General features: G+C 43.1%; 60 protein-coding genes, 2 pseudogenes and 1 riboswitch (2 of these 63 cut by a window edge). Of the genes and pseudogenes, 11 read left to right on the plus strand and 51 right to left on the minus strand.

The window, feature by feature from the left end:
• From BM358_RS12010 to pdhA, 7 genes are all read right to left on the minus strand, one after another.
• Nucleotides 1-901, minus strand: the 5' portion of a protein-coding gene (locus BM358_RS12010; RefSeq protein ID WP_023988967.1) for a glutamate synthase subunit beta. Its footprint begins 587 nt before the window's first position; 901 of the gene's 1,488 nt are visible here — the first part of the coding sequence; the start codon lies at nucleotides 899-901; its stop codon lies off the left edge, out of view.
• A 238-nt stretch (nucleotides 902-1,139) separates the two neighbouring features.
• Nucleotides 1,140-1,628: a dihydrofolate reductase gene (locus BM358_RS12015; protein ID WP_028541706.1), complete on the minus strand. Its 489-nt coding sequence runs from the start codon at nucleotides 1,626-1,628 to the stop codon at nucleotides 1,140-1,142.
• 17 nt (nucleotides 1,629-1,645) lie between these two features.
• A complete protein-coding gene (gene thyA / locus BM358_RS12020; RefSeq protein ID WP_023988969.1) occupies nucleotides 1,646-2,440 on the minus strand; it encodes a thymidylate synthase in 795 nt (264 codons plus the stop codon).
• 254 nt (nucleotides 2,441-2,694) lie between these two features.
• Complete coding sequence (gene lpdA / locus BM358_RS12025) at nucleotides 2,695-4,116, minus strand: dihydrolipoyl dehydrogenase (protein ID WP_023988970.1); 1,422 nt, start codon at nucleotides 4,114-4,116, stop codon at nucleotides 2,695-2,697.
• 3 nt (nucleotides 4,117-4,119) lie between these two features.
• Nucleotides 4,120-5,733, minus strand: coding sequence for a 2-oxo acid dehydrogenase subunit E2 (locus BM358_RS12030; protein ID WP_028541707.1), 1,614 nt, complete (start codon nucleotides 5,731-5,733; stop codon nucleotides 4,120-4,122).
• A 34-nt stretch (nucleotides 5,734-5,767) separates the two neighbouring features.
• Nucleotides 5,768-6,748: an alpha-ketoacid dehydrogenase subunit beta gene (locus BM358_RS12035; RefSeq protein ID WP_013310510.1), complete on the minus strand. Its 981-nt coding sequence runs from the start codon at nucleotides 6,746-6,748 to the stop codon at nucleotides 5,768-5,770.
• Nucleotides 6,749-6,848: 100 nt separating this feature from the next.
• Nucleotides 6,849-7,916, minus strand: a complete 1,068-nt coding sequence (pdhA, locus tag BM358_RS12040; protein ID WP_013310511.1) for a pyruvate dehydrogenase (acetyl-transferring) E1 component subunit alpha — start codon at nucleotides 7,914-7,916, stop codon at nucleotides 6,849-6,851.
• A 255-nt stretch (nucleotides 7,917-8,171) separates the two neighbouring features.
• Between pdhA and BM358_RS12045 the strand changes: the two genes are divergently transcribed.
• Nucleotides 8,172-8,906, plus strand: a complete 735-nt coding sequence (locus BM358_RS12045) for an alpha/beta hydrolase (protein WP_025724149.1) — start codon at nucleotides 8,172-8,174, stop codon at nucleotides 8,904-8,906.
• Between the two features lie 144 nt (nucleotides 8,907-9,050).
• Here BM358_RS12045 and BM358_RS12050 read toward each other — a convergent pair whose 3' ends face one another.
• Entirely contained in the window at nucleotides 9,051-9,515 is a 465-nt protein-coding gene (locus tag BM358_RS12050; protein WP_028541708.1) for a low molecular weight protein-tyrosine-phosphatase, read from the minus strand.
• A 148-nt stretch (nucleotides 9,516-9,663) separates the two neighbouring features.
• Between BM358_RS12050 and BM358_RS12055 the strand changes: the two genes are divergently transcribed.
• Complete coding sequence (locus tag BM358_RS12055; RefSeq protein WP_028541709.1) at nucleotides 9,664-10,305, plus strand: thiamine diphosphokinase; 642 nt, start codon at nucleotides 9,664-9,666, stop codon at nucleotides 10,303-10,305.
• 280 nt (nucleotides 10,306-10,585) lie between these two features.
• The gene (locus tag BM358_RS12060; protein ID WP_028541710.1) at nucleotides 10,586-11,083 is read left to right on the plus strand and encodes a C40 family peptidase; all 498 of its coding nucleotides are present in this window, start codon (nucleotides 10,586-10,588) and stop codon (nucleotides 11,081-11,083) included.
• Nucleotides 11,084-11,148: 65 nt separating this feature from the next.
• Here the strand turns inward: BM358_RS12060 and BM358_RS12065 are convergent, their stop codons facing one another.
• From BM358_RS12065 to metH, 26 genes are all read right to left on the minus strand, one after another.
• Complete coding sequence (locus tag BM358_RS12065) at nucleotides 11,149-11,841, minus strand: response regulator transcription factor (RefSeq protein WP_028541711.1); 693 nt, start codon at nucleotides 11,839-11,841, stop codon at nucleotides 11,149-11,151.
• A 138-nt stretch (nucleotides 11,842-11,979) separates the two neighbouring features.
• Nucleotides 11,980-13,041 (minus strand): ThiF family adenylyltransferase, encoded by a 1,062-nt coding sequence (locus BM358_RS12070; protein WP_028541712.1) that lies wholly within the window; start codon nucleotides 13,039-13,041, stop codon nucleotides 11,980-11,982.
• Entirely contained in the window at nucleotides 13,038-13,805 is a 768-nt protein-coding gene (locus BM358_RS12075; RefSeq protein ID WP_023988978.1) for a thiazole synthase, read from the minus strand. Before BM358_RS12075 ends, BM358_RS12070 begins: the two co-directional genes overlap by 4 nt.
• Nucleotides 13,806-13,807: 2 nt before the next feature.
• Nucleotides 13,808-14,011, minus strand: a complete 204-nt coding sequence (gene thiS / locus BM358_RS12080) for a sulfur carrier protein ThiS (protein WP_013310519.1) — start codon at nucleotides 14,009-14,011, stop codon at nucleotides 13,808-13,810.
• On the minus strand, nucleotides 14,008-15,156 hold the full coding sequence (gene thiO, locus BM358_RS12085; protein ID WP_028541713.1) for a glycine oxidase ThiO: 1,149 nt from the start codon (nucleotides 15,154-15,156) through the stop codon (nucleotides 14,008-14,010). The genes thiS and thiO overlap by 4 nt, the downstream gene beginning before the upstream one ends.
• A 64-nt stretch (nucleotides 15,157-15,220) precedes the next feature.
• Entirely contained in the window at nucleotides 15,221-15,814 is a 594-nt protein-coding gene (locus BM358_RS12090) for a thiamine phosphate synthase (protein WP_028541714.1), read from the minus strand.
• 264 nt (nucleotides 15,815-16,078) lie between these two features.
• Nucleotides 16,079-16,187: riboswitch (TPP riboswitch) on the minus strand.
• Between the two features lie 93 nt (nucleotides 16,188-16,280).
• The gene (locus BM358_RS12095) at nucleotides 16,281-17,834 is read right to left on the minus strand and encodes an ABC-F family ATP-binding cassette domain-containing protein (RefSeq protein ID WP_023988981.1); all 1,554 of its coding nucleotides are present in this window, start codon (nucleotides 17,832-17,834) and stop codon (nucleotides 16,281-16,283) included.
• Between the two features lie 183 nt (nucleotides 17,835-18,017).
• Nucleotides 18,018-19,007 carry a hypothetical protein gene (locus BM358_RS12100; RefSeq protein WP_028541715.1) on the minus strand — a complete coding sequence of 330 codons (990 nt, stop codon included), beginning with the start codon at nucleotides 19,005-19,007 and terminating at the stop codon, nucleotides 18,018-18,020.
• Nucleotides 18,994-19,548, minus strand: coding sequence for a hypothetical protein (locus BM358_RS12105; protein ID WP_028541716.1), 555 nt, complete (start codon nucleotides 19,546-19,548; stop codon nucleotides 18,994-18,996). Before BM358_RS12105 ends, BM358_RS12100 begins: the two co-directional genes overlap by 14 nt.
• 1 nt (nucleotide 19,549) lies before the next feature.
• Nucleotides 19,550-19,945, minus strand: a complete 396-nt coding sequence (locus BM358_RS12110) for a hypothetical protein (protein ID WP_028541717.1) — start codon at nucleotides 19,943-19,945, stop codon at nucleotides 19,550-19,552.
• A gap of 40 nt (nucleotides 19,946-19,985) precedes the next feature.
• Complete coding sequence (locus BM358_RS12115; protein WP_023988985.1) at nucleotides 19,986-20,465, minus strand: hypothetical protein; 480 nt, start codon at nucleotides 20,463-20,465, stop codon at nucleotides 19,986-19,988.
• Nucleotides 20,466-20,516: 51 nt separating this feature from the next.
• A complete protein-coding gene (locus tag BM358_RS12120; RefSeq protein ID WP_028541718.1) occupies nucleotides 20,517-22,601 on the minus strand; it encodes a hypothetical protein in 2,085 nt (694 codons plus the stop codon).
• Entirely contained in the window at nucleotides 22,591-24,426 is a 1,836-nt protein-coding gene (locus BM358_RS12125) for an ATPase, T2SS/T4P/T4SS family (RefSeq protein WP_028541719.1), read from the minus strand. The genes BM358_RS12120 and BM358_RS12125 overlap by 11 nt, the downstream gene beginning before the upstream one ends.
• A complete protein-coding gene (locus tag BM358_RS12130; RefSeq protein ID WP_028541720.1) occupies nucleotides 24,427-25,284 on the minus strand; it encodes a hypothetical protein in 858 nt (285 codons plus the stop codon). It lies immediately after the preceding gene.
• Nucleotides 25,281-25,994, minus strand: a complete 714-nt coding sequence (locus tag BM358_RS12135; RefSeq protein ID WP_028541721.1) for a hypothetical protein — start codon at nucleotides 25,992-25,994, stop codon at nucleotides 25,281-25,283. Before BM358_RS12135 ends, BM358_RS12130 begins: the two co-directional genes overlap by 4 nt.
• Before the next feature lie 22 nt (nucleotides 25,995-26,016).
• The gene (locus BM358_RS12140) at nucleotides 26,017-27,003 is read right to left on the minus strand and encodes an SAF domain-containing protein (protein ID WP_028541722.1); all 987 of its coding nucleotides are present in this window, start codon (nucleotides 27,001-27,003) and stop codon (nucleotides 26,017-26,019) included.
• Between the two features lie 39 nt (nucleotides 27,004-27,042).
• Nucleotides 27,043-28,536: a serine/threonine-protein kinase gene (locus BM358_RS12145; RefSeq protein WP_028541723.1), complete on the minus strand. Its 1,494-nt coding sequence runs from the start codon at nucleotides 28,534-28,536 to the stop codon at nucleotides 27,043-27,045.
• Between the two features lie 181 nt (nucleotides 28,537-28,717).
• Complete coding sequence (locus tag BM358_RS12150; protein ID WP_028541724.1) at nucleotides 28,718-29,776, minus strand: 23S rRNA (cytidine(2498)-2'-O)-methyltransferase RlmM; 1,059 nt, start codon at nucleotides 29,774-29,776, stop codon at nucleotides 28,718-28,720.
• A 22-nt stretch (nucleotides 29,777-29,798) separates the two neighbouring features.
• On the minus strand, nucleotides 29,799-30,572 hold the full coding sequence (locus tag BM358_RS12155) for an ABC transporter ATP-binding protein (protein WP_023988993.1): 774 nt from the start codon (nucleotides 30,570-30,572) through the stop codon (nucleotides 29,799-29,801).
• On the minus strand, nucleotides 30,569-30,883 hold the full coding sequence (locus tag BM358_RS12160; protein ID WP_023988994.1) for a thioredoxin family protein: 315 nt from the start codon (nucleotides 30,881-30,883) through the stop codon (nucleotides 30,569-30,571). The genes BM358_RS12155 and BM358_RS12160 overlap by 4 nt, the downstream gene beginning before the upstream one ends.
• Nucleotides 30,880-31,218 (minus strand): cyclic-phosphate processing receiver domain-containing protein, encoded by a 339-nt coding sequence (locus BM358_RS12165; protein WP_028541725.1) that lies wholly within the window; start codon nucleotides 31,216-31,218, stop codon nucleotides 30,880-30,882. The genes BM358_RS12160 and BM358_RS12165 overlap by 4 nt, the downstream gene beginning before the upstream one ends.
• Before the next feature lie 72 nt (nucleotides 31,219-31,290).
• Nucleotides 31,291-32,139, minus strand: a complete 849-nt coding sequence (locus BM358_RS12170; RefSeq protein WP_028541726.1) for a deoxyribonuclease IV — start codon at nucleotides 32,137-32,139, stop codon at nucleotides 31,291-31,293.
• Nucleotides 32,129-32,947: an Fpg/Nei family DNA glycosylase gene (locus tag BM358_RS12175; protein ID WP_028541727.1), complete on the minus strand. Its 819-nt coding sequence runs from the start codon at nucleotides 32,945-32,947 to the stop codon at nucleotides 32,129-32,131. The genes BM358_RS12170 and BM358_RS12175 overlap by 11 nt, the downstream gene beginning before the upstream one ends.
• A gap of 70 nt (nucleotides 32,948-33,017) precedes the next feature.
• A complete protein-coding gene (locus tag BM358_RS12180) occupies nucleotides 33,018-33,866 on the minus strand; it encodes a TIGR01457 family HAD-type hydrolase (protein ID WP_081326439.1) in 849 nt (282 codons plus the stop codon).
• 464 nt (nucleotides 33,867-34,330) lie between these two features.
• On the minus strand, nucleotides 34,331-35,260 hold the full coding sequence (rnz, locus tag BM358_RS12185) for a ribonuclease Z (protein ID WP_028541729.1): 930 nt from the start codon (nucleotides 35,258-35,260) through the stop codon (nucleotides 34,331-34,333).
• Nucleotides 35,261-35,339: 79 nt separating this feature from the next.
• The gene (gene metH, locus BM358_RS12190; RefSeq protein WP_028541730.1) at nucleotides 35,340-38,780 is read right to left on the minus strand and encodes a methionine synthase; all 3,441 of its coding nucleotides are present in this window, start codon (nucleotides 38,778-38,780) and stop codon (nucleotides 35,340-35,342) included.
• Nucleotides 38,781-39,061: 281 nt separating this feature from the next.
• On the opposite strand from metH, the gene BM358_RS12195 reads away from it, so the two are divergent.
• Nucleotides 39,062-39,604 carry a 1,2-dihydroxy-3-keto-5-methylthiopentene dioxygenase gene (locus BM358_RS12195; RefSeq protein WP_023989001.1) on the plus strand — a complete coding sequence of 181 codons (543 nt, stop codon included), beginning with the start codon at nucleotides 39,062-39,064 and terminating at the stop codon, nucleotides 39,602-39,604.
• 99 nt (nucleotides 39,605-39,703) lie between these two features.
• On the opposite strand, the gene BM358_RS12200 is transcribed toward BM358_RS12195, so the two are convergent.
• The 4 genes from BM358_RS12200 to BM358_RS12215 all read right to left on the minus strand — a co-directional run bounded on the left by BM358_RS12200 (nucleotide 39,704) and on the right by BM358_RS12215 (nucleotide 41,967).
• Nucleotides 39,704-40,498, minus strand: coding sequence for an HAD family hydrolase (locus tag BM358_RS12200; RefSeq protein ID WP_197032081.1), 795 nt, complete (start codon nucleotides 40,496-40,498; stop codon nucleotides 39,704-39,706).
• A 155-nt stretch (nucleotides 40,499-40,653) separates the two neighbouring features.
• Nucleotides 40,654-41,163 (minus strand): hypothetical protein, encoded by a 510-nt coding sequence (locus BM358_RS12205; protein ID WP_023989003.1) that lies wholly within the window; start codon nucleotides 41,161-41,163, stop codon nucleotides 40,654-40,656.
• 120 nt (nucleotides 41,164-41,283) lie between these two features.
• Complete coding sequence (locus BM358_RS12210; RefSeq protein WP_013310543.1) at nucleotides 41,284-41,490, minus strand: DUF896 domain-containing protein; 207 nt, start codon at nucleotides 41,488-41,490, stop codon at nucleotides 41,284-41,286.
• Between the two features lie 108 nt (nucleotides 41,491-41,598).
• Nucleotides 41,599-41,967 carry a LysM peptidoglycan-binding domain-containing protein gene (locus BM358_RS12215; RefSeq protein ID WP_034095187.1) on the minus strand — a complete coding sequence of 123 codons (369 nt, stop codon included), beginning with the start codon at nucleotides 41,965-41,967 and terminating at the stop codon, nucleotides 41,599-41,601.
• 188 nt (nucleotides 41,968-42,155) lie between these two features.
• Here BM358_RS12215 and lexA point away from each other — a divergent pair, with 188 nt between their 5' ends.
• The 5 genes from lexA (at nucleotide 42,156) to BM358_RS12230 (ending at nucleotide 45,141) form a co-directional block, all read left to right on the plus strand.
• Nucleotides 42,156-42,782, plus strand: coding sequence for a transcriptional repressor LexA (gene lexA, locus BM358_RS12220; protein ID WP_013310545.1), 627 nt, complete (start codon nucleotides 42,156-42,158; stop codon nucleotides 42,780-42,782).
• Between the two features lie 283 nt (nucleotides 42,783-43,065).
• Nucleotides 43,066-43,368 (plus strand): hypothetical protein, encoded by a 303-nt coding sequence (locus BM358_RS12225; RefSeq protein ID WP_028541732.1) that lies wholly within the window; start codon nucleotides 43,066-43,068, stop codon nucleotides 43,366-43,368.
• Nucleotides 43,369-43,604: 236 nt separating this feature from the next.
• Nucleotides 43,605-43,769, plus strand: coding sequence for a hypothetical protein (locus BM358_RS26460; protein WP_177235818.1), 165 nt, complete (start codon nucleotides 43,605-43,607; stop codon nucleotides 43,767-43,769).
• 41 nt (nucleotides 43,770-43,810) lie between these two features.
• Nucleotides 43,811-43,951, plus strand: coding sequence for a hypothetical protein (locus BM358_RS26465; protein ID WP_177235819.1), 141 nt, complete (start codon nucleotides 43,811-43,813; stop codon nucleotides 43,949-43,951).
• 698 nt (nucleotides 43,952-44,649) lie between these two features.
• Complete coding sequence (locus BM358_RS12230; protein ID WP_013310548.1) at nucleotides 44,650-45,141, plus strand: PLAT/LH2 domain-containing protein; 492 nt, start codon at nucleotides 44,650-44,652, stop codon at nucleotides 45,139-45,141.
• A gap of 857 nt (nucleotides 45,142-45,998) precedes the next feature.
• Here BM358_RS12230 and BM358_RS12235 read toward each other — a convergent pair.
• The 5 genes and pseudogenes from BM358_RS12235 to BM358_RS12260 form a co-directional block, all read right to left on the minus strand.
• A complete protein-coding gene (locus BM358_RS12235) occupies nucleotides 45,999-46,106 on the minus strand; it encodes a hypothetical protein (protein WP_023989007.1) in 108 nt (35 codons plus the stop codon).
• An 884-nt stretch (nucleotides 46,107-46,990) separates the two neighbouring features.
• The gene (locus BM358_RS12240) at nucleotides 46,991-47,260 is read right to left on the minus strand and encodes a CPCC family cysteine-rich protein (protein ID WP_023989009.1); all 270 of its coding nucleotides are present in this window, start codon (nucleotides 47,258-47,260) and stop codon (nucleotides 46,991-46,993) included.
• 496 nt (nucleotides 47,261-47,756) lie between these two features.
• Nucleotides 47,757-48,143 carry a hypothetical protein gene (locus BM358_RS26470; RefSeq protein WP_028541735.1) on the minus strand — a complete coding sequence of 129 codons (387 nt, stop codon included), beginning with the start codon at nucleotides 48,141-48,143 and terminating at the stop codon, nucleotides 47,757-47,759.
• A 14-nt stretch (nucleotides 48,144-48,157) separates the two neighbouring features.
• The gene (locus BM358_RS12255; protein WP_028541736.1) at nucleotides 48,158-49,303 is read right to left on the minus strand and encodes a hypothetical protein; all 1,146 of its coding nucleotides are present in this window, start codon (nucleotides 49,301-49,303) and stop codon (nucleotides 48,158-48,160) included.
• Between the two features lie 152 nt (nucleotides 49,304-49,455).
• A pseudogene (locus BM358_RS12260) lies at nucleotides 49,456-49,702 on the minus strand (YolD-like family protein).
• Between the two features lie 884 nt (nucleotides 49,703-50,586).
• Here BM358_RS12260 and BM358_RS12265 point away from each other — a divergent pair.
• Entirely contained in the window at nucleotides 50,587-50,919 is a 333-nt protein-coding gene (locus BM358_RS12265; RefSeq protein WP_023989013.1) for a hypothetical protein, read from the plus strand.
• A gap of 57 nt (nucleotides 50,920-50,976) precedes the next feature.
• Here BM358_RS12265 and BM358_RS12270 read toward each other — a convergent pair whose 3' ends face one another.
• From BM358_RS12270 to BM358_RS26255, 7 genes and pseudogenes are all read right to left on the minus strand, one after another.
• Nucleotides 50,977-51,900: a Kelch repeat-containing protein gene (locus BM358_RS12270; protein ID WP_081819220.1), complete on the minus strand. Its 924-nt coding sequence runs from the start codon at nucleotides 51,898-51,900 to the stop codon at nucleotides 50,977-50,979.
• Nucleotides 51,806-52,273: a Kelch repeat-containing protein gene (locus tag BM358_RS12275; RefSeq protein ID WP_028541737.1), complete on the minus strand. Its 468-nt coding sequence runs from the start codon at nucleotides 52,271-52,273 to the stop codon at nucleotides 51,806-51,808. Before BM358_RS12275 ends, BM358_RS12270 begins: the two co-directional genes overlap by 95 nt.
• A gap of 275 nt (nucleotides 52,274-52,548) precedes the next feature.
• Entirely contained in the window at nucleotides 52,549-53,031 is a 483-nt protein-coding gene (locus BM358_RS12280) for a hypothetical protein (protein ID WP_028541738.1), read from the minus strand.
• Between the two features lie 168 nt (nucleotides 53,032-53,199).
• Nucleotides 53,200-53,322 carry a hypothetical protein gene (locus BM358_RS26880; RefSeq protein WP_256026491.1) on the minus strand — a complete coding sequence of 41 codons (123 nt, stop codon included), beginning with the start codon at nucleotides 53,320-53,322 and terminating at the stop codon, nucleotides 53,200-53,202.
• 112 nt (nucleotides 53,323-53,434) lie between these two features.
• Entirely contained in the window at nucleotides 53,435-54,883 is a 1,449-nt protein-coding gene (locus BM358_RS12285) for a 6-phospho-beta-glucosidase (RefSeq protein WP_080751635.1), read from the minus strand.
• A 22-nt stretch (nucleotides 54,884-54,905) separates the two neighbouring features.
• Complete coding sequence (locus BM358_RS12290; RefSeq protein ID WP_081819223.1) at nucleotides 54,906-55,331, minus strand: PTS sugar transporter subunit IIA; 426 nt, start codon at nucleotides 55,329-55,331, stop codon at nucleotides 54,906-54,908.
• A gap of 117 nt (nucleotides 55,332-55,448) precedes the next feature.
• Nucleotides 55,449-55,586 (minus strand): annotated as a pseudogene (locus BM358_RS26255) (PTS transporter subunit EIIB); the annotation flags it as partial.
• A 668-nt stretch (nucleotides 55,587-56,254) separates the two neighbouring features.
• Here BM358_RS26255 and BM358_RS12300 point away from each other — a divergent pair.
• Nucleotides 56,255-57,160, plus strand: a complete 906-nt coding sequence (locus BM358_RS12300; protein ID WP_028541740.1) for an EamA family transporter — start codon at nucleotides 56,255-56,257, stop codon at nucleotides 57,158-57,160.
• A 260-nt stretch (nucleotides 57,161-57,420) separates the two neighbouring features.
• Here the strand turns inward: BM358_RS12300 and BM358_RS12305 are convergent.
• The gene (locus BM358_RS12305) for an IS1182 family transposase (protein ID WP_091002014.1) occupies nucleotides 57,421-57,671 on the minus strand; it runs 1,110 nt beyond the window's last position. Within the gene, nucleotides 57,421-57,671 belong to an annotated coding region that runs on past the window's edge; the region does not span the whole gene.

Below are 57,671 nucleotides of genomic sequence, written 5' to 3' on the forward strand. Positions count from 1 at the left end.
CACCACCGATTACAATAACGTCTTTACCTTGGGAGGACAAATAGTTGCCATCTTCCAGGTTGGAATCCAAGTAACTTTTGATGGTACCATTCAGATAGTCCATCGCATAATGAACACCCTTCAAATCGCTACCTTCAATGTTGAATTCTCTTGGCTTCGTAGAACCACCGCATAGGACAACCGCATCATATTCAGCAATCAACTGATCGGTAGGGATATCTTTGCCGATTTCCGTATTTGTGATGAATTGAATACCTTCAGCCTCTAGCAAATCCACACGCCGCTGAACAACCTTCTTATCCAATTTCATAGACGGTATTCCATACATCAATAATCCACCCACACGGTCCGCACGCTCATACACAGTCACGCTGTGCCCTGCTTTGTTAAGCTGAGCAGCTGCAGCCAAACCTGCCGGACCCGAACCAACAACAGCCACACGTTTGCCTGTACGCTTTTCTGGCGGATTAGGAACGACCCAACCTTCCTCAAAGCCTTTTTCGATAATAGCTTCCTCAATGGTTTTAATTGTAACAGACTGTCCGATCAGGCCGACTGTACACGAACCTTCACATGGCGCAGGACAGACACGACCTGTGAATTCCGGGAAGTTATTCGTTTTGTGCAGCCGCTCTAGTGCTTCCTTCCACAAACCACGATATACGAGATTGTTCCATTCCGGAATGAGATTATGAACCGGGCAGCCTAAAGTTGCTCCCATGATATCCATCCCCGTATGACAATAAGGAGTTCCGCAGTCCATACAACGCGCCCCTTGGGTACGCAGCTCTTCTTCGGACATATGCTTATGGAATTCTTCCCAATCCTTTATACGCTCTGCCGGGTCCCGGTCTGTAGGAAGCTGCCGTGTGTATTCCATAAATCCAGTTGGTGTAGACATGTTACGTTCCCCCATCTCTTCGCTTATGAACCCCGATCATCCATTCAGAATTTAAGTCAAATTCGAATTTGTCTGTTTGTATTATGAAAGGGTCTGTTCTCGTTGAATTTGATTTATTGTATCACAATACAGCGTAAAAGTGATGAAAACTTATGCAACTTTCTGCATCAACAGCCAAAAGGATTTTTTATATGGTTTATTAATTTTTCAAATGAGTGGGGTCGGATACAGTCTATTCTTATTCCGTTCTCTCGTAAATAACAAAACGATACTCATAGGGATTTTTGTCATCCTTGATACCCGGGGTCTCACTGACTATATTCCAGCCGTTCCAACCCAGCTCAGGGAAGGTTGTATCGCCTTCAAAAGTCTCCTCAATCCGAGTCACAATCAGCCGATCAGCATGTGGCCAAAACAGTGAATAAATCTCCGCTCCTCCAATGACCATTAACTCCTCCTGCTTTGCTAATTGGAGCCCTTCTTCCAGTGAATGAATTACTTCCGCACCTTCTGCCTGATAGCACTGATCTCGAGTCAAGACGACGTTACGTCGGTTTGGCAGGCTTTTTCCTCCAAAGGATTCCCACGTCTTGCGTCCCATGAGTACCGTTTTATTAATCGTCTGTTCTTTGAAAAAGGCCATGTCTCTAGGGAGGCGCCAGGGAAGTTTGTTATCCCGGCCAATCACACCATTTTGTGCCATAGCCCATATCATTGAAATGCCCATTTTTCCACCTCCTCTAATCAGATGGCGACAGGCGCCTTAATCCCTGGATGATACTCGTAATTTTCAAAAGCAAAATCGTCGTAGGTATAATCAAAAATCGAATCCGGCTTGCGCAGAATTTTCAACTGAGGCAACGGATAAGGATCACGTTCCAACTGCGTATGCACTTGCTGCATATGATTTGAATAAATATGCACATCGCCGCCTGACCAAATAAATTCGCCGGGCTCCAAACCGCACTGCTGTGCAACCATATGCGTTAGCAATGCATAACTTGCGATATTGAACGGTAACCCTAAAAAGGTATCCACAGAACGCATCGTTAGCATACAGGAAAGTTTCCCTCCAGCTACATAGAACTGAAATACAAAATGACATGGCGGCAACTTCATCGATTCGATTTCAGCTACATTCCAAGCACTGACGATGTGTCGACGTGAATCCGGATTATTTTTAATAGCCTCAATGACATTCGAAATTTGGTCAATATGTTGTCCATCTGTTGTTTCCCACGAGCGCCATTGTGATCCATATACAGGCCCCAGATTGCCCTGCTCATCCGCCCATTCATCCCAAATGGTAACTCCGTTCTCCTTGAGATAAGAAATGTTGGTATCTCCCCGCAAAAACCATAACAGCTCATGAATAACGGATTTCAAATGTACTCTTTTGGTGGTCACCAAGGGGAAGCCCTTGGCCAGATCAAAACGAAGTTGTCTTCCGAAAACAGATAGTGTACCCGTTCCTGTACGATCCTCTTTTTTTACTCCATTCTCTAAAATATCCTCCAGCAGTTCCAAATAGTTACGCACGTTATTCCTCTCCTTTGAGCATGAATAAAAACCTGGCATCGCCAGATTCTAATCTTTAAAATTCTTTTTCTGCACCAATATCTATATTTAGTTTATCATGTACGGTGCTTCGTTGACCATGTACTGTGTGAATTTTCATGGTAGTCCTGAAAATCCTAAAGTTTGAAAAAAAAGAGACAAAGAGCGCAGATATAGCGCTCCTTGCCTCTCTTTGTCATGTATGAAAACCAAAAACGAGATAATGAAAAATGGTATTAGCGACGTGGTGCCAATGCGTGGATCGGATGACCCAGCACGACTTCTGCTGCTTCCATAACGATTTCGCCCAATGTAGGGTGAGCATGAATAGTCAAGGAGATATCTTCGAGTGTAGCACCCATTTCAATCGCCAGACCCAGCTCAGCAATAAGGTTGGAAGCTTCCAGACCTACGATTTGCGTACCCAGTACCAGACCTGTGTCAGCGTCAGCTACGATTTTCACAAAACCTTCAGCAGCGTTCAGGGAAACCGCACGACCGTTTGCTCCATAAGAGAACTTGCCAACTTTGACATTGTAGCCTTTTTCTTTGGCTTGTGTCTCTGTGTAGCCTACACTGGAGCATTCTGGATCTGTGAAAACGACAGCCGGCATACACTTGTAATCTACTACAGACGGCTCGCCTGCGATTGCTTCAGCAGCTACTTTACCTTCGTAAGAAGCTTTGTGCGCCAGAGCAAGACCAGCTACGATATCGCCGATTGCAAAGATGTGAGGAATGCTAGTACGTCCTTGGTGGTCAACTTTCACCATTCCGCGCTCATCCAGTTCGAGGCCAATCAGATCCAGACCCAGTTCACCGTCAGTGTTTGGACGACGTCCAACAGTTACAAGCAGATAATCAGCAGTTACTTCTTTGCTTTCGCCGTTAACGGAGAATTTCACTGTTACGTCTTTATCTGTTTGCTCTGCACTTTCCGCTTTAGCGCCAGTGAAGATTTCGATGCCAGTTTTCTTCATGCTTTTCGCAACGATTGAAGTCATATCTTTGTCGAAACCAGGAAGCACTGTATCCATACCTTCAATGATCGTTACTTTGGAACCGAATTTGGAGTACATTTGTCCAAGTTCTGCACCAATGTATCCACCACCGATTACGATCAGGCTTTTCGGAATTTCAGGCAGGTTCAATGCTTCTGTAGAAGACAGAATGCGTCCGCCAAATGGGAATGGTTTCAGTTCGATTGGACGGGAACCTGTTGCGATAATTGCATTTTTAAAACGATAACGTGGTGATTCATGTTCGTTGAATACACGCGCTTCGTTTTCGTTGATGAACATGCACTCACCATTGAAAACTTCAACTTTGTTGCCTTTGAGCAAGCCACTTACGCCGCCTGTCATTTTCTTAACAACACCGTTTTTGAATTCTTGTGTTTTAGCAAAGTCTACTTTTACGTTCTCAGCCGTAATACCGAAAGACTCGCCATGTTTAGCTGCTTCGTATTGATGAGCTGCAGAGATCAAAGCTTTGGATGGAATACATCCACGGTTCAGACAGACACCGCCCAGCTCAGATTTGTCAACGATCAATACGCTTTGTCCCAATTGTGCGGCACGGATGGCAGCTACATAGCCGCCAGGACCCGCACCGATAACCAATGTGTCAATATCCAGAGAAGCGTCTCCTACTACCATTGATTACACCTCCATAACAAGCAACTCAGGGTTAGCGAGCAGCTGTTTGATATAGTTCATGAAGTTTTGAGCAGTTGCACCGTCAATAATACGGTGGTCAAAGCTCAAGGAAAGAGCCATTACTGGAGCAGCTACAATTTCACCGTTTTTCACGACTGCTTTTTCACTGATGCGGCCAGTACCCAAAATCGCAACTTCAGGGAAGTTAATGATTGGAGTAAAGAACATACCGCCTGCGGAACCGATGTTAGTGATGGAGATTGTACTCCCTCTCATCTCATTCGCAGCCAATTTTCCATCACGACCGCGCACAGCTAGATCACGAATGGAATCAGCAATCATCCAGATACTCTTACGATCAGCATCTTTGATAACAGGAACGATCAAGCCGTTGTCTGTATCTGTAGCGATACCGATGTTGTAGTATTTTTTGTAGACAATTTCGTTTGCTTCTTCGTCGATCGTGGCATTCAGAGCCGGGAATTGACGGGAAGCAGCAACCAAAGCTTTTACGATGAATGGCAGGTAAGTTACTTTTGTGCCTTTCTTCTCAGCAATTGGTTTGATACGAGTACGGAAAGCAACCAGTTCAGTTACATCTACTTCATCCATAATCGTAACGTGCGGAGCCGTATAAGCCGATTTAACCATAGCATTGGAAATAGCTTTGCGGATACCTTTAAATGGTACGCGCTCTTCCTCAGCACGTGGATCTGCTGCTGGTGCGGATGGTGCTGCAGCTTTCGCTTCTTTCTTAGCAGGCTCTTGTGCTTTTGCAGCTTCTTTCGCTACTGGTGCAGCCGCTTGACCTCCACCATTTTTGAAAGCTTCTACATCTTCTTTGGTGATTTTACCATTTTTGCCGGAGCCACTCACTTGAGCGATGTTTACACCTTGCTCACGAGCAAATTTGCGGACGCTAGGTGTAGCCAATACGTCTTTGTTAGAAGCAGCAGGTGTTGCAGCTGGTTTTGTGTTAGCTCCGCCTTTTGCAGCATCCTCTTCTTGTTTCACAGCAGCTGGTGCATCTTCTTGTTCAGGAAGTTCGCCCTCTGCAGCGATTACAGCCACAACTTGACCTACATTAAAGATGTCGCCGTCTTTGGCAAATACTTCTTGAACCGTACCATTGACTGGACACGGAACTTCAACTACTGCCTTATCGTTCTGTACTTCCATGATGATATCTTCATCTGTTACTTTGTCGCCGGGCTTGATGTGAATCTTGATGATTTCGCCTTCGTGAAGACCTTCACCCAGCTCTGGGAATTTATATTCAAATCTAGCTGTACCTGCAGCTCCGCCTTGTGCAGCAGCACTTGGTTCAGGGCTAGCAGCTGGTGCTTCTGGTGCATCTTCTTGTTCAGGAAGTTCACCTTCTGCATCAATTACAGCTACGACTTGACCTACGTTAAAGATGTCGCCGTCTTTGGCAAATACTTCTTGTACTGTACCATTAACCGGACAAGGAACTTCAACTACAGCCTTATCGTTTTGTACTTCCATGATGATATCTTCATCTGTTACTTTGTCGCCGGGCTTGATGTGAATCTTGATGATTTCGCCTTCGTGAAGACCTTCACCTAGCTCCGGGAATTTATATTCAAATTTAGCCACGTTTAAAACCTCCCAAATTTACGGTGTGCTTTAATTAAAATTCCAATACTTTATTAACCGCATCAATGATACGTGTTGGCGTTGGCAACCAAGTATCTTCAATTTGAGCAAAAGGATAAACGGTATCTGGACCTGCTACACGCAGAACGGGTGCTTCCAGATGCAGGATTGCTTTTTCGTTAATTTGTGCAATAACTTCAGCAGCTACACCGGAGCTCTTTTGCGCTTCTTGAACAACGATGGCACGATTGGTTTTTTGAATAGAAGCAACAACGGTATCAATGTCAATCGGGCTAATGGTACGCAAATCAATGATTTCTACTTTGATACCTTTTGTTTTTTCCAGCTCATCAGCAGCTTTAATCGAAGTGTGTACCATCATACCGTAAGTAATGATCGTCACATCGGAACCTTCACGAACTACATTAGCTTTGCCCAGTTCAACTGTGTAATCATTCTCAGGAACTTCAGCGCGGAATGCATGATACAGGTTCAAATGCTCCATGAAAAATACTGGATCATTGTCGCGTATAGACGCGATCATAAGGCCTTTTGCATCGTAAGGGTTGGAAGGAACAACAACCTTGATACCAGGTGTTTGAGCCAGAAGACCTTCCAAGGAATCTGTATGCAGCTCGGCTGCCTTAACACCACCACCAAAAGGTGTACGGAATACGATTGGAGAATTGTAACGTCCACCGGAACGGTAACGCATACGGGATGCTTGAATTGCCATTTGATCGAGTGCTTCAAAGATAAAGCCTACGAACTGGATTTCAGCTACAGGGCGGAAGCCTTGAATACCCAGACCCACAGCAAGACCCCCGATTGCGGATTCCGCTAGCGGAGTATCGAATACACGTTCTTCGCCAAATTCTTTTTGCAGACCTTCCGTAGCGCGGAATACGCCACCTACATGACCTACGTCTTCACCGAAAAGCAGGACGTTAGGGTCGCGTTTCAACTCTACGCGCAGTGCGTCACGAATCGCTTCTTTCATGTTCATTTGTGCCATTTGCTTCATTTCCTCCTTAAACATTGACAGATCAATTTCAGTTCAGGTCAATCGAAAAGCAGACCGGATCGGGTTACCGCCCGGTCTCTTTTAAGTTCAATTATTTAAAATCAGCTTTTTGTTCTTCCAAGTGCTTAGGCGTTGTTTCGAACATGCTATCAATCAGGCCAGGAATTGTCATTTTCTCTGTTTTTTCGGCTTTTTTGATCTCTTCGTTCACTTTTGCCTTAGCTTCTTCTTTTACGCGAGCTGTATCTTCTTCAGTCCAAAGACCTTTTTTCTCAAGGTATTTCGCAAAGCGGGCAATCGGATCTTTCGCATTCCATTCGCCTTCTTCTTCTTTGGAACGATATTTTGTTGCATCATCAGAAAGGGAATGCGGACGGAAACGGTACGTTACAGCTTCAATCAATGTAGCACCTTCACCATTACGTCCACGTTCTGCAGCTTCTTGAACGGCTTTAATAACTGCAAGCACGTCCATGCCGTCAATTTTCACACCTTTAATACCAGCAGCTACTGCTTTATGAGCGATCGAAAGAGCAGCCGTTTGTTTTGAAAATGGAGTCGTGATCGCGTAACCATTGTTTTGCACAAAGAAAATAACTGGCAACTTGTATACACCAGCATAGTTCAGGCCTTCGTAGAAATCACCTTCGGAAGAACCGCCGTCACCTGTATATGTAATGGCGACTTGTTTTTGCTTTTTCAGTTTGTAACCCATAGCAATACCCATAGCATGCAAAATTTGCGCGCCAATGATGATTTGCGGCATCAGTACATTAACACCGTCCGGCACTTGGCCGCCGTGTTGATGACCACGGGAATACAAGAAAGCTTGGTATAATGGCAGGCCATGCCAAACGATTTGCGGAATATCGCGATAGCCTGGAGCAATAAAGTCTTCTTTTTGGAGCGCATATTCGCTACCAATCATGGTTGCTTCTTGTCCGGATACCGGAGCGTAGAAACCGAGACGTCCTTGACGGCCTAAGTTAACGGCACGGTCATCCCAAGTACGTGTAAATACCATTCGATACATAATTTCTTTCAATTGATCATCTGTAAGTTTAGGCAACATATCTTTATTGATAATTTCACCATCCGGAGAAAGTACGGACAGCGCCTCAACTTCCTCTGTGTAAACTTCATAAGGAACCTTGCTCATTTTCTTCACCTCAACAAAAAAATTTGAATATCAAGTTCCGCTGTTATAGGATTATTATACACCTGTTATATCGCTCGCGTCAAAGATTTAGTTATTTTTTTTGAGTTTGCCACATTTTTGTGTGTGTAACAGGGTATGTTTTTTACTATAACAGCTTAGTACATGATTGAAATTTTAAACATCTATTGCAATCAGGGTAATCTTAACTTATTGTGATCCCGAATGCAAAATAATACCCAAGAAAGGTGACGAAAAATGACGGATTCTCGGTATTTAAAACGAACCATCCTTAAAGACGAAGTAGACAGCCGCTTTCTTGGCGAGACCAGAACTCTCCGGATTTATTTGCCGCCCGGCTATAATGAAATATTGAGCTACCCGGTCGTATATTGTCAGGACGGAGAAGAATTTTTCAATTTTGGCCGCATTGCAACTCACGCCAACCGCCTCATTCTAGATGAGGGCGTCGAACCCTTCATTATTGTAGGAGTAGAAGTGAATACCAAAATCAGAACTCAGGAGTATGCTCCCTTTGGCAATCGTTTTGAGGCGTATACCGCCTGCTTTGCAGAAGAAATTATTCCCTATGTAGAGCAAAAGTATCCTATAAGAAAAGATGCAGCGTCCCGCATTTTGGCGGGGGATTCACTGGGAGGCAGTGTGTCTCTGCATTTGGCTTTGATGTATCCTCAGCTATTCAACCGCATTATCAGCCTCTCAGGTGCTTACTATGAAGCTTCGCAGGAAATCATCGCCCGTGAGAAGGATCTGTCTCATTTGCGGGTGTGGATGACAGTTGGCCTTCAGGAAGATGCATTTGAGAGTGATACTGGCATTTACAACTTTGTAGAGCTTAACCGTCAATGTGCAGATTTGCTGCGCGAACGGAACGCTGAAGTTTCTTACCGTGAAAAGGATGGCAAACATTTGTGGGGCTTTTGGCAAAACGAGTTGCCTGACGCGCTAATGTATTTTTTGGATCGCGCCTGAGTAAATATTCTTCCAGGTAACTAAGGGGAATGAGAGCATTGACCTAATAGGTCATAAAGCTCCTTCCTCTTTTTCATAATTTGGTTACGCTTTCAAAAATGTATGACGAAAAACGGCAATTATTGCCGTCATCTTTCGTTCACATTATAGCTTTTCTTCTATGATCTTGTCCAGCAAGGCGTCGCACCCTGCGTCCATTAATCGATAGGTCTCTTCAAAATTCCCTGTAAAATACGGGTCGGGTACTTCTCTTAATTTTTCTTGAGGGAGCAAATCCATAAATTTTAGAATATCAGCCTCCGCCCCACCTGCAATCTTACGAATGTTTTGTTCATTGGAGTCATCCATGCACACAATATAATCAAACGCGTCAAAATCGCGGCCCGTTATTTGCCTCGCCTGTATGCCTTGTTCGCTGATTCCATGCAGCTTAAGTTGCTTTAGTGTTCCCTCATGCGGGGGATTTCCGATGTGCCAGTCGCCTGTCCCGGCCGAGTCTACCCCGATTTCTGCACCCAATCCCCGTTCCTGCGCTTTATGTCTCAGTATCGCCTCCCCCATCGGAGAGCGGCAAATATTGCCCAAACATACAAACAAAACGTTAATCATTTCGTTCTCCTTCCTATTACACGTTACACTTCCTTTTTTCTGTTTCATTGTATCCGTGTCCTCCAAAATTGTGCAAGCCATATTTAACGCGGTATACTTAAAAACGATGGTATATATAGGATCGTATCAGAAAGAAAGGATGTTGATTATGACAAAAAAACGAGCGATTGTATTTTCAGGCGGTCGTCTTAATGAAGAAGATTTACATCAAATACAACCCGATGATTTTATTATAGGTGCAGATAAAGGTGCTCTTTTCCTGATCGAACACGGTATTACACCAAATGTCTCTGTAGGAGATTTTGATTCGATCACACCAGAGGAAAAAGAAAAGGTAGAATCAGCAAGCCAACGTATGATTGCGTGTGATCCAGTACTTAAAGACTTGACAGATACTGAGCTTGCTTTGGAAATCGCTATGGACGAGCACGTAGATCATGTATTGTTGCTTGGTGTGACTGGCACCCGGATGGATCACACATTAGCTAATGTTCAAATATTGGTACGCGCAATGCAGCATCATATTAGCTGCGCTATTATGGACGCACATAATTATATTGAGCTCACCGGATCAACGCTTGAGATCCAGCCTATGGGCTATACATATACATCGCTGCTTCCTATGACTGCCGAAGTAACAGGTATACAACTGGAAGGATTTATGTATCCGCTACATAATGCCACCCTCAAAATGGGACAATCGCGTGCTGTCAGTAATAAGCTAACGGCTTCAAAAGGTACGATTTCCATCAAAAGCGGTCTACTACTCGTTATTCAAAGCAAGGATTAATTATGACATTGTTGTAACCATTGTTCAGATTGTTCTTTCACTCAAAACCCTTGATTAACAAGGGTTTTTCCGTTTATAGAGATCTATGAATCGATATATTTTTTACAAATTGTAATTTTTAATCGTTTTTTAATAATCGCTGTGTAAGTCTTGTCCCTCAAGCATTTGAGAGTTCTTTTCCAACTATTAGGCGGCTTCAAAACTGTTATACTCAACGCTGTCAGTTAGTTAGCAACTCAGCAAAATATTGCACAAATCAATTTCTGGAGGTACTTACAACATGAATATGCAGAAAATCATAAAAAAGGTAATTATAGCAGGGGTCGCAGCCACTATCGGCTTTGGTACTTTTGCAATTGAGGGAACAAATACGGCACAAGCTGCCACTACTACTTCAGTAGGCCAAAAAGTAATTAACTACGGTGAAAAATATATGGGAACTCCTTATAAGTTTGGAGCTTCCACGAGCACTACACGTAATTTTGACTGTTCTTCTTTCATGAAGCACATATTCAAGAAATACGGAGTGGATTTGCCACGTACTTCTGTTCAACAGTCTAAAGTCGGACATGCCGTATCCAAGTCCAATTTGAAAAAAGGTGACTTAGTGTTCTTTTCAAGCGGTAGCCGTGCGACAGGACGCAACATTACCCACGTAGCAGTCTATATGGGCGGGGGTAAAATTTTACACACTTACGGCGGACCTGGCGTGACCATCTCCGATTTGAACTCCGGCAACTGGAAAAGAACATACATTAAAGCACGCCGCGTGCTGTAGTATGAAACTCATTTTGAAATATGCGAGCCGGGACGAAAAGTTCCGGCTTTTTTATATGCCTTATGCTATTCTGATACGGTTGGTGTTCTGAGTGAATAGCCAATACCTCGTTCCGTACGGATCATTTTAAACTTATACCCTTTATCTACTTTAACCCTCAAATGTCTGATATAGACGTCTACTACGTTCGTATCAACGATATAATCATGTTTCCAAACATCCTTCAGAATTTGCTGCCTGCTACAAACTTGGTTAAGATGTATCGCCAGATGAAGCAAAAGATCAAATTCTTTCGGAGTTAGTTCCAGCTTTTGTCCCCCTCTGCTCACCATTCTGCTTGCATTGTCTATATGTAAATCACCCGCTTCGATCGCCCTTTTCACATCACGTTCAATACCAAAAATCCGCAATAAATTAGCCACTCTTGCCTGAAAAACTCTAGGATAAAAGGGCAGAACGATCACATCATGTGCCCCTTGTTCAAAGCAGGAAACAATATGGTCCTCCTCATCTGATGAAGTCATTGCAAATAGCGGGACATGAGGATGGTTTTGCTGCAAAATGCGAATCAAGCCTTGTGTATCCGCCTGTTCATCTCCTATGTTCAGGAGTAGCAAATTCACCGGATTGTGGGCTGCATAAGAGCTTGCATCCGATGTATTGCTAACATGTACCACCTGATAACCTGCCTGCTCCAATGGAAGAACAATTACGGGAGACGCTTCATTTACATCCACAAGTAAAATTAACGGGCCCATCTTTTCACCCACCTGGTTTGGACATAGCATTACATTGGATACGAACAAGTTTGTTATAAGCCATTAAAGCATATTAATATTATTGTAACAAAAAAGCAGAAAATCATTCTCCAAAGAATGGCTTTCTGCTTTTATGGTTTAACCCAAATAGCGATGATACAGACTTCTTGCTTTTGCCACGTCCTTTGTCCCATGGATCAACGCTCTGCCATCTGCAAAAACAACTAAGCGATGCTCGCTTGTACTAAAGGAAACCAAAAACGGATTCTGCTCTACTTTTCCTTCTCCCAAAGAAGCAAATCTATCTGCTATTTCCGCAAGATTCAGATGTGTCGGGTTTGCTGGTCTAATTTGAACGGTATCCCTGCCGCACAAAACATCTGTTTTCTGGTGATGAGAGGCCGACAAGTAGGGATACGTCGGTTGGTTGCCGCAAGAAGGACAATTCTCCTTTTTAACACTATCTACTACTATCGCTACATACTCATTTTTCCACAAATCAAACGAAAGCAGCTTTCCTCTCAAATCTTCTGGATATCCACCCAGAAGTTTGAAAGCTTCCGTAGTTTGGTTAGCCGTGACCATCTGTACGGCCTGCGGAATAATCCCGGCGCTATCACAGGTTTCACCACCAAACGGCACAGTTCCCAGCAGACAGTGAAGACAAGGCGTTTGACCCGGTAAAATGGTGTAGGTTACACCATAGCTGCCCACACATCCCCCATAAATCCAAGGAATCCGATGCTTTAGTGCCATGTCATTCATAAGAAGTCGGGTATCGAAATTATCGGTTGCATCCATTATGAGATCTACCCCCTGGATCAACTCTTCCAGCTCTTCCACCCTAACATCCAGTACATGTGCATGTATAACCGTTTCCGAATTAATATCCTTTAATCTTCGCTGAGCAGCTACTGCTTTGGGACATCTTTGCGCAGCATCACTTTCCTGAAAAAGCTGTTGGCGCTGCAAATTGCTCCATTCCACATAGTCCCGGTCTACGAGGCTCACTATACCTACGCCCCCGCGAACAAGTGTTTCCGCAATACCTGTGCCTAGCGCTCCAACACCTATGATTAATACGTGAGAGGAAGCAAGCCGACGTTGTCCTGTCGGTCCAAAGGGTGTGAATCTTTCTTGTCTGGAATAACGGTCACTTGGATGTGTTCCTCCTGCACCGGATTTGTCAGATACCTTCATGCCTGAATCATTCCTTCTGTCGGACTGCTCGCTGAAGCGTAACGTTTTACAGGAATCATCCCCGCCTCAAAACCATATCTTCCAGCACGAACAGCCAGTTTCATGGCCTCAGCCATTTTTACTGGGTTCTTCGCTCCTGATACGGCTGTGTTCAACAAAACAGCATCTGCCCCCAACTGCATCGCCATTGCCGCGTCACCGGGTGAGCGAATACCCGCATCGACAATAACCGGAACCTCCGCCTGTTCAATAATTAGCTCTAATGAAAACGGATTGAGCAAACCATGTCCTGTACCAATCGGTGAAGCTCCAGGCATAACGGCGTGTACTCCAAGCTCTTGTAGCCTCTTGGCTAGAATCACATCGTCCGATATGTAGGGCAGCACGATAAAGCCTTCTTCTAACAGCTTTTCACTAGCCTTCAACGTTTCAAAAGGGTCAGGCAGCAGTGTCTTGCTATCCCCAATGACTTCCACCTTAATCATATCGCACAAGCCGGAGGCTTTTGCCAATTGGGCAATACGAATGGCCTCCTCTGCTGTTGTAGCCCCTGCTGTGTTGGGAAGAAGTGTATACCGGCTCAAATCCAGCATATCGAGAAAATGCTGCTTATCCCGTTCCTCCAAGTTCAATCTCCGTACAGCAAACGTCAATATTTCCGTCTCAGCAGCCTCTACGGCTTGGGATTGGATATCTAGATCAGAGAATTTTCCTGTTCCCAACAACAACCTTGAGGTAAAAGATGCTTTTCCAATGGTTAACATGATCAACCGCCTCCCACAAAATGTACAATCTCTAGGCAATCTCCATCCTTCAGTACCGCTTCATCATGATCTTCACGGGTCAATATACGCCGATTCAGCTCTACCACTACGGTTTTCACCTTTACATCAAGCTCATGTAGCAATTGATCCACATGAGTGATTCGATTAGAAAAGGTCAGGCTCTGGCCGTTAATCGTCAGCTTCATAAGCTTTCCTTCTTGAGGAGCTCAGAAGAAAATCTACTTATCCCAAGTTCAGCCGCACCAGCCCCATTAAGCATAGCTGCCAGCGCACGCCCGGTAGCATCACTCAGCAGGACACCGTTGCGATAATGCCCGACGGCAGCATATACGCCCTCGACCCCAGGGACAGTGCCTATAAAAGGATGACCTGATGCGGCCTGCGGACGTAAGCCCGCCCAAGTGCGTATAAAAGAAGCTTCACGGACGCGCGGCAGCCAAGCAGAGGCACGTGCCAGCAACCCCTCCAAGCCTCCTACGGTCACCTCTTCGTCATATTGATGCGGAAGGCTCGTTGCCCCAATCCAAAGCTCGTTATTCTGTTTAGGCACGAGGTAAATATCATCAGCATAAATGGTGTATTCTAACGGGTGATCCTTCAAGGAGACCGCTACCGCTTCGCCCTTGACCGGATAAAGTGGATATTCAAATCCAACCTGCGCTAGCAATTTCATGCTATCCAAGCCTCCAGCAATAATGACCTGATCGCAGGAAAAAAAGCCACTATCTGTTCGAACACCGCAAACTCGACCATTCTGTATGACCAGTTGCTCTGCCTGTGTACCAGACCATACCGTTGCCCCCAGCACCGCAGCAGCACCTGCATAAGCACGGCAAAGCTGGACAGGAGCCACTTGTGTCTCTTTTGAACGATATATTGCCCCGATCGCTTGTTCATCCAAACCTGGAATTCGTCGGGCCAATTCCTTCGCATCCCACCAGATAGGACAATCATCCTCTCGCGTTTTAGCAGCTTTCCAGCGTTTTTGGCCTTCAGTTTCCGTACGGAAAGGAGTCACAAATCCTTCTGTACGGAATTCCACCGAAATACCTGACAAACGCTCCAGATCACAGACAAGCTCAGGGAATGCGTCTCGACTTATGCGAGCAAACCGTGCCAGCTCAGAGTCGGTGAACTCTTCACTTTCCGCTGCCAGCATTCCAACCGCTGCTCCTGAGGCTCCCTCACCCGGGATCAATCGTTCCAGCATGATCGTACTTCTTCCCTCCTTGGCCACATGATAAGCAATGGAACTGCCGATGACACCTCCACCTATGACCAAGCATTCAGCGTGTCCTATCGCTCTTGCCTCTATGTGTATCTTTGGCATTTGTTCCGTGTCTCCTCTCCATAAACCATTCTGCTTTCAGCTTGCCTCTACTCTCGTTTTCTCGCTACAGGTCGTGAACTACAAGATCTGCCATTCGCCTATATTCCAGCGCAGCTGCAACGGGCGACTCAGCCTCCCATATACCAGACATCACCGCAATTCCGCTTGCTCCAGCCTTATAAAGCTCCGGGATATGGTGCGGTTGTATGCCGCCCAGCGCGATCACCGGAATGTTCGACAGCCTGCAAATATGTTCAAGCTGAGCTAAACCCCGTGGTACAATACCGGGCTTACAATGGGTCTCATATATGTGACCATAAAGTACATAGTCCGCTCCTACCCGCTCGGCAGTCTGCGCCTCCTTCAAGGAATGCACAGATACTCCACAGCGTGTACCCTTTGGAAGTAGGCTTTTCACATCCGCTACAGGTAATCCATTAGCTGGTAGCTGGACGGCTCCAACCAAAGTAAGTAAAGCTACATCCACACGATCATTTACTACAATTTGTTGCAAAGGAACTCCCTGCTCCACCATGCTGCGAGTCAAAGATAGCAATGCAGAGGCACCATTCTGTTTTAAACGTGCGTGTACATAATGAACATACGGACAAATCACAGCAGCCACTTGGGCTGCTTGTGCAAAAGTGCCCTTTTCCATCGAAATTGCGTGTAATTCGATTTTGTCTTCACCTCACATTGGACTAAAGGATCTAAGCTTAGTCAGCCACGTCTACCAGCAGAAATGAAAGGGGATTGTATGTGAATTGTCTACGGAAGCTCGAACAACTTAAAATGAACGAAACGCAAAAAAACCACTTCCCCAAGGAAGTGGTTTAACGAACGTCCAATAATCGAACGGACCATGATATCCGTATACGTGTATCGTCCCACGCACAAACAAAAATAAGATGGTGTTGCCTTGTTTGTACGGTGCTCACTTCCCTACGCTGGCATAACCCAGATCAGGTGCAAAGGGTCCGAAATCCATTTATTCCGTCTCAGCCGCATGGGCGGCTCCCCTAGTGTGACTATTTTATTGTATAAGCTAAAGATAGCTTAGCATATTTTCCTAATTCTGCAAACCCCACTTCGTGTGAAATATGCAGAATTGGATTTAGTTGATGTTAGTTAACTTTACTTGACCACTCTTCCACATTCCACGTTTTGGTTACCCAATCCTCGTAAAAGTCCGGTTCGTGAGATACAAGCAATACGGTCCCTTTGTATTCCTTCAAGGCACGTTTCAGCTCATCCTTAGCTTTAACATCCAAGTGGTTGGTAGGCTCATCGAACAGTACCCAGTTGCTTTCACGCATTAACAGTTTGCAAAGACGGACTTTAGCCTGTTCTCCACCACTGAGCGCAGATAGCGGACGCGTGATATGCTCATTCTTTAAACCGCAACGCGCCAAATGCGCTCGTACTTCATGCTGGTTCAAATGTGGGAATTCATTCCACACATCGTCAATCGGTGTAATTTTCTCCGCCTTTACTTCCTGCTCAAAATAAGCGGGCTGCAAAAAATCACCTTGATAGGTTTTTCCACTGATTGGCGGTATTTTTCCCAATATGGTTTTGAGCAATGTCGATTTACCGACACCGTTGTAGCCAACAATAGCAATCTTTTCGCCACGTTCAATCGTCATGGACATTTTAGGCAAAAGGGCATGCGTATAACCAATCTCAAAATCAATACCCTCAAATACCGTCTTTCCGCTTGCACGTGCTTCTTTGAATTGAAAGGTTGGCTTCGCAGCTTCTTCAGGCTTATCTATACGTTCGATCCGATCAAGTTGCTTTTCACGGCTCTTTGCTCGGCCTGATGTAGAGGCACGCGCTTTATTACGCTGAATAAAATCTTCCTGTTTCTTAATAAAGTCCTGTTGCTTCTCATAAGCATCAATATGCTGAGCTTTGTTCAGATCCGCCATTTCAAGAAACTTTTCATAGTTAGCTGAATAACGGGTCATCTTGGCAAATTCAAGATGGTAAATAACATTAACGACCTGGTTCATAAACTCAGTATCATGTGAAATAAGAATAAAAGCATAGGGATAATCCTTCAAATAGCGCGTAAGCCATTCAATATGCTCTACATCCAAATAGTTGGTGGGCTCATCCAGCAGCAGGACATTTGGCTTTTCCAACAGCAACTTAGCAAGAAGCACCTTTGTCCGTTGCCCACCGCTAAGTGCAGATACATCCCGATCCAGTCCTATGGCCGACAGACCTAGTCCATTCGCCATTTCTTCAACCTTCACATCAATGAGGTAAAAATCCCCCATATCCAGTTGCTCCTGAATTTCACCCATCTGTTCCAGCAGCACTTCCAACTCTTCAGGAGAAGCATCCCCCATCTTGTCAGTAATCTGCATCATTTCCTTTTCCAATTCCAACAAAGGAAGAAAAGCGTCTTTCAAAACATCACGTACCGTTTTGCCCGGTGTCAGCTTGGTATGCTGATCCAGATAGCCGTAACGTACACGTGGAGTCCATTCCACTTTACCCTCATCCTTAAGCAATTTTCCAGTCAGAATGTTCATGAGTGTCGATTTACCGACACCGTTAGCTCCTACCAAACCTACACGTTCCCCCGCAAGCAATCGAAAGGAAACATTTTTAAATAATGCGCGGTCCCCAAAGTTGTGAGATACATTTTCTACAGTCAATAAACTCATAAGCTGTTTTTGGCTCCTTATTGTCATCGGCGCTGCCGACTGTTCTTATTTCATATGCATTTCGTTTCTTTCAAAGCTTTATTGTAGCACATTCTGCAACCATATCGGAATATGGAAAACAGCGATTTTTAAGGTTTTTGATATGGATCTGCCTAAAAAAAGAAAAACCACCCATGAAGGTGATTATTTTAAGCCATTATAACATTTGTACTCAAAGTATCCCGCAGCTGCTGCAGATTTTTCATCCGCAAAACGTTCACTCGCTTTAAAGGGAGCTGGACATGAATCTCTATAAAAATATTTCATCCCAGTATCTGGTTCTATGCCGCCTATAATGTCTTGCTTTCTAACGACTCTCCCACCACCAAATCCATAGTTATTGTAATACCTGTCTCCGACCGGAATGCCTTGGATAAACGCGATCAGACCCACATCATCTACTGTGTTGTACCACTCCTCTTGCGGAATGAGCGGTAGCGTGAACGTATAAGTTATGCCGTTACGTGCAGCTTTTTCGTTATGGACATTAATAATTCGCGCCAGGTCCTCTTGGACGCTGCGAACGATGGTGGAACGACGTATTTGCTCAAAAGTTTCTGAATTATTCAGTAAAGATATAGGGGTCTGGTCCTGAAGTTCCTTTTGAAAGCCCTCCACCCACCTGTGATTCCGCGCATCATATGCGTGCACATAATTATCCAAGGTGAACCCCACACTGTTGTCTACTGAATCAACATAGGCATATGGCTTTTTTTCGCTCCATTTGGGACCTATGGCAGCTTGTCCATGCTCGTCGGTATAGGCTTCTGAAGTGAACGCATAATAACCGTCATAATCTAGAATTACAATGGCTGGTATGTAATCCAATAATGCACGTTGTGCTACTATATCCCCATCAATGCCTACATTAAGAAAAAGGGTGTGCAGGAACGTGTGCAGCGCTGCTTCTTTATCTACACGAAAAAACTTATCCGATCCGTATCCGGCCTCGCGTTCTTGACGTTCATTCTGTGAGAGCATAACCCCTGCATCCTGAACTGCGGTACGGAGAGCCGACGTATATTTCATTTCTAGCTGCTGCACTTCACGCTGATTCTGGACCCGTAAGTCACTAACTACACCAAAGGGCAAAAACAAAAGTATAAATATGACTGCAAAATCAGTAATCTTCATTCAGAACCATGCCCCCGTAAGAAGCTGTAACTGCCGGCTTTCCGCTATCTGCCCCACCGAGAAGCCATGATTTATACAAGTCCGCAGGAGTCCGATTCGTATTATGTAGCCGGACCGTAAAATAATCCCCGGCCATCAAGGTATACCGACGTGGCTGATCTGATTTTGGCTGCTGATTGTCAGGAAACAGTACAGGTAAGATTTGCGGATTATAGTACCCATCATATACAGTTTCATAATTGCCCAGAAAACTGTCTGGCTTCGCGGCATCTGCATAGTCCGGTACATACTTTTTGTGCATATGCTCCAAGTCAACTTTGTAGATATTGCCTGTCAATTCCAGATCACGCATAAAATCGTTATACATCGTCGGTGTAATGTAACCTTTGGTTCTTACCATATCAACAAAACGTACAGTTGAATGATATGTATTTAACCCGGATATATCTTCCTGCCGTTCAGCAGCTTGAGCTGCGGGTACGATGTACAAAAGCAATACAGCGATCAGCGCCCCCAACAGCTTGGATATTGTTTGAACCACTTCATTCCTCCCCCAATTTCTCAAAACGTACAGATGTTATGTCCCCATTCCCATTACGCTGTGGGTATATGGAATATAAAGAAGAAGCATCTAAGGTCGATACATCAGGCTCAAACGGTTCAGAATACGCATCGTACTCTGTCCCGTCGACATGAATCGAAATCCCCTCCTGTAAGTTCACGCGAATTGCCTGCATTACCTGAGTCCCTTTTATCCGTTCCGGCAACCCCACCACAGCAGTACGGGCTATTCGCCCTTCAGAATGCTCCTCCTGCTGTGATCTTAATTCCAGTGCACCATCCAGCTGGCTGGACAAGTCTGCTGCCGTTACACATGCGGTTATGAACAGAATAACTGACACACCAAGCCGCAGCATGCTTGAAGCGTGATCAGACATACTCTCATCCCCCTTATGATTATTATCTTTACTGTAGTGCTTAGGACTGGGTAAACAACAATCCACGGACAACGTTCGATTTGTCCTTGACGATTTCAGCCTTGAATTTGCCACTTGGATTTACGTATTCATTCTCTTTCTCATTAAGCGTATTCGTGATTTTCCCAGTCTTATCACTGCCGCCATTCACGGCGCCATACTGTTCACTGTCTGGGCTAATGTTCAGAGCATTACCGTACCACTGGCCTGCCATATTTTTGCCGGTTTTAATCTGAATGCCGAATTGGTCCTTCCCCTGAAACTTCCGCAGCGCATTGGTCACCTGGGAACCGCTAATCGTTGTGCCGTCATATACCGTAAAAGAGGCCTGAGACAATTCGGTCTGGATATCAGCAAAATTGTTTTGTGCCGTTTTAGTCGCCTCCTGGGCTGAAATAAACAGTATAACTACAATCGTAATTAGAGCGATGGTCAAAAATATCCCAGCGGCTACCTTTAAAGCTGTTGATGCGTTATTCATTGTTTTTCTCTCCTCAGCTTGTTATTTTGTATTAGTCATAATAGAACTTTTTTACTGAATTTTTTGTATTTGCTCATAATAGTTATCCATTTGAACAAAGCTCATACCGATCAACGGAATCACCAAATATAAAAAGATAAGACCATACATCGGGGCAAAACCAATCATCCTTCCCCAGATAGCCTTGCTGTCTATTATTTTTTCATACTCCTGTTTTCTTTGTTCGAAATAGTAGGACATATGGGATTCCAAATCATCGAAGGCCTCTCGAATCGTAATTTTACCCAAAGACAAATGGAGCTTGTCCACTAGACGTTGAAATTCCGGCAAAGGTGCCTCTTCTTTTAGCAAGTCGAGAGCTGCCTCTGGCCCGTGTTCATAATGAAGCAAACATTTTTGCAGAGGTCTTTTGAATATAACTGAAAATCTGTTCAGCCACTCCAATATTTCCTCGACAGACATTCGTTCCATAACCCGTAAAATGGAAATAACCGTTTGAAATTGATACACCTCATGCCTCATATCCAACCGACGCATTTTTCGTTGCAAATATAATAAAAGCATAGGCATTTGATAGGCTACATACCCAACAATCAAACTAATCAGTACTTCCCACCACTTGATGTATTCATCATTCCAATCTTTCAGCTTTTGGAGGATACGCCGAGTATTTGTGGATAGCTGTTCAGGAGTAGCAGTTCCATTAGCATTATGCTCTAAAACAATGTACGTTTGTTCGTATGTGCTGTTCGCCCTCATGTTCAGCGAATGCATGATTTTGCGATCAATCTCACTCTGCTTCGAAGCTTCTTTTTGCTCCACCGGACTTAAACGTCCAAACATTTGACCTGATTGTACTGGGGCGTGAAGGATATGCGTTTTCTCAGCTTCATGTAAAAAAAATATCGTACTGATGCTGAGCACCAATCCTACGATAAAAAGAGCCATTCTGCGTATGTAGAGCCACTCCAGCTTAACCTCCGCACCACTTTCCTTTAATAGACGGGTTATTTGGAAATAAGAAGACATATGCTGACGCGGAATTAAAGAATCCACCACATTACGAATGATGGGAAAACGGTATAGCTTCTGCTCCCAAACCCTCCGGCCTCTACCCGCACGATATCCTGTCTCATCGGTCTGTTGCAGTTTCTGTAACAGGAAATAAGATACGATTATCACAATATAAACGGACAATTTCGTTATATAACCCAATTTTCCCTGATAAAACTCATTCATGGATGGAAAGCTGGATCTCGCCCATGTCTCGATTGGGGTCGTAAAGAAAACAGGTGCCAGTGCGATCACGTTTAGACTTTTTAACAGATAGTCCAGTTTATTTCTTCGCAGCAACTCCAACTGGATTTCGCGTGCGAGACTGCCGAGCCCCTTCAAATAAATGGAGCCCCCCTCATCAACCCGGTCACCAAACTCCATTACCATATATGAGATACCGGCAAAAGCTTTTAAAAATCGATTAGGAGCCGACTCATAGTATCTTTCCAATGCTTCGTGCGGATCAACATCTGTTAGCGCCTCATGGATGAGTCGTGCGTGTCTCCCAGCCTCTGCCTCCGCCAAATCGGCCGCTTCGGATATGGCTTCCTCCACCATACCGTGCTGATGGTAATAATGACGTACATTGGCGAATAATTCGATCATCTGTGCAAGTAGCCTTTTCTCCATCCGGCTAATGGCCATATCCAAAATAAGACTGTTGATTACCACTCCGCATAAAACAGCCAATATAGCAAACTCTATTCCTGGCTTCATCATGAACAGCACAACGCTACTGCAAGCAAAAGCCCCCCAGATGAACAGTGTCATCTTCATGGTCTGTAGGCGAAGCTTGTACTCATCGTAGGCATGCTGACCAGCTAGTCGCTTACGTACACTTGTGATGTATCCAGATAAGAAAGGGACCTTCATACACAGCGTGCACAACTTATGCAGTAAAGCTTGCAGCTCACGTTGAAGTACCGCTTTTCCTTTGCGCCCTTCCTGAACAGAATGAATTCGTCCTCTGCGAACTGTATGACTACCGCGCTTACGCAACCCCCACAAAACTATATATAGAAGCGCAAAGCTCCCACCTGATATTAGTAAAATCCATAATAAAATTTCTTTAAGACTCATAGTCTTCCTCCCAATAGCGGGTCAAAAAACTGCGGAAATCTCTGGCATCCTTTACATTCATCTGCTCACACATTTCTTTTGCACTTTTGGCAGTTAGGGGCTCCATCGGTATATAGCTTCCGTTCCGATATTCCATAACGTGGCGATAACTATAGCTCGATGAAGCATTGGAACCTGCATCCGTATGATCCGGGTCACGCGGCACGCATTCTGTGATCCGTTCGATGTAGCGTCGCCCTTCCGCATCACGTTTGAGATGCACATCAAAGTTAATGACATGAACTACCTGTTCCTCAGCGATGCCTTCATGCTGAAATACTCCTGTTTTGAGCAATGAATTACGAAGTGAAAACACGAGATCACGAAATGTTTTGGCATGATGAGTAAAAATGGTGAACAGACTGGCAACCTGCGACATTTGAATCATCCAAGCAGCTACTTCATCACTTGCTACTTCGCCTAGTATATTGACGGTTCCATCTGTTTTTTTCTGCAAGTCAAGCCCTTGTTGTCCTGAAATATGGTCCGTTTCTCGAAAGGTAAGAATGTTACGGCGACTGTAAATGCTGCGTAGATGCAGTTCAAAGGCCATTTCTTGAACACGAAGCGTATACGAAGCATAAATATGCTTGACCATCGCCATTAACAACGTCGTCTTACCTGAACCCTGCGCGCCTGTAATAGCAGTAATCCGGCTGCCTTTCATTAAATAAGAAAGTAACTGGATTGGAAAATCAGCATTCTGTCCCTTAATTAACTGTTCCAGCGATGCGCTTTGAATATCGAATTTACGGACAAAGAAAGCCCACGATTCTGAGAAAGGAGGGCGCACCACCACTACCCGTGACCCATCCTTCATTTCGTTGACCTTATAACCATTCGCTTCGGAAAGCTGTCCCGGGTAATTGTATTTATAAATATTTTGGCACACCCTTTTAAGTTCACGCTCAGATCCGAAGGAAAGGAACGAAAGATGGATAGTTTTACCTTTATAAAAGATCCATACGCTCTCATAACCATTGGCAGTAGGCGCAGATGTTTGTTCAAATACATACCTATCCGAAGGCCAGTCTGATGATGCAGGAATCCCACCTTCCGGCATACCACTGACGCCCCCACTTACACCGTCGATCCGCTGGTCACGAATATCATCAATGACGGAAAAGCCTTTGTAATGCTGATAAATCCGCTGGACAATAATATCCACTTTCTCCAAAAAGGAAAGAGGGCGGTACTCACAGTCATAGATATAACGAATATCCTCTGCGGTAACGAGATAACTTCCATCTTCTTCACCTTGCTGTGAATACCTCATTTCGGCCAAGTCATAAGTATCCAGTAAACGTGATAGTGCATCAGCGCCAAACTTCTGCTGGTATTGGTAAAATATAATTTCGAATTGATCCTGTATGCTAAACAACTCAGGTCGGGAGAATGGCATAACAATATCGACAATTTTCTCGTTTAAGCCGTAACCGTTAATCAGAAGCTCAGCCATCAGATTTTTAACAAAACGTTTATCACCCATGCTGCCATTGGCACAGTCCTTTAACGCCCTGCGTAGTTCCGCCCTTTGATGGATACGCCGTCTATATTCCTCTTCATGCAATCCGGCATCCGCCATCTGGCTATGACTTAGTTCATGAAGTGCATTTTTGATATACTCTATTAATGTTTCGAATGTGGCATCTTCGTTCTTTTTTTCTACCCGAAGGGTTGAATGTCGCGAGTGAAGATTCCCTCGGTATTTAACAATAATCAGTACGATGCACATCAGTACTATACAGGTAAGAATCAATCCGTTGATCATTTGAGCGGACAGCATTTAAGCGCCCCTCTCCAAAGCCTTGAGCCGAAGATCGGACTCTGCCGCCTCCAGAATAGCTTTGCCGATATGCCGTATACTCTGCGCCCATCTCACGGGCATAAAAAGCTTGCGGTGCTGCTCTTTTCCACTTCGCACCTCACGCTGCACATGGCCGATCACATCCCTGCGGTTCCATGCGTCCATAAATCCGGTGCTATAAGGGACTGTATACAAAGCACCTTTGTAGCCATATCTCCTGCGAATATTCGTTTCATTCACTTGAGAATGCACATCATATTTCCCAAGTACAATCAATAAGGGTAACGATGAATAGGTAGATAACGGAGACACAGATTCAAAATAAGCGTCTAACTCTCGCATATTCTGAGTGAGTGAAAGAACGGCCAGTTTGGCTCGTGCACATGCTTCATGCTGTACAGCCCCCCACCCTGCTCCACTTCCTGCATCAATCAGCGTTAAATCATAATATTGATTCGCTGTATCTATTACTGCCCGTACAAGCCCTGGAGATAGTAACGGCGGTGCAGCTCCAAAGCTGGAGGTTCCCTCAAGTACATCCAAAGTATGTTCGAGTACAGGCGTCGTATAATTACGAATATTTTCTTTAGACAGTGTCCCTCGCAGAACTAAACGTGCGGCAGCATCCCAGCCCCCTTCCTGAAGCTGTAGGGTTGGATCGTCCATACCATACTCTTGTATAGGTAATCCTGATTCAATACCGGTATATTTACGACCCAAATGAGTCAATAATAGTCTTCCTCGATATAGATTGCCTATGGTAATTGCTATTGCTGCCGCCAAAGAGCTACTTCCACTAGCCCCCTTAATGGGGCTCCAAAACAAAATGGTACTCATGCTCTACTCCTTTCCGCACGCTTTAGCGCACGACGACTCACTTTTAATTCCCAACTCATCCATTCCCCAATACAACGGCATAATTGTTTCTTATACATTCTGGATAGCGGTTTTAGTAGTAGCTGTTTTTTATGCTCATTTTCCAGTTTCAGAGCAAGCAGCCCCTCATCCCATGGCAGTACATATGGCTCTTGCTGCCAAGAAGCTGGGAAATGGTTCATGTATTCCCACAAGTACGGCTCCTCCACACCACAATCCACAGCCTGTAAAAAAAGCTTGTGAAATACAAGATCTTTAGGAAATTCAGGTTGACTGAATAAATGCTCAAGCCAATTCTGTCCGTTATGCATTAGCATGCGGCTATAATCACTGACCCAAACTCGCAGTTCTGCCCTTTTCCAAACAGAAATTGGGCAAAAATCAGGTAACTCTACATCCAAAATAACAATGTCATAAGCCTGCTCTGCCTTCTGATCAGCCGTCATACCTATATGCAGGTCTTCCCATGCTGTAAATCCAATTGCTACATCAAAACCACTAAACTGCGTAATGGGAAGTGGTTTGTCAAGCATCCCTATGCTATACCGATACCGTCCCCGCAACGTAGCATCTACAAGCAGTACCTGTTGGCCGGAAGCTGCTAATATGCTGCTGATGTATAACAAGGTATCGCTTTTGTCACAAAGCCCGGCAAATATCCATGTTTTCATACTTCCGTTCCTTTTCTCTCATTTATTTGGCATACGGATCAGAGCTTCCGTCCTGCGTCAGAATCTTTGTTTGTTCTTGATGATCCTGCTCGTTCTCATATTCATTTCTTGTATCATCAATTCCGCTTGCTGGGTTTTCTATAGTAGCACCCGCATGCTGAGCTGCAATTTCCTCACTCAGACTCCTTTCCACAGGTGTTGAAATCACACTGTTTGATGAATTAATTGCATTTTCAAGGGAATCCCGCAGCTGCTTGGACAGCTTTTGTTCAGCAATGTGTATCAAATTTGGATCACTATTCATTAACGCTAACACCTGCGCATTAGGCGGATAGGTCGGGATTGCTTTGGGCTGAAATTGGGGATCGACATATGTCAGAGCATAAATGGATGCTTTATGCAGATAGGCATCAACAATCGCGCTCGAAAGCGATAATATTTCCTGCTCATTCAAAGTGACCCAGACAATTGGACCTTCCAGTCGGGAAATCTTCTTTTTGGATAATAGAATGTAATCCTGACCTGTTGGAAATTGAATGCGAATATCCACTTCGTCCCCCGACTTCAGGCTGTTGGGTAGTACCACCACCTTTAGCTCACGGTTGCGTAAATCTTTAGGTATGGGTTCATCAGCAGTTATCATAGCCGATGTAAGCACAGATCCTTTTTTAAGCTCAATCTTGGCTGTGGTTCCGGAAACTTCACTTTTATCTGCCAGCAAATTTGATGGAGCCTGAGAACCGGGAACTTTAATTCCCTTCAAATCATTAGATGCAATCTGTTCACCTGGAGAAATGTCACGGACAACCACCCAGCCTTTTTTCGCGGTTCGTTGCTCCTGTTCATACACTTTCCATTTCAGTTCTGCCTCTACCTCAGCCTGTTTCCTAACCTCATTCATTTGATGGATATTAACCATAAGGTAGCCGGCAAAGATAATGCCAACAATCCCAGCGCCAATGCAACCGGCGTATAGTTTTTGTTTACTGCTTTTTCTTAGCTTGGACACACAACTTCTCCCCTGCCTCTTTTGATATATACCTTCTATCTAGCGCCGTCGCTTAAGGAATACGAAGCGTCTTCTCCGGGTATCTGGAATGACTCCGCGAAACAGCTCGTCCAACACCTGATCCATCTCATCATCCGGTTCGAAGGGGTCTGAGTGGAACGGTAGAGCAAATACTTTATCGTGATCCAGCTCCTTACGAAGCCTGCGGGCCGCCTCCGAGGTTGCCAATGGCAAGCAGTAATTCCATTTGTGCTGTGGATGGCGCTGAAGAGATCGGGCTAACCCTGCTATATCCTGAACTCTCCATTCGGCCCCTGAGCCAACGACGAGCGGATAATCGGCTCTCAAGAATTCTTCCAGTCGTTCATTGTCCTGCCCACTCCCCAGGTCCAGTACGATAAATCTATAGGAACCACCCAACAAAGAAATGACATCCGCACGAGATGTTTGTCGCCAGTAATGTACTCCATCGACTTCAAAACGCCGACTTGAACTCGATTGTCCAACAGATGTGCCTTCTACGACTTCTTGAAGTCGGGCAAATGCTTTGGCTGTGCTGTGCAGCTCAACCAAAGCTACGGAGCGGGACCTTCGAGCCAGATAGTGGCTCACCGCAATTGCTGTATGCGTAGCACCGGAGCCGGCAGATACACCCAGTACAGCCACTACCCTTGTACCTGCATAATCCATTGAGGCATCATTAACGGATATTCCTTGTTGAGCAGGCTGAAAATCAGCACTGCGCCGCAGTTCTCCAATGACCTCCCCGGCAGATTGAAATCGTTCCTCAGGATGCTGACGCAGCAGTTTTCGAATCACTGGGATCAAATGGCGGGGCAATTCTCCGCGAATATACCCTTCTACTCCCGCAGTCCACTCGCTATATTTGCCTCCTGTACAAAGATACAATAGCAGCGCTCCCAAACTGTATAAGTCTGAACGAGCATCCGTCTGACCAGCTCCATATTGCTCCGGAGCAGCGAAGCCCACTGTGCCCAGCTTTACCGTATCTTGATCCAGCTCAGCCTTATAGCTCCTCGCTATTCCAAAATCAATCAGTATAAATTCCATTTCCGGAGTCAGCATAATATTCGTTGGTTTCAGATCCCGGTAAATGACTGGCGGTTGACGGGTATGCAAATAGTCCAACACATCCAGTACCTGCAAAGCGAATGGGACGATTTGCTCCTGTGGAATATAGCCTTGGTAGCCCTTCATGTATGCTTCCAGCGTAATTCCTTCGATGTAATCCATGACCAGATATACCGCACCAGATGGAGGATGCTCAAAAAAATCAACAATTCTCGGTAAACGTGGATGGCTTAGCGAAATCAGCATCTCTGCCTCCGTGCGTACAAGCTTCATAACTTGTGGCCCGGCAACCGACTCCTTCACCGCCCATTGCTTGCCTGGCAGTTTTAAATCCTCTGCCATGAACACACGGCTCATTCCTCCCGAACCCAATGTGCGAACAATACGGTACCGCTCACCGATAATTGATCCGAATTCCAACTGTGATGGTTGCTTCATTATTCTCCTACCTCCTTTCTCAAGCAGACAACGCAAAAAAGGGAAAGCTGCCGCAAAATCAAATTTCCATGTCGTCATGAAAACCGTTTTCGCGGGATGCTTTCCCTTGATTTAAACGTGATTATTATTTTTAAAGGAACAATTTGGATTTATTATATAGCACACCTGTATCCATTGTAAAGTATTATTTTCCATACTTGATCATGTACAGGGTGATCTCATCTCGATTATGGAATAGCTGCTTAGCTCGCTGAATCTGCATGCCGGACTCTTCAAATGAAGCAATTACATCATGAATGAGCGCCAAGGGCTTTTTATGCATTAGCTTGACCGTAACGATAGCAGTACCACCACTTCGCAAACTATATAGTAAATCAGTAACGAGCCTTGCCATTTGCTTAGGACTCCAGCTCATATCACAAACCAGCAGATCGAACGAATTCTCTTTAAATTTGACTTCACTTGCATTTTTACGCAAAAAAGTCAGATTGGCGTACTTCATCAGTGATGGCTCCATCTTTGCCGGATCAACCGCTGTAACTTTCAGTCCCCGTTCCAGTAAGAAGGAAGTCCATCCACCCGGTGCTGCCCCAATATCCAGTCCCTGATGGAAAGCGGCAAAATCTATGCCGAACGTTGCTTCTGCTTCCAATAGCTTGAATTTGGCACGAGAAATTTGTCCATCTTCTTTTTGAAAACGAACCGCGCCTCCGCTCCAATCCGATAGATTGTCCTCAGGACGCGATATACCTGCATACCACGTATCTGTATCTGCAAAAACGGACACAATAACATCGGCGCCTTGTACTGTCTGCTCCATAGGTAGATCACTTAATTGTTCACTCAAAGCCTGCTTGAGCGCACCTGCGCTTTCAATCCAACTGCTATTAGATCCTTTGCGCACTTGTAAAGAAACACGTTGATCCATCAGTTCCTTGCGGTTACGGATGAATGCAACCAGACGCTCCTGTACCTGAACCAGGTCCGTTCCTTCTTCCTGAAAATGAACAGGAAATAAGTGACGTAAAAACATCGGCGGCTGACCTGTAATTGTCCTCACTACCTCAATTTCTTCCGCAGGTAATGTAGCCAGAAAAATTTCACCAGGTAAAAGCATCGTGCTTTTAACAGAGCCAAATATTCTTCTAAGCTCCTCTTGAGCATAGGGTGCAAAACCGTGATTGGCTGTACAAACAAATCTTGATGATGACAAAGTAGATTCACTTTGTTCATCTGTACTGATATATAGTTCCTCCAAAATAACATTACCCTCCAGTGCACACCCGAATCCAGGGGCGTTCTCCATCCCAATCCAGCTCAACCGGAACTTCATATGTGTGCATAATCAATTCTTTCGTTAAAACTTCCTTTTTCGGGCCAGCTGCTGCGACCTTACCATCACGAATCAATGCAACATGCGTAAAGAGGGGGACAATCTCCTCAATGTGATGAGTCACATAGACCACTGATAACTCCCGCTTGCGGAGCCGATCAATCTCGACCAGCATTTTTTCCCGCTCAAATAGATCCAACCCGGCACAAGGCTCGTCCATAATTAGCAGACGAGGTTCTGCCATCAGTGAGCGGGCCAGCATCACCTTTTTACGTTCTCCTTGAGATAACGTCCCCAGCGGGTGATGAATCAAGTCGCCTAAATTCATACCCTCCAGCAAAGATATGGCCTTTTCTTTTGCCTCTGTCGGAATTTCCTGATAAAAGCGCAAAAAAGCATATGCACCTGTAGCAACGACTTCCCAAACGGGATCTTTTAGCGCCAGCTTTTCCAACAAAGTCTGGCTGATATATCCGATTTGTTTGCGAACTTCCCGCACATCACATTGACCATACATTTGCCCAAGCACTTCAACCGTACCACGACTTGGAAACATATACCCTGTCATCATTTCCAGCAATGTTGTTTTACCGGAGCCATTGCGACCCAGAATAGCCCAATGTTCACCTTCTCGTATGTCCAGGCTTACATCGTCCAAAATCCGTCTTTCTTCCCGCTGCAACGTAATGCTCTTCATGGATATCATTCCATCACGCTCCTTATTTTGCTCAGCAAGTGTTCTACAGATTCCATTTTGTAGATGATTTCAGGATTTTTGTTTTCACCATTATATATAAGAAGCGCGGGAACACTGGATATCCGGTACTCCTGTACCAGTTCAGGAATATAGTTAATGTTGCTCTGCACCACTGCTTCTTCAGGGAGCAAATACTCTGCTACCTCCAGCATTTTACGGGCAGCCGCGCATGTTCCACACATGGGAGTGTACACAAACAAAGCCAGCTTGCATCCCTCCCATATGGCACGGCGCACCTCTTTTTGTCCGATCTCTTTCATCGTTCAGACTCTTTTCTGATCTCTCGCATACGCTCCTCGGGTATGGGCCCGTTATGCACGGTGACTCCCTCTGGCTTATTCGCATAGAGTAGCTCGTACATGGCTCGCCGCCCCTCTGGACTGGAGGAATGCAAGTAAATTTCACGTGGATATAACCGTTTCCCTGCGATAGCAGCAGCCACATCCTTTCCCGTAGGCTGACCTGGACCCAAATCATAATCTAGCGATAGTATTGAAATAGGGTATTCATGAAGTAGCAGTAGACACTCATCCGCATCTCTTGCCAGCTTAAAGCCCGGAGGACAAGGCCGATAATCGTCCATAAACAAATACATCAACTTCTCCTCCTTTTTCCCATAAATGCAAGCTCACAAGCCTCAAAGATAGTTATTACCAATCAGACCGATTTACTCCCAGCTTAGAATCATTTGAATATCCTCCTGATGTGTCCCATCAGGTCCCGTCCCACTCTCCAAAACGATAGGAATACCTCTTACAGCATCCTGATCTGTCATCCAACGCATTCCTTGAGTACCAATGTAGCCTTGTCCCACACGGGCGTGTCTGTCTTTTTTAGAGCCATACGGGTATTGAGAATCGTTCAAATGAACTCCGCACAGAGCTGACCAATAGCCGAGACGATTCCCTTTTTCGATCAAAGCCTCGTCCATTCCACCGTTCCATAATCCCGCTGCATACGCATGACAAGTGTCCAAGCAAAAGCCGATACTGTCAGGATTCTGGCACAACTGACGGATTTGCACCATTTCCTCAAGCGTGGTTCCCATGGGCCCGTGATCCCCCGCCTGATTTTCAATCAATATTTTAGCTTTTCCTTGCCAGCCTTCCAGCACATCATTAAAACAGTTAATAATGTTACGATAGCCCTCTAGTGGGTCTGACGAATGCATATGCCCAAAATGAACGACGATCCCTTTTGACCCACAGGCTTCAGCAATATCCAGATCATTGCGTAATGAAGCAATCGTCAGCTCATAAAGTTCCTGGCCACGCTCGGACCCATTAGCCGGATTAACGGGATATGGCGAATGAGCAATGGATTGAAGCTGGTGCTCTAAACAGTAAGCGTTGCAAGCAGCAGCATCAGTAGCACTCCATTCCTTCAGCCTAAGACTACGAGGATTTTTCGGGAAATATTGAAATGAACGTCCCCCCTGCTCTCGCGCACGCATAGCGGCTTTGGAAAAGCCACCACGCGTACTCACATGGGAGCCGATTAGCAATTTAGGCATCATGCTGCTGTACCGGGCAATAAAATGCTTTTTTCCCCGCCAGTTCAACCCTTACAATTTTTCCGCCACTTGGAGATTCTTCTCCTTCGCGGTCATATACTCGACACTGATGATCAAATCCACCTGTTAGCGTGTCCCCCTCCATTAGAGGCATTTCCATGTACCCGCCTTCCGCAGTAGCTTCACGTAGTACGGATTGAGTGGCATGATATAGTTTTTCCACTTTTTCTGGGGACTGCACAATGTTTTGTACTTTGGAACCCGGTGTAAATCCGGCGATATAAGCAATTTCGTCTGAATAACAATTGCCAATACCCGAAAAAATCTGCTGATTCACCAGCGTTGTTTTCAAAATCCCCCGGCGTCCCTTCAGACGTGCTGTAAACTTTTCCAAAGTCATGCGGCGGTCTAACGGATCAGGTCCCAGGTCTGACAAAGCTTCTTCTGTTTCTTTAGCCGTTAGCAAGTGCAGATAACCTAAGCGCAGTCCGATAAAATAAAGCTTTAATCCACTAAAATCTAATTCGATCTGAACTGTACGATCTGGACGCTGCTCCTCCGTTCCCAGATATAACAGTCCTCCCAACATCAGATGAAGTACGAGCCGCCCGCCCGTGTTTAAATGAAAAATCAAATGCTTGCCTCGACGCTCTAAATATACAACGGTCGTTCCCAGCAATTGCTTCTCAAACGTTTCCACTTCAGTATTAATGGACTTTTCACGGCTAACCGTCACTCCAGTAATCGGAATGTCCAAAATTTGTTTTGATAATAAGATTCTGTAGTTTTCCATTTCAGGAAGTTCCGGCATATCAACATCTTTCCTTTCGTAGCTACATAGCTTTTAATTCTCGCAAGTTTTGTAAGACATATACTTTCTATTATTTCAGCTCTTCTTTCATCCAGTCCTGCAGTTCAGCGAGATTTTCAAACATCAGGTCAGGTTTCACTCCAACGGTACGCACATGTTCATCCATATTAGCGCGGGTCGTCACGCCCGACAGGATCAGAGCTGTTTTACAACCTGCTGCTGCACCTGCCGCAATATCTGTAAGCATATTATCGCCCACAACCAGAGCTTCATCCGCCCTAATGTTTAAGCGGTTCAGCGCATAGTTCATCAATACGCTTGAAGGCTTACCGATGACAATAGGCTTTACCTGTGAAGCAGCTTCAATTGCAGCTCCAATCGTACCTGCACCTGGCGTTAGCCCATCATGTGAAGGCAATTGGAGATCCGGGTTTGTCAAAATAAAAGTTGCTCCTTCCCGAATCCAACGCATGGCAGCGGCCAGCGCATCATATGTAAATTGACGATCTATCCCCTGCACCACATAATCAGGATGGTTCTCAACAAGCTGCAAACCGGCTCCTGTGAGTGCATCGCGTAATCCTGTTTCACCAATACAATAGACACGAGCTCCAGGACTTTGCTGTGCAACATATTGTGCAGCTGCTAACGCCGAAGTATATACTTCATGGCTGGCCGCTTCAATTCCCATACCAACCAAATGCTCAGCCACCAATTCGGGTGTACGTGAAGCATTGTTTGTAACATAAGCATAAGGTATCTGGTCTGTACGCAATCGGGATATGAACAGATCCGCACCCTTGATCATCCGATTTCCATGATAAAGTGTTCCATCCAGATCAATTAGTAACGATTTTATCGCAATCCCCTCCCCCACTTCAAATCCATTCACATCATAGCATTGAAAATTATAATTCATCCCATGAACGATGTTCTCCTTCTTATTTAACCACCTTAATTATTCAGGTCATTAAATAATCGGCCGTCTCCATTCATCTCATCTATCTTAAGTCAAAAATGCTTATGAAGTCCATGAATTGCTGGTAAACCCTCCAAAATGGCGCCATTCCTCGCTAAAAGCCGTCGCTTTCACATGACATAAGTTCACTTCTTCGTCGAAATCCATCGAAGGAGCTATTTCCTCAAAGGAAATCTCCTGTATTTCCTGGTCATACTCAAGAAATAGAATCCTTTAAATTCGATATATAGAAACTCGAATATGACACGCCTCTATATGTGGTAGAACAAATTCATCCCCTACCACCGTGTACGGGTTCTCATCTCTTGTCGCATCCTGCGCTTTCCCGGAAAATAATTTGGGTGAAAAACAAAGGCACCGGGGCTTGCCCCGGCACCCATGCACATATCTTCTCCAATCGTTTATTAACCGATATCAGGTACCGATAACAACACATGCTGCTCCGCAAGCAATGAATTGGGAAATATGCTTCGCGCTTCCTCCAGCAATGGCTGAAGCTGCTCCTGATCTTTATACCTAGAACTAAAATGCGTCATGATTAGCTGACCCGCACCTGCGGCTTTTGCAGCTTCCGCTGCTTGAAGCGCCGTACTATGATGATACTCGTATGCTGTATCTGACAGTTCATGCAGAAAAGTGGCTTCATGAACGACGACAGTTGCATCTTGAGCCAGCACTACCGTATTCGGACAAGGTCTCGTATCCCCTAAAATCGTGATGATACGCCCTTTTTTCGGCGAACCCAGTACATCCTGAGGATGCAAAATAACTCCACCTTCTACCTCCACGCTTTCCCCACGCTTTAACTTACCGTACACCGGGCCGGGCTTAATACCATATCGCTCCAACAGCTCTTGGTTAAGCTTACCGGGCTTATCCATCTCTACAACTCGGTAGCCATAGCTGTCGATCCGATGATCCAGTAAAGCTGACTCCACCCGGAATTGACCGTCATCAAACAGAACCCCGCCCGTATGCTCCACAATATGTAGTTGGTAATTGATACGCGATTGGCTGATCCCTAAAGATAGCTCGATATATTGCTGGATTCCAGGCGGTCCATATACCGTCAGTGGTGTCGTTCCCCCCTGATACGCCCTGCTCGACAGCAGTCCCGGCAGACCGAAAAGATGATCCCCATGCAAATGGGTGATAAATATTTTTTCAAGTCTGCTTAGTTTGAGCGGCGAACGCAATACCTCTTGTTGAGTGCCTTCGCCACAGTCGAACAGCCACATGCTTCTTCGTTCTTCCAGCAAACGAAGAGCGATGGACGTTACATTTCGCTGAATCGTAGGCACCCCTGCATTTGTACCGAGAAAATAAAATTCCATAACATTAACCTTCTTCCTGCTGACCAGCAAAAAACCTCCGAAGCTCGGAGGGTATTTGCTATCCTATCTGATAAAGGTGTTAAACCTTTTCGACGTTAAAATACTGCGCCTGAGGGTGGCTGAACACCATGGCTGATACAGAAGCCTCCGGTTCCATCATAAACCCTTCCGTCAGCTCAACGCCAATATCCTCAGGTTTTAACAACTGGAACAACGGCCCCTGATCCTCCAGATCTGGACATGCCGGATAGCCAAAGGATACCCGTATGCCTTGATATCTGGCACCGTGTCGCTGTTTCATTGTCATATCGGCAGGGTCTGGGAACCCCCAGCTATCCCTGATAATATGGTGAAGCCGTTCCGCTAACCCTTCTGCTACTTCGAGTGCTACCGCTTGAAGTGCATGCGAGCGCAGATAATCCCCTTTATCTTTCCACCGGGTAGATATCTGCTGAATCCCATGACCAGCTGTAACGACCATGAAACCTACATAGTCCATAACCCCGGATTCCACTGATTTCAAGAAATCAGCCAGACATAGATAAGGCTCTACCTGCTGGCGCGGGAATGTAAATGTGTGCAGTACCTTGCTCACATCCGACGGATCATAGATCAGAATTTGATTTCCTTGGGACTGCGCTGGAAAGAAACGATACATAGCATGTGCCTGGATGATTCCGTCCGTCACAGCTTCAAACATGATGCTGTCCACGGTTTCCTTCAACTGAATCGCTTTCGGATCTTCCGAAGCCAGCAGCTGCTCAACATTGCCTTTTAAACCAAGATGATGCCCCATTAGCATTTGCATATTCACGTAAGGCAAAATATAATTCAGTGGATAATTACGCAGTACATGACGATCCGTATCTGGTGGAATATAGACGGGCAGATCCTGAGCAATGTTAGAGCGCACAGCTCGAGTGAGCTTAGGGAGCGGCTTGGCTTCCACTACTATTGCCGCTTCAGCCTCCCGCTCAGCCTCCATGTCCTCAGCCATTTTTTTGCGGGACTCAGGATTCATAAGCTTGTTGGCAATATCCAGCCCATCCATAGCATCCTTTGCATAGGCAACCAGACCATCATACTCAGGACGGATACGATTTTTAGTGAACTTACGTGTTAAAGCAGCTCCACCAACCATTATTGGAATATCAATATTCGCATTTTTCAAATCCTGTGCGGTCAGCACCATTTGTTGTGCCGATTTAACAAGCAGTCCGGATAAGCCAATCATATCGGCCTTTTCTTCACGGTAAGCCTCAATAATGCGTTCTGGTGGTACTTTTATACCCAGATTCACGATATGGTAACCATTGTTGGATAGAATAATCTCCACCAGATTCTTACCAATGTCATGCACATCACCTTTGACTGTAGCCAACAAAATCTTACCTTTTACTGAGGATTCATTCTTCTCCATGAACGGCTCTAAATAGGCTACGGACGCCTTCATCACTTCAGCGCTTTGCAGCACCTCCGCAACAATCAGTTCGTTATTGTTAAACAGTCGTCCTACTTCCTCCATCCCCTTCATCAGCGGGCCGTTAATAATCTCCAGCGAAGAATATTTCACGAGCGCTTGCTCCAGATCCGGAATGAGTCCCTCCTTACTTCCCTCGACTACATAGGAAGCCAGTCGTTCTTCGAGCGAAAGGTTTGATATCTTTTCTTTTTTCTCCACTTTCTTGTTACGGAAAGCTGCTACAAAAGCGGATAAAGTATCGTCATTTGTTTTATAGATCAAGTCTTCCGCAAGTTTCCGCTCATGCTCTGGAATGGATGCATAACGTTCAAGCTTCTCAGTGTTTACAATCGCATAGTCCAGACCTGCTTTGGTGCATTCATATAAATAGACGGAATTGAGCACTTCACGACCCGCTTCCGGCAAACCAAAAGATACGTTACTGATGCCCAGGATGGTATGCACCCCGGGAAGCGCTTCTTTAATAATGCGAATGCCCTCAATGGTTTCCTTAGCTGAACCGATATATTGCTCATCACCTGTTCCTACTGGGAATACGAGCGTATCAAAAATTAGATCCTCCGCTGCCAAACCGTAACGGTTCACCAACAGATCATAAGAACGTTTAGCTACCTCAAGCTTATCCTCACGTGAAATAGCCTGTCCGCGTTCATCAATTGTTCCAACAACAACAGCGGCGCCGTACTTATGAATAAGAGGAGCCATTTTCTCAAATTTCTCTTCACCATCCTCCAAATTAATGGAGTTAATTATTGCCTTGCCTTGCGAATATTGAAGTGCTGTATCAATGACTTTAATATCCGTGGTATCAATCACTAAAGGTACCTTTACCTTGTTTACAACCAGTTTCAAAAATGCTTCCATATCCGTCATTTCATCGCGATCTGGGTCCTGCACACAAATATCAATGACATGCGCTCCGCTTTTTACCTGAGCACGGGCAATTTCAGATGCCTCTTCATATTTGCCTTCCACGATCAAACGCTTGAATTTGCGGGAGCCCAGAACATTCGTTCGCTCACCAACCATATACGGACGATTGTCCTGTTCAATATATACAGGCTCAATGCCCGATACGGCAGGAGGATGATGACCTACCAGCGGACGCGGTTCAAACTGCGCCATACTTTCACTCATAACTCGAATATGCTCAGGCGTGGTACCACAACAACCCCCAGCAATATTCAACCAGCCTTTTTCAGCGAAAGCAGCCATTTTACGTGCTAATGAATCAGGCGATTCATGGTATTGGCCATTTTCATCGGGCAAGCCCGCATTTGGATAACAGCTAATAGCTGCAGAGGACATTTCAGACAGAGAGCGAATATGATCACGCATAAACTCTGGACCTGTAGCACAATTCAATCCAATCGAAATTGGGTGCAAGTGTTCCAGTGATATGCAAAAGGATTCGATATTTTGTCCGGCCAATGTCGTTCCCATAGGCTCAATCGTGCCTGAAATCATTAGCGGAAGCTCGATACCTGTCTGCTCAAAAGCTTGCCGAATTCCGATGCTTCCAGCTTTGACGTTAAGCGTATCCTGTGAGGTCTCCAATAGCAGTACATCGACCCCGCCTTCAATAAGCGCCAAGGCCTGCTCTTGATAGCTTTCAATCAGTTCAGCAAATGTAACCCCACCTGTGACAGACAAGGTTTTCGTGGTTGGGCCCATAGCTCCTACTACAAAACGAGGCTTGTCCGCAGTGCTGTATTTATCCACCGCGTTACGCGCCAGTTTGGCCGCCACCAGATTAATTTCACGGGCACGTTCTGGTATATCGTAATCCGCCAAAACGACGGATGTTGCTCCAAATGTATTCGTTTCAATTAGATCTGCTCCGGCCTTCAAGTATGCTTCATGAATCCCTTGAATGACATCCGGTCTCGTTAAGACCAGCATTTCATTACAGCCCTCCAGCTCTTCCCCACCAAAATCATCGGGGGAAAGGTCTTCCTGTTGAATCATGGTGCCCATGGCCCCATCAAGAAGGAGTATTCTTCGTTGTAATGCATCCTGCAAGCTAACTTTATCCAAATTTCTTCACCCCCGCAAAACGTTAAATCCTAGTTTAGCAGAAACCGTATCATTTAGATAGATTGAAGTAAAAACATACGTTTTATACAGGTTGTTCTTTGTAAAAATGACTTCTCTTATCCATTTTTATAGTTTGTAGCATTATAGAGCGTACTTAACCCTGCATCCTTTAGCTATGGTCATTTGCATTATAAAATGTTGAAATCCTGTATTGTACAACGTTTCAAGACATGGTATTCTTTATACAACATTAATCCAAGTGGAAAAGAGGGAATATATATATGGCCGAAATCTTAATACGTAATACCAATGAACGAATTAGCGGTGAAGAACAAGTACGTGAATTTCTGGAGAGTCACGAGATATTGTATGAACATTGGGATGCTTCCAAATTGTCTGGTGAGCTGCAAGAGAACTTTACCTTAACAGATGATCAAAAGGCCGCTGTTCTCAAAACATTTGAACCCGAAATCAAGGATTTAGCCGCACGTCGCGGATATAAAATATGGGACGTTATCACTTTATCTGAAGCAACGCCGAATTTGAACGAGCTGCTGGCCAAGTTTGAGCAAATTCACACCCACACCGAGGATGAAATCCGTGCCATTGTCGCTGGTAAAGGCATCTTCATCATTAAAGGCCCTGAAGAGATCGGCTATTTTAACGTAGAGCTTTCACCGGGGGACGTTATCTCCGTACCTGAAAATATACCTCACTTCTTCACTTTAATGGAGAATCAAAAGATCGTCGCAATCCGCTTGTTCATCGAAGAAAATGGCTGGATTGCCGAACCGTATGAAGATCCAACCTTCATTAAAGCATAATTACGAATTTATCCTTGTGTGAATAAAAAAACTCCCTCTGCTCTGTAACAATAGCGAAGGGAGTTTTCTTAATACTCGTTTCTAAAGACTATTGATTTCTTACTTTAACGATTGAATAATTCCGTCCAATTCAGACAGATGCTTGATTTGGAACTTCGGCTTGATCTCTGTGGTATTGGTTTTAGCGTTTCGGTTCACCCAGACCGAGTGTACACCTGCTGCCAACGCTCCTTGAATATCAGTCGTCAGTTTATCTCCTACCATTAAAGCATGTTCAGGCTCAATACCAAGAAGCCCCAAAGCATGCTGGAATATAGACGGATCAGGCTTGCCTCGACCAAATGAACCTGAAATGACAACATGATCAAAGAAAGGAGCTAATTGAGGAACTCCATCCAGTTTCTCCTGTTGTAGATCAGGGGAGCCATTTGTCAGCAATAACAGCTTGTAATGTCCCTTCAATTGTTCTAGAATCTCGAACGTTTCTTCATATACATGTGGACGCGCGCGTCTTTCCGAAGCAAATTGGGTAGCCAGCTTTTCCGCCAACTTCTCATTATCTATCCCTAGTTGCTGGAGTCCTCTGCGCCATGATTCCTTTCGATAAACAGGGGCCAACTGTTCCAATTGGCGGAATTCAGGTTGCTCACCTGCTGTAAAATTCGCCCACAATCCTTCAAACGGATTAATGCCGATCATTTGAGTAAAACTAAAGGTTTCATAGGATTCATACAAAGCGCGTGCTTCCTTACGTACGGCTTCCTCCAGAGTTTTTGGATCAACGCCTGCTTCACGGGAGCCTGTTTGACACGCTGCATCAAATGCCTCTTCTACACTACGTTCATCCCACAAAAGGGTATCATCAAGATCAAACATTACCGCCTGAATCGTCATCTGAATTATCCACTCTCTTTCCACAGTATATGTACGCCTATTTGCTTGATTAAGCATTTGAATCGTTATGTGTGCCCATATTAAGCAAGCGGCCGCAGCATGTTATATGAAATAACATCATACGGCCTTTGTTACAGAGCTACAGGCTAAATCAGTTATTTCTTGTCTACCTGTATCTGATTGGATAGCGCAAACTTCTCAAGTCGCTCTGCAATGGCATCCGTGTCATAGCGACCTAATGATTTTGTGAAAATAAAATTACCACCCTTACCTTTTCTTTCAACGGTTACGTAACCCTTTTCAATCTTGATGGCTTTCATGTCCCCTGCCGTCATTGGACGTTCTCTACCACCTTTCAGCATATAGAGAGTATCCTTTCCCACTTTCAAATAAGGACGACGGATGAAAAAGATAACAGCCAGCATCAAGTACAGGCCGAATACAAGCCAATCCATCCCTCGCATACCGGTCTTAGTCAAAAAGTAACTCATAAGCATGTACAATACAGAAAGACCAGCCAGCATAATTGGCACAGTAATGTTACGGCCACGGAAAATATCCATTGTAGAACCTGCGCCGCTAATGGTTTGAATGCCTTGCTTTTTGCGCGATTTATTTAAATGCGCTGTGTTTTTGCGTACTTTTCTTTCAAATGATCGGGCCATCTCTCAATTCCTTCCCAGATATATTACATTAAAACAATTGCCTCAAAGCTGATCTATATAGATACCATAAAAGGTACCTAAAACAAAAGGCAAATTGCAGGCTTCGGCATTTTAACAACATTAATGCTTCAGCCCGTCATTTCCTTTCGATGTATCATCGTCCACAAATTCAATCGTCTCAAGCTGCTGCCGAAAATTACGGCGAATGTTACCTAAATAAATTTCCCGAAGATTGGCGCGCTCTGTGGCTTCCTCTTCCGTCAAACCCTCGGATTTTGCTTTGCGCGCTAATTCATTAATGCGCTGTACCAAGCTGTCTATATCCAAATTGTGTCCCCTCCATAAAAGCAAAGATATAATACACTTTGACATGTAGAAAAGAGCTTGTCAAGGCTCCCGTATTACGCTCCCTGACAAGCTCTAATAGTCTATAGATCAGAAGTTAGGAAGCTTGAGTACCTGACCTGCCTGCACTCCCCGATCCTCCAAACCGTTAATCCGCACAATTCCTTCTATATATACCCGTGTATCCATTCGTTCCGGTTTATGATTTGCGGCAATCTCCCACAACGTATCCCCAGGTTGTACGGTCAGTTTAGTCACTTCTTCCTTGGAAGCTGAAGGTGCCGCGAAAACTGTAAGTACACCTGCCCCTGCAATCCAAGCAACAATCACTATAATAAGAAGCTTAAGTAAAAGAGTATTGGTAATAATCTGCATAAAACGTGCCCTACCCTCTTTTCGAGTCTCCTGTAAATTTTCTAAATTCATCGGAAAAATACTTTGATAAGTGCTATATTTCATCATTGGCTGTGTCCTCCAAACGTTTGTTCTTATGTTTTCACAATATAACACGAACATTTGTTTTGTTCAATAGAAAAGAGAACAAAAGTTCGTAATTATTTTTAGGGATTATTTAGAACTTATGTTTGTACGAACGGAGGTTCTATGCTATAATTTTCCCAAACGTTACTAAATGGGGTTGATACGGTATGTCTAAGATTTCGAGCCGCCAGCAGGCCATTCTTGAATTTATCCGCAATGAAGTGCGTCTAAAGGGATACCCCCCTTCTGTACGCGAAATAGGCGAGGCTGTCGGATTAGCCTCCAGTTCTACGGTTCATGGTCATTTGGATCGTTTAGAGAAAAAAGGACTCATTCGCCGCGATCCTACAAAACCACGGGCTATTGAGTTACTCGGTCAAGACGAATCGGATAACAGCAACTTGATTAATTACTCCATTAGTCGTGTCCCCGTCGTCGGCAAAGTAACTGCTGGCCTTCCTATTACGGCGACAGAAAATATTGAAGATTACTTTCCTCTTCCCCAACACTTTGTTGGTGAGGATAAAATATTCATGTTATCTGTTGTAGGCGAAAGCATGATTGAAGCTGGTATTGCTAACGGAGACTATGTAATCGTACGTCAGCAGCAGACCGCTGATAATGGTGATATTGTTGTAGCTATGACAGATGAAGACGAAGCTACAGTTAAAACCTTCTACAAAGAAAAGGATCATATCCGGCTTCAACCTGAAAATCCAGCCTTTGAACCGCTTCGCCTGACACACGTCAGCATTTTGGGCAAGGTTGTAGGACTCTTCCGGGACTTCCACTGATTTCTCGTTCTTTCTTCCCCGTTATTCTATCCACTAATACAAAACCGGCTGCCTAGGGCAAGCCGGTTTTGTATTGCTATTATGTTTATTATGTATCTCACAACTTTTTTTTTCATTTCAGCAACCTATCCCTATTTTTTCTACTAAAAATCAGCCTCCTCATCTCAAATAATTCCCCACTGACCTTGAGCAGCTATACTGTCATGGGCAAAACTAATAGATCTTTCTTTGTTTTAGATAAATATGGTATATTAATTACTTATAGCTCTGTAGGAGGAATTAAATGAAAAAAATTATAATTTCAGCGTTTGTTGTGATATTTATCGCCATAAGCTGTGTAGTTCCAACAATGGATCATTTGTATGCAAAAGAGAACTCCCACATAACAACCTACGACCGTATTAAGTATATACAAATACTTATCCATTTCAGGTATTTAGAAAAGCAACTCGAAGCTGTAATTTTCGAAAGAAATAATTATCCAGAAGACAGCCAAGAATATAAACAGCTCTCTGAACAACTGAATCATATTCTTGCCCAAGAGGCGTACTACGAGAAAAAACTTAACACTCTTAATAGTAAATAATTTTCATACTAACTGCCTATTATCTTTATCTACACTATTAGACTCATGCCGACCTGCCTATAACATTCTCCTGCAACGTAAAGTTGAAAAGGCGAAGACAGGTTCGCATGAGTTTTTTTATTAACCATTAGGAATATAGGTACTAGCTTCTTTTTGCTTTTAATAGATTTATGCTGATACATTACTATCACAATTGACATATGTATATAGCAGAACTAAGCAAAGGAGATATGCAGATGATCAGAAATAGAGTTAAAACGTATAAGCATCGCATCGGGAAAAACAGATATCTGGTCGTTAAAGTCTTTCAAGCCGCAGCTGCTAAAACAGGAAGCGGAAATGCACTAGCAACCAATGCCTTGAATATCAAAATTGCCAAGCGTAAGCATAAACGCCACTAAGATTTAACCGTACCTTCATTTCTTTGAAGGGAGGTGATAATATGAGCAGAAGACATTGCAGACGTGATTTGAGAAGAAGAAGACCAAACATCCGTTCCACTCAAAGAGCCATTGCGCGTGCAAGAGGTAACGCACTGGCTGTTAATCTGTTTAGCGTAAATGATAGACAACGCAGACGCTAATAATCGTTTTCAAGCAAAAGCGGGAAGAATTCTTCCTGCTTTTTTTGTGTTAAACGATACACCAACTCCTAAATTCCATAGAACTGCTAAATTCAGTTGCCTTCCTTTTAAATACCATCGACATATTCAACTATGCTTCCACTGGTTAAAACAGAAGCGAAATAGTACCCAGTCAAAGCAGCAGCATTCTTGACTCAAATACTTTGTGTACAACTGACCACACCTATAGCCCTCAAACTTGTTTCAGCTTTTTTCACTTAAGTATTCTGGCTGTAAATCCGTCCAGGGTTTGTACGCTGCTGCATTGTTTGCTCAATTTTTTATTTTTAAATTTTATAAGGCCCCACTTGCCCACCACCGTATTCCACAAGCTCCATCATATCCTACTCAACGGATGGACTACAGATGCTCTTATCTGACTTAATGCAGCTGAAAACAATTCGATATTCGATCAACTCTTCATATGTATGATTCATGTTGGTCACCTCGACAATTCATTCTGGATAAGCGCTAAAAATCCTTCTCTAAATAATCATCTCCTTACATGATTATTAGAAAGCTAATATCCGACACATAAAGATAAAATACAACAAACAAAGACAAGAAAAAAATTTCTCTTCACAACCAATGAACTATGTACAAATACATTACACATGTATAACATTAAATACAAATACTAGAAAGGTGGTAACAATTTAATGAAAAAAGTATCTTTACTAGCATCAGTAGCAATGCTTATCTCATCTGTAGCTTTTGCTGCACCTTCTTTTGCAGATCAGGTCACAAGTGACACTTATAGTTCATTACAAGACTCAAATAGAAGTATAGAGTCTGTTACGCCTTTTGCTAATGTTGAATATGTCGTTACTGTAAATACGGCCAATCTCAAAGATGCTGGAACAGACTCGAACATCTCTATAACTCTGTATGGTTCTAATGGAGATTATGCTACCGCTACACTCAATGGTAGCTTTGAACAAGGAGATTCCGATACAACAAGAATCAGCACTAGTAACCTAGGTGACATCAGAAAAATTACTATTAGAACTGATGGATCTGGGTATAAACCAGGTTGGAAAATTGCTAATGTCAAAATATCTGGAAACGGGAAAACTTTCTCATTTGCAGGTCCTGACCGTTGGCTTGGTGACGGCGGCTCCGCAGATTCCGAAACACTTTTTCCATCCTAAAAACAAATATTCATACAAAAGACTCTGTCGATATTTGGATAGAGTCTTTTTGTTTTGGATGAATAATCCTACTAAAATTGTATCGCCGTAATTATAACCCCATCTCAAGAATCAATTTTAATAATAAACTGACTAATGGGAAAAATGTTATATGATTTTGCTATATAAACAAAAGCTAAGAAATGGCCACTGGAAAAATATATTGAATCTACTAAGAAAATCATAGCTTTAAAAAGAATTCAAGCATCAAATCACAACACCTAATTTTTTCGATTTAGCATGTCTCTTTTAGTCTCAATACTTTTAAGTTGATCATGTACATTTTCGAATATTGGATTATTATTTCCATCTACCTGACTTAGCGTAGCTGCGAACAGTTCGGTATTCTACTTTACCACTTTGTACTTATGATCAACAGTTACATTACTCTCTTGTATTTTCACAATAATCTCATCCCCAATAGCCGCCAGTGAAAGCAATTAACCCTCAAGCCAATTCTCTTATCATAGGATACCTCCAAAGTATAATAAATCTTCTAAATACTATACTGAAAGATGTGTCAAAGTATCGTGCGTATTATCGCAAATAAAAGACTCATACCAGTTATTGTTGCAAACTAATAAGGCCCTATCTGAGATTAAATTTAGGTATTAGGAAGGATTGTACCCATTCAATGAAACATTCCCCTTCTTACAAAATACAATAAGCGCAAATCTATTATGGCAGGAAATCCACCAAGTATTCGCCAAAAGAGAAGCGAATACTGTAGCTATTGCCAAATAGCTTATGCGCTCATTGAGTTCAACTATTTGCCATCCATGAGTGAAGTGGTATTATCCAACAGTTCTTTTCACGAATTAAACCCAAAGTGATTTAGTGATGATAACTAAGAGAATAAAGAGCACTAAAATTGCCGCTGTAGAAGTCCATACACCGCCGCCACCTGCACCTTCATATGCACCCATGTCTTAAACCTCCTTTATTTGTCGTTCACCTTAATATATGTATAAATACGTTCAGTGATAGGGCATGCAGGTAAACAAAACAAAGGCTCACACCCAGATAAACCGGTAGAGCCTAATAATCTTTATAAAAGAATTAATTTCAAGATGATTACCAACAAAATGAAGAGTGCCAAGACAGCAGCTATCGATGTCCAAATCTTCCCGGCCGTCTCTTCGTAGCCTCTTTCTATTCCTCTCACACGTAACGCCTCCTTTGTTTACTCCACAGGCTATGCGAGGTCTTGTTTATGGGATGGACTTCTAGGAAAATAAAAACACTTTACCAGCGTATCCAGCAAGGTGCCACTGATGAAGAACTTTTACTATTGCCACAACTAAAGAACAACAAGAAGGACTCCTACAGCATTTAGCTGATAGAGTCCTTCTTTATATCTGCCTTAATTCAATTTAATTGCATTGAGTTATGGCTTCGAGTATATATTTTTCACTCCTCAAGACTCAATTAATGAATTCTACTATATTCCAAAACAATAAACATCCCGTCAGCGCATGCCAGTAGGGTATCACCCATTCTTTCGGATTATGCAACGGTTTGGTGATATTTCAAAAGAATTTATGTAAGGTCAGGCTGCTCGCCTTACGATATTAAACGTACTGTCCAGTTCCAAGTACCTTGGCTTGTTACTTTGATCTTATCCCCAACGATAAAAAAGGCCGTATTTGTGGTGGAATCCCCGAAGAAGCCTTGTACCACTCTTTGCCTGGCTAATCGATTAAACCCTTCGGCACGTTCCAGTGCCACCCCACATATCTATATTTGCTCCTTCAAAAACTTCAAGAAAATTCCTCTTAACATTAGATGGCAAGTAGAACTAACGTTTCAGTTAGTTATAGGGTTCCCAGTTCGTATCGCGTATATCTTTATCTGAGGCTTTTCTCACAAACTCTATGCATTTTTCTTCGCAAGCGCCAAATACTTTATAATTTTGCTGGCCCTGTCTTAAAGATACTATGTTTGCCCCACCATCATAATCAGGATCTGCAAACTGAATACCATCATCTTCCCAAAAACAAATTTCACAAATATCATAGGTTCCAGGCGGTTCATCGTTTAAGGTTTTGTAACCACAGCAAGGACAAGTATATTTTCCCACCGCTATAAGACCTCTCCTTATTATGTATCTATTTTTTGTTCTGTCAGCCAGTTATGTGAGTCCTTCATTACTTGTAATTTAAGGAGATAGGAAGATCTCTTTCGGATAAATCGCTTTAAACATCAATATATCGGTCTGTATATCCTGTCTGTATCTGTATCAATCACATAACCAACCTCTGTGTCATCTTCAAAACGCAATCGATTAAAATTATGAAGTCGACAAAATATATCAGGTAAATCTCTAATATTAAGAGTTATCATTTTTGCTTGTATATACTTTTGATATAGTTCTTCTTGTGTGCATTGGTGACCAGTAATCAAATTTTGAAAAAAGTAACCTTCAATTTTAATAATCATAAAATCACCACTGGTGGTTAACCATTTTTTATAAATTTAGAATACTTACATAACAATTACTCAACTAAAGCGCATATTAACTTAACCTTAGTGAACAAATTAAAGCTCCCTTTCTAACACATTTGCTATGATAACTTCTATTTTTCTATTAATTTATTGAATATTTCTCTATCTTTGGAAGTAAAGTCGGAAATCCGTTTCTTTTGCTCGTACGTGTTGGTACTTGAATCCAATTTAATGAAGCCTTTTTCACCAACCACGTATACGATATTTTTTTCTATTTTATAAGACAGAACGTTATCAATCACTGAATTTGGAGCTTCAATTTGATGAGTGTATAGTATTGGAGGCTCACCGGCTCCTCCTCCTCTGTAAATCTGAAAAGTCCCATCTCCAAAAAACTCTAACGTATCTTTGCCATATGGGTACTTCCTGATCGTGTCGTCTCCAGAATTTGCTAGAAAAATTAAAGTAGTAGCTATAACTAGTAGAGAGATCAAAATGTAGATGTATCTGCGCTTCATCTGCACTTCACACCTCACTTCCAAGCCTTTTTTGTATCAGTTACTGTAACATAAGATGTATACTCATTGAGTGTTCCCCATGATTCCATTAAATTTGTTAGGTTGGCCGCAGCCCAACCGAGCTTGTTGTCCCCAGTAAACATTTGTTTAAAATTATATTCAAAATTATATTTATCATAATATATTGTAGTAATTTCCCATTGTCCTTTTACATATGTTCCATCTATTTTGTACTTCATTTTGTGAAAAGCGTTATACAAATCTCTGTCACTTTCAATTGCAATAGACCCCTCACTTGAAAAACTTTTAACTTTTTTGTCGTTAGCTTTTTGTACTGCTTTATCAATTACATACATATTATGTTCTTTGGATTTTTTAATTTGCTGCGCCTCATACGACCACTCATTAAAGTGTAAATGTCCTGGTTTGTAATCAAGGGAATGTTGAAGTAAATTGGCTGTGATGTCCCCGTACTTCTTTCGAGCTATAGGAACAGCTACTAATGTAAATGCTTTACGATCAGGAAAATGTATTACAGTGTCTGTCGAATCTTTTACCTTCTCTACGCCTCGTACCCAAGTCTTTTCTAGTTCTACCATAGGATTTTCAAACGGAAAAGTATTATTTCCTGCATACACTAACATATTCTTACTATATGCGCCTTCTAGTATTTTTTGCGAGACATCAGGCTGATCCTGTTCTCTTGTTTCCTTAGGTTCTAACTGAGGAGTGTACTGAATTTTTCCCAATTGATCTTCTTTTTGTTTTAAAATAAGTTCAAACTCAAGAATCTCTTTGCTGGTATCAATCTGTTCTTGATACTTATCTACATAAGCGTGTGTAAACGTAATATCACGGATCGCGTTTTCATTTCTCACGACTTGGATGTTACATTTTCGATAGTAGTCCTCACTATCAGGTTTATATTCTGCGTTTGCCCATGTGTACAGCATGTTGGAATTATCCGCATTGTATATAACTGAAGGAAGCGAATGAAGCGGAATTTTGCTTCGAATATGTAGCGAATGAGCCAAGTTTGTAGACTTAGCTGAAAGGTTTATGGAACTATTATTCTTATAAGTAAAGCCAGTGATCTCACCTTTTATAAACTCGATTGGTTCACCACCGGATTTACGTTCTATTCTTAATGAAATGCTCATTGAGATAATCTCCTCTATTAATTCAATCTATTTTCGCAGGAAAAATTTATGAAAAATAATTTCCAAATATTAATATATACGAAAAATATTAAATAGTAAACATATTTTAACTTGGTAAAGGACGTAAAAAAGACCCGGTTACCTAGGGCCTTTTATGTACTTGCAGAAATAATATCCTCCAACTTAATCCAGCTAAAATCATCCTCACCGCGTGACAGCCGTACGTGAGTTGTAGGAATCTATTAGCGCTTGCTCGATTAGCTGCACTTCCTGATCATCCAACTCTGGCTTGCCGCGCCCTTGACGGCCTTTCATGAGCTTTAGATACGCTTCCTTATGTTCCGGTATGATGATGCGGCTGCTTTCCCATAATCCATTACCTTCGAGTCTTTTTGACATGTATGTAGCCTCCTGATGTGTTATGCACAAATTATATTCTGAGTACAAAAAATAAACTCCCGATCATTGGAGGTTTAATACCGTATAATGCCTATTTCCAGACGAGGAAAATGTAATGATCTTTTGGTCACCATCCCAGCCCTCTATGATTACAATATAGAGCGCATATCGCTCTTGTTGTCCCCTTCTTCCCAAAGCCAGCAACCGCGCGCCTTTATGTCCACTACACTGCTACCTGTCTTTATCTCCAGTTCCATCATGTTGGGCACCCGTCTTCGCTCAGCAGAATTATTGTAGAGTATTGGAGTAGCGTTCGATATCAGGTAACAAAGCGTTCAACTTCTTTGTTACCCAGCGTTTCCGTATACTATACAGATCAGAACAATGAACGACGAAAGCGGACACAACTATTATGCAACAATAGCGGAATAGACGGTTGCCAAAGTTACACTAAACTTTTGCAGAAGTTTACGATGGCGCACGTAAAGCCATGGAAAGAATATGGGGGCGATATTCCTGAGCCAATAGGATAAGACAAGAACAGCAGTAAATTTAATGTGTGTATTCCTAAAAGCCTACTCGTCCAATGTCAAAAGGGGCTACTGCCGAAAATTCTCCCTTGAACCAGCATTGCCTTTACAAATTGAGCAAATGAGGGATTTACAATAAAGTTCGGACCTCCCCCCCATTAACCCGGCCTAAACAGACGTATCGCAGTTCGTGCCAACCTCAAACGGCAGGTCATTCACCCCAATGGTGCCAAGATGCCAAAGGCTGAGGATAGCTGCGAGTTCCCAAAAAACAGTGTTCAATAAAGCGTACAATCGCAGCACGTTAGTTACATTTAACTAATCAGGAAATTATCCAAATAGGAGGAAATAACCATGGCATTTGAAGGTTATAGAGAAGACAAGCGAGAACATTGGTTTGACTGGCCATTCCCCTTGTCGGTATCAATACTGTATGTGGATGCGGATGTAGATCTAGATGTAGATGAAACAGAAACGAAATGGTACCTCATTGACGAACAAGAAAAACACTTGATCCGAATTAGGGATGAAAAACAAATTGAACTGCTTCATCACTGCATGTATGGAGTCTTGTTAAATGACGAGAAGATCAACTGGATTATTGATAAAAATGGCGGTAGATTTACCTATCATGATGGTGTGGAAGATTATATCAAATCCCAGAAAGAATACCTTGATACATTATAAGAGGCGTGAACAGTTAAAAGCTCTACCGACCAATTAAGGTTAGCAGAGCTTTTAAATTTATTTAGAATATTCACTTACTTCAAATGTTAGGATACGATCATATAGCATGTAATCCTTTCGGCTGCTGAATGGACCTTTATTATTATCGTGTTTATTAATAGCGTATGAAGCCGATCCAGAACCAGCCTGCTTGCCCTCATACCATGAGATAAAGTCATTAACCTCTTTCATGCTTAGGTCAAACTCCTTTTCCAAACCAGTTGTCATAGTAACCACCAGAATTGCACGGTCCCCAGTTGGTAGAGATGGATCAGTTGGTTCGGGAGTTGGTGCCGGCTCAGGTGTGGAACCGTCATTCTTCCCGAATATTTCTATAGTATTAACCGGAGAATTTGCCAATGTACTCTGACTTCCTCCAATAACGTAAATTTGTCCACCTAATGTTATAGCCCCTGCCCCACTTCTGGCTTGCTTTAAGCTAGCCTCAGGAGACCAGTTATTCTGTTCAAAATCAAAGGATTCTACTGTATTAAGTTCATAACTACGTCCACCTGCTTCAGTTTTTCCAGCAATAGCAAATATTTTATTGGAATAAATGACAGCTTGGGCCCCTCCACGTGCTGTCAAAAGATTGGGTTTAGTTGACCAGTTATCGTTATCGGGATCACATTCAAGAAATGTGTTTAGTGAGACATTTGAATTATTATCAATATGTCTACCTGCTACAAGATAGATTTTGTCCTTATGTACAACTGCAGAGGAACCATGAAGTGTATTCGGCATAGGTTTCTTCGTTGACCAGCTGTCGGAAGCCGGATCATATACTTGGACAGTAGCAACTGAACGCGTATTTGTTGTCATCCCACCAAACACATAAATCTTTCCCTTATACAAAACACTTGTCAACGAACCTAAAGCCAGCCTGCGGCATAGCTTTCCTAACACTCCATGTATCTGTCTGGGTATTGTAAACTTCAACATTATTTACTGAGGAGCCTCCTGTCCAGCTAAAGGCATTACCTGTATAGCCACCAATAACATAAATATCATTTCCATAAACAACGGAAGTTGCTGTAGAACGAGCCGTAGGCATGCTACTTCCTGAGGCCCATATATTATTTTTCGGCTCATAAATTTGAACATCCTTATATGGGTTTGATCCTGAAGAACCACCGAAAATATATATCTTGCCATTCAATTCAGAAACAGCACTTACCGCCTTAGGATTTTCTATAGTCGTTTTAATCGACCATTCATCGCTTACAGCTTCTGCTTTTACCTCTAAAGCTGACATATTCAAGAACACTATCACTACAATTAAAATGCTCCATAATGCTTTAATTTTACTTATCACTCGATCTCCTCCTAGCAATATATTGAACTATTACCAAGATAAATCATTCTTAATAACCTGCCTAAACATAAACTTGCTGATCTATAAATATAATCTAAATATTTGCATATTTATTTTTTAATGGGTATAAAAAAACTTATACCAGTTACCCGGTTGAGCCTTTCACATCTACTCTAATTCAAACTGGTCAACGAAAAATCTCTGCCGACCAATTGTGGTTAGCAGAGATTTCTGTTTTATTTGAGCATTCACTTACCTCAAACGTTAAGGATTTTTTAATATTTAATTATAGCTGATCCTGCTTTAGCCCACTCTTTTGATTCTAATTGAATCCATCCATATACTTTTGAATCAGAGTTGATCTTTTGTTTTATCAGAGAAAGGTTCTCATAGCTACTGGAACCGTAAAGACTCCCTGTTTTTGGTGCAATTTTTACTGATAACGTATTTTCTATACTCGGTGTATTTTCATCACTTGTCCAGACCAAACGATTATAATAATTAGCATTAAAAGGATTTTCCAAACCATTAATTGAGAATTTCACTCTTTTCCCTGTAACTGATACATCTGTATATGCCGTGTCATCTTTAAATATTACTGATTGTGATAAAACTATTTCTTGATTTGTGAAATTTTTGTAAGTGTCAAGCGTTACAGTTGCTGCATCTGCAGAAGCTGACAACGGAGCAATAACTGAAAACAAGAGAGCGATTGTGGAAAAACATAAAGTAGCTTTCCTTCCTAATTTCATTCTCATTTTTTTGTCCTCTCCTTCTTTTAATACTCATTAATAAACATACAGCTTAATGACTGTCAAAGTAAGGGGAGCTTTGTCTGACATGAAAAATACACATTTGATTAAGTCTCCTTTTTCGCGTCCACTCTAAATTCAAACTGCTCACGAAAGAAATAAGATCCGTTAATCTTAATTAACTCCGGTGTAATCTTCTCCAACTGCGCCGTAGTCCACAATATCTATCAAATCCTCGCCCAACGGTTGTATTACACCAAAGCCACTAAACTTGGTGATATAAACAAACAAATTCAATAAACAATATTTTTCACCCTAACTAAAGAAAAGAACATCAGTGTCTGATGCCCTTTCAATTTGCAGCAGTTTCAAAAATTTAAGATTATGCGGTCCATTACAGATAAAGTGATTATTTCTGAAAGTACTTTGTTCCATTACTCGCAATGACGTCTTTGTACCAATGAAAACTTTTCTTTCTAATTCTTCTAAGCGTGCCAGAACCGTCATTGTTTTTGTCCACATAGATGTAACCATACCGCTTCTTCATTTCGCCGGTACCGTTACTCACAAGATCAATCGGCCCCCAACTTGTGTACCCTATAATATCAACCCCATCTTTTATTGCTTCAGCAATCTCTGCAAAGTGAAGATCCAAATACGAGATGCGGTAATCGTCTTCAATGGTATCGTTGTCCATAAGAGTATCTTGCGCACCAAGTCCGTTCTCAACGATAAACAATGGTTTGTTGTACCTTTCATGCAACTGGTTGCAGGTAATACGCATGCCTTTTGGATCAATCGTCCATCCCCACTCGGAAGTTTCCAAGTAAGGATTGATTACGGAACCAAACACATTCCTATCCGTAAAATTTTTCAGAATTTCAGGATTAGCACTGGTACAACGGCTCGAATAATAGCTGAAACCGATGTAATCCACAGTATATGTCTTCAAAATCTCCAAATCTTCAGACTCAAGCTGTAGCTGAATTCCATTCTCGATGAAAAAGCGTTTGGCATAACCGGGATACTCCCCTTTGGACTGCACATCAATCAAGAAGTATGAATCACGCTCCATTTTCATTACTTCCCAGTAATCTTCCGGATTGCTACTGTATGGATACACATTTCCAGCCGCCAACATACATCCCATCATGGCGTTAGGAATAATTTCATGACAAGCCTTGACTGCTAGTGCACTTGCAACCAGTTCATGATGCGCTGCTTGATACAGAACTTGTTGTTTGTCCTCGCCTTCTTCAAAAATAATGCCCGCTCCTGTATAAGGAAGATGCAATAACATATTAATTTCATTGAATGTCATCCAGTATTTCACTTTATTTTTATAGCGTTCAAACAGTGTTTTAGAGTATTTTTCAAATAGTTTAATCATGATTCGGTTTTTCCAGCCGCCATACGTTTTCGCCAAGTTCACGGGTAAATCAAAGTGACAAATCGTAACGACAGGCTCAATATTGTACTTCAGAAGTTCATCAAACACGTCATCGTAAAATTGCAATCCTGCTTCATTTGGAGTTATATCGTCACCATTGGGAAAGATACGGGCCCAGGAGATCGACATTCGAAATGATTTGAAACCCATTTCAGCAAAAAGCGCGATATCCTCTTTATAACGATGATAAAAATCGATAGCTTCATGTGAAGGATAAAACTCGCCTTCCTCGGGTACAAATGAATTTAAGTTGCCAGTCGAAACCTGATTACGTTTGGGCCCCGTCGGCATCAAATCAATGGTCGTCAGTCCCTTACCATCAGCCAGGTAAGCTCCCTCAATTTGATTCGCAGCTGTAGCTCCACCCCACAGAAAATTATCCGGGAATTTAGTGATTTCATTAAACATTTCCACGTACCTCCCTATTTTTCTATACATATACTTTGATTAATTGTTCTTTTTCATTAACCATGTCATTTTTGGTCCCTACAATGACATCACTGACCTGAACACGATCACCATCCTTAACAAATGCATTGAAATGCTGACCTTTTAACTGAACCGTATCTTGTCCGATATGAATGAGTATTTCTACCCCGTCATCACTAATGAGACCAATGGCATGTTTAGTACGGTAAATCGTTTGTACAATGCCGTTCACTGGGGAAACGACACGTCCATTCGTGGGGCGGATGGCTATCCCTTTCCCCATATGCTCTCCTGCAAAAGTCTCGTCTTTAATATCTTGGAGTCTAACAACAGTACCGGTCATCGGACTAACAATTTCAAATGGTTGGTCATTCAATTGACTTATGTTGGGAATGGGTTCTTGTTTGTCGCCCATATTTGTTGACATTGTTTCTGTTGGATCTTTAAAACCAATGAAGTAGATCAAGACAATTGATACGTCCCAGATGTTTCAGTAATCCAACCGAAAGCAAAAACAGTTCATTGAATCCTTTAATCATTCCTGTCGCAGCCATTCCGTTTTGGACAATCCTTCGTCCTTCAATTGAAAGCGCAATCGTGTTACACAATGAACAATGCTGGTAACGCTTTCAATACCGCCAACTCGAGACAAAATCTCCTTGGCCAACTGGTCATAGTTCATGAATACTCTTCCTCTCTGGCTGTGACTTTGCATCAAAATAACTGAATAGCTGCCCCGTGCATAGATCTTAGGCAACATCACCATGCTGGAAGTTTAGCGATCCAGGTTTTGCCCTGCGACGGTTACAATCCTGTAAGGCTGTGTTAGCGATTTCCGATTTGTCACAGGCCTCAAATTTTGTGAAAGTTAGCTGAAGGTACGTCTTTTCTGGCCAGAAATGGTATTGCCTGATTGAACAGTCACAATCCAGTTGATGTACAAGCTCCCTTTGCGGACAATAATAAAACACTCTTTTTTGAAAATGCAAGGTTTTTTCCTCAGGAATTTAACTTGTAGAGAGAAATCCACATGAACATTCTTACATTTCATATATGAAGTAATTTTGGCCCAAATATTCAAAAAATAATTTGGGCTTGATTGCTATTTAATCACATTACTTTGTATTTAACTGTTACTGTCGCTTTGACCTACTTTAGATTTCATCCTGATTCTCTCCGAATCAGATTATTGACAAGAACAAACCTTTGCTTTTATACTGATATCGAAATGAACGAAATACTAAAACCCGATGGATGTGGATTTTTCTAGAGAGTCATCTCTATTTTCGCCACACGAATGCCTTTACGCATTTGTGTGGCTTTTTTGTATTCAAAAAAGGAGGATTGTTCATGAAGTTGTGGCATTATGCAGTTATTGTTTTCTTGGGAGGTTGTTGTTACGGCATACTTTCCACATTTGTTAAACTGGCATATAGCGCTGGTTTTTCAACACCAGAGGTAACTGGTGCGCAGTATTTCTTTGGTGCAGTTTTGAGTTGGATGTTTGTAATTTTTGTAAAAAAGAAAAACCTTACGTACAAGCAGGTTACAAAACTCCTTCTATCCGGAATTCCATTTGGACTGACAGGTATGTTTTATTATCAATCGCTACAGACCATAAATGCTTCCCTAGCTATCGTCCTTTTATTTCAGTTTGTTTGGATTGGGACACTATACGAATGGGTTCTCCAGAAGAAAAAACCAACCAGGGGTAAACTTATCTCGATTGGAATACTGCTCATCGGCTCGGTTTTGGCGGCAAACATTTTTTCTCAAGGTGATCTCTCACTCTCGTGGCAAGGAACGATTTGGGGGCTATTGGCTGCTTCAACATTCGCTTTATTTGTTTTCCTCAGTGGTGCTGTTGCGAAAGAAACTTCGCCCACACTGAAAAGCGCCCTTCTTTCAACCGGAGCTGTTATTACTGTTTTTGTGGTATTTCCGCCAACCTTCTTATTTAACCTCGATGTGCTGGCAGGATTGAGTCCTTTTGGATTAGTCCTCGGGGTGTTCGGAGTTGTGCTGCCTCCGCTTTTGTACTCCATAGGTATGCCACATATTGGTTCAGGAATGGGTACAATTATGACTGCATCTGAATTACCCATGGCCGTTATTATGTCTTCTCTTGTATTAGGAGAATTTGTAGGCTGGTCTCAATGGATCGGTGTTATCATAATTTTATGTGGCATCGCATTTAGCAACATAAGACACAGAGGATCAAAACCACAGACTTTAGTGAAGAAGAACACAGCATAACAAGATATCTATAATTTTAATGGGTTAGATGGACAATGATTTCAGAATAAGATTTGAAGCATTTACAACGCTGTGTAAAATGCGGGGGCTTATAACGCTCATCCCAGATTTCAAAATCATAGTCTTAGAAGATTCACCCGCTCTGTTCAAACAAAAAAGGACCTATCGGTCCTTCAGATTGTCGAGAAACCCCGTCTTTTTGAGACGTGGGTTTCTTTTTCCTTACACCATAATGGTCTGGTATCTGGAAAAACGGGGTGTTACCCCTGTTTTTCTAGGCGATCCAGGTGGATCGCCATCTTCTTCATGTTCTGCACGGCTGCCGTCATGAGGGCTTGTTCCCTGACGTTCGGAAGTCCGCGCAAACGGCAATAGCGAAACCCATGGAGCTCTTTGGCATCCGCGAAGCTTCGCTCAATCGTCTCTTTTCGTTTGCGGTATAGCTGTTTCCCGGATGGGCTCAGCCGGTTGCTTCGCACCCACTCTTTGCTGTCTTCCCAGACATGTCGAG

The organism is Paenibacillus sp. cl130, from assembly GCF_900116035.1.
Classification (GTDB): domain Bacteria; phylum Bacillota; class Bacilli; order Paenibacillales; family Paenibacillaceae; genus Paenibacillus; species Paenibacillus polymyxa_B.

What these genes read in the sequence shown, in the direction of transcription:
- BM358_RS12045 (WP_025724149.1), top strand. Translation starts at nt 8,172, where the DNA reads ATGACGGATTCTCGGTATTTAAAACGAACCATCCTTAAAGACGAAGTA.
- thiO (WP_028541713.1), bottom strand. Translation starts at nt 15,156, where the DNA reads ATGCCAAAGATACACATAGAGGCAAGAGCGATAGGACACGCTGAATGC.
- BM358_RS12060 (WP_028541710.1), top strand. Translation starts at nt 10,586, where the DNA reads ATGAATATGCAGAAAATCATAAAAAAGGTAATTATAGCAGGGGTCGCA.
- lpdA (WP_023988970.1), bottom strand. Translation starts at nt 4,116, where the DNA reads ATGGTAGTAGGAGACGCTTCTCTGGATATTGACACATTGGTTATCGGT.
- BM358_RS26470 (WP_028541735.1), bottom strand. Translation starts at nt 48,143, where the DNA reads ATGAAGCGCAGATACATCTACATTTTGATCTCTCTACTAGTTATAGCT.
- BM358_RS12155 (WP_023988993.1), bottom strand. Translation starts at nt 30,572, where the DNA reads ATGATATCCATGAAGAGCATTACGTTGCAGCGGGAAGAAAGACGGATT.
- BM358_RS12265 (WP_023989013.1), top strand. Translation starts at nt 50,587, where the DNA reads ATGGCATTTGAAGGTTATAGAGAAGACAAGCGAGAACATTGGTTTGAC.
- rnz (WP_028541729.1), bottom strand. Translation starts at nt 35,260, where the DNA reads ATGGAATTTTATTTTCTCGGTACAAATGCAGGGGTGCCTACGATTCAG.
- BM358_RS12125 (WP_028541719.1), bottom strand. Translation starts at nt 24,426, where the DNA reads ATGCTGTCCGCTCAAATGATCAACGGATTGATTCTTACCTGTATAGTA.
- BM358_RS12120 (WP_028541718.1), bottom strand. Translation starts at nt 22,601, where the DNA reads ATGAGTCTTAAAGAAATTTTATTATGGATTTTACTAATATCAGGTGGG.
- BM358_RS26460 (WP_177235818.1), top strand. Translation starts at nt 43,605, where the DNA reads ATGATCAGAAATAGAGTTAAAACGTATAAGCATCGCATCGGGAAAAAC.
- BM358_RS12075 (WP_023988978.1), bottom strand. Translation starts at nt 13,805, where the DNA reads ATGTTAACCATTGGAAAAGCATCTTTTACCTCAAGGTTGTTGTTGGGA.
- BM358_RS12205 (WP_023989003.1), bottom strand. Translation starts at nt 41,163, where the DNA reads ATGGCCCGATCATTTGAAAGAAAAGTACGCAAAAACACAGCGCATTTA.
- BM358_RS12035 (WP_013310510.1), bottom strand. Translation starts at nt 6,748, where the DNA reads ATGGCACAAATGAACATGAAAGAAGCGATTCGTGACGCACTGCGCGTA.
- BM358_RS12065 (WP_028541711.1), bottom strand. Translation starts at nt 11,841, where the DNA reads ATGGGCCCGTTAATTTTACTTGTGGATGTAAATGAAGCGTCTCCCGTA.
- pdhA (WP_013310511.1), bottom strand. Translation starts at nt 7,916, where the DNA reads ATGAGCAAGGTTCCTTATGAAGTTTACACAGAGGAAGTTGAGGCGCTG.
- BM358_RS12110 (WP_028541717.1), bottom strand. Translation starts at nt 19,945, where the DNA reads ATGTCTGATCACGCTTCAAGCATGCTGCGGCTTGGTGTGTCAGTTATT.
- BM358_RS12100 (WP_028541715.1), bottom strand. Translation starts at nt 19,007, where the DNA reads ATGAAGATTACTGATTTTGCAGTCATATTTATACTTTTGTTTTTGCCC.
- lexA (WP_013310545.1), top strand. Translation starts at nt 42,156, where the DNA reads ATGTCTAAGATTTCGAGCCGCCAGCAGGCCATTCTTGAATTTATCCGC.
- BM358_RS12090 (WP_028541714.1), bottom strand. Translation starts at nt 15,814, where the DNA reads ATGGAAAAGGGCACTTTTGCACAAGCAGCCCAAGTGGCTGCTGTGATT.
- BM358_RS12050 (WP_028541708.1), bottom strand. Translation starts at nt 9,515, where the DNA reads ATGATTAACGTTTTGTTTGTATGTTTGGGCAATATTTGCCGCTCTCCG.
- BM358_RS12280 (WP_028541738.1), bottom strand. Translation starts at nt 53,031, where the DNA reads ATGAGAATGAAATTAGGAAGGAAAGCTACTTTATGTTTTTCCACAATC.
- BM358_RS12195 (WP_023989001.1), top strand. Translation starts at nt 39,062, where the DNA reads ATGGCCGAAATCTTAATACGTAATACCAATGAACGAATTAGCGGTGAA.
- BM358_RS12015 (WP_028541706.1), bottom strand. Translation starts at nt 1,628, where the DNA reads ATGGGCATTTCAATGATATGGGCTATGGCACAAAATGGTGTGATTGGC.
- BM358_RS26465 (WP_177235819.1), top strand. Translation starts at nt 43,811, where the DNA reads ATGAGCAGAAGACATTGCAGACGTGATTTGAGAAGAAGAAGACCAAAC.
- BM358_RS12070 (WP_028541712.1), bottom strand. Translation starts at nt 13,041, where the DNA reads ATGAAGGTATCTGACAAATCCGGTGCAGGAGGAACACATCCAAGTGAC.
- BM358_RS12285 (WP_080751635.1), bottom strand. Translation starts at nt 54,883, where the DNA reads ATGTTTAATGAAATCACTAAATTCCCGGATAATTTTCTGTGGGGTGGA.
- BM358_RS12230 (WP_013310548.1), top strand. Translation starts at nt 44,650, where the DNA reads ATGAAAAAAGTATCTTTACTAGCATCAGTAGCAATGCTTATCTCATCT.
- thiS (WP_013310519.1), bottom strand. Translation starts at nt 14,011, where the DNA reads ATGAAGCTGACGATTAACGGCCAGAGCCTGACCTTTTCTAATCGAATC.
- BM358_RS12095 (WP_023988981.1), bottom strand. Translation starts at nt 17,834, where the DNA reads ATGAGTTTATTGACTGTAGAAAATGTATCTCACAACTTTGGGGACCGC.
- BM358_RS12130 (WP_028541720.1), bottom strand. Translation starts at nt 25,284, where the DNA reads ATGAGTACCATTTTGTTTTGGAGCCCCATTAAGGGGGCTAGTGGAAGT.
- BM358_RS12300 (WP_028541740.1), top strand. Translation starts at nt 56,255, where the DNA reads ATGAAGTTGTGGCATTATGCAGTTATTGTTTTCTTGGGAGGTTGTTGT.
- BM358_RS12235 (WP_023989007.1), bottom strand. Translation starts at nt 46,106, where the DNA reads ATGGGTGCATATGAAGGTGCAGGTGGCGGCGGTGTATGGACTTCTACA.
- BM358_RS12170 (WP_028541726.1), bottom strand. Translation starts at nt 32,139, where the DNA reads ATGATGCCTAAATTGCTAATCGGCTCCCATGTGAGTACGCGTGGTGGC.
- BM358_RS12225 (WP_028541732.1), top strand. Translation starts at nt 43,066, where the DNA reads ATGAAAAAAATTATAATTTCAGCGTTTGTTGTGATATTTATCGCCATA.
- BM358_RS12215 (WP_034095187.1), bottom strand. Translation starts at nt 41,967, where the DNA reads ATGAAATATAGCACTTATCAAAGTATTTTTCCGATGAATTTAGAAAAT.
- BM358_RS12115 (WP_023988985.1), bottom strand. Translation starts at nt 20,465, where the DNA reads ATGAATAACGCATCAACAGCTTTAAAGGTAGCCGCTGGGATATTTTTG.
- BM358_RS12160 (WP_023988994.1), bottom strand. Translation starts at nt 30,883, where the DNA reads ATGAAAGAGATCGGACAAAAAGAGGTGCGCCGTGCCATATGGGAGGGA.
- BM358_RS12165 (WP_028541725.1), bottom strand. Translation starts at nt 31,218, where the DNA reads ATGTATTTGTTTATGGACGATTATCGGCCTTGTCCTCCGGGCTTTAAG.
- BM358_RS12270 (WP_081819220.1), bottom strand. Translation starts at nt 51,900, where the DNA reads ATGTTGAAGTTTACAATACCCAGACAGATACATGGAGTGTTAGGAAAG.
- BM358_RS12200 (WP_197032081.1), bottom strand. Translation starts at nt 40,498, where the DNA reads ATGACGATTCAGGCGGTAATGTTTGATCTTGATGATACCCTTTTGTGG.
- BM358_RS12180 (WP_081326439.1), bottom strand. Translation starts at nt 33,866, where the DNA reads ATGAATTATAATTTTCAATGCTATGATGTGAATGGATTTGAAGTGGGG.
- BM358_RS12135 (WP_028541721.1), bottom strand. Translation starts at nt 25,994, where the DNA reads ATGAAAACATGGATATTTGCCGGGCTTTGTGACAAAAGCGATACCTTG.
- BM358_RS12055 (WP_028541709.1), top strand. Translation starts at nt 9,664, where the DNA reads ATGACAAAAAAACGAGCGATTGTATTTTCAGGCGGTCGTCTTAATGAA.
- BM358_RS12255 (WP_028541736.1), bottom strand. Translation starts at nt 49,303, where the DNA reads ATGAGCATTTCATTAAGAATAGAACGTAAATCCGGTGGTGAACCAATC.
- BM358_RS12175 (WP_028541727.1), bottom strand. Translation starts at nt 32,947, where the DNA reads ATGCCGGAACTTCCTGAAATGGAAAACTACAGAATCTTATTATCAAAA.
- BM358_RS12290 (WP_081819223.1), bottom strand. Translation starts at nt 55,331, where the DNA reads ATGTCAACAAATATGGGCGACAAACAAGAACCCATTCCCAACATAAGT.